The sequence below is a fragment of the Paenibacillus sp. BK720 genome (assembly GCF_011761545.1).
Taxonomy (GTDB): domain Bacteria; phylum Bacillota; class Bacilli; order Paenibacillales; family Paenibacillaceae; genus Pristimantibacillus.
In genome coordinates this window covers 403701-461371 of sequence record NZ_JAASRQ010000007.1, presented here as the reverse complement: position 1 = coordinate 461371, position 57671 = coordinate 403701, and the positions used below count along the sequence as shown (strand labels likewise).

51 protein-coding genes (2 of these 51 cut by a window edge) are annotated in these 57671 nt (G+C 51.2%); 10 read left to right on the top strand and 41 right to left on the bottom strand.

The features are described 5' to 3' along the window. The 4 genes from FHT67_RS26470 to FHT67_RS26455 form a co-directional block, all read right to left on the bottom strand. A protein-coding gene (locus FHT67_RS26470) for a glycoside hydrolase family 94 protein (RefSeq protein WP_167201845.1) crosses the window boundary here: on the bottom strand, window positions 1–5618 show its 5' portion. Its footprint begins 2686 nt before the window's first position; only the first 5618 of its 8304 coding nucleotides appear in the window; its start codon is at window positions 5616–5618; the stop codon falls past the left edge of the window. Window positions 5619–5868: 250 nt separating this feature from the next. After that, a complete protein-coding gene (locus FHT67_RS26465) occupies window positions 5869–7194 on the bottom strand; it encodes an acetamidase/formamidase family protein (RefSeq protein WP_167201844.1) in 1326 nt (441 codons plus the stop codon). 379 nt (window positions 7195–7573) lie between these two features. Then, on the bottom strand, window positions 7574–10651 hold the full coding sequence (locus FHT67_RS26460) for a DEAD/DEAH box helicase (RefSeq protein ID WP_167201882.1): 3078 nt from the start codon (window positions 10649–10651) through the stop codon (window positions 7574–7576). Beyond that, window positions 10648–12030, bottom strand: a complete 1383-nt coding sequence (locus FHT67_RS26455) for a hypothetical protein (protein ID WP_167201843.1) — start codon at window positions 12028–12030, stop codon at window positions 10648–10650. The genes FHT67_RS26460 and FHT67_RS26455 overlap by 4 nt, the downstream gene beginning before the upstream one ends. A 75-nt stretch (window positions 12031–12105) precedes the next feature. On the opposite strand from FHT67_RS26455, the gene FHT67_RS26450 reads away from it, so the two are divergent. From FHT67_RS26450 to map, 3 genes are all read left to right on the top strand, one after another. After that, on the top strand, window positions 12106–12402 hold the full coding sequence (locus tag FHT67_RS26450; protein WP_167201842.1) for a hypothetical protein: 297 nt from the start codon (window positions 12106–12108) through the stop codon (window positions 12400–12402). Between the two features lie 193 nt (window positions 12403–12595). Then, on the top strand, window positions 12596–13180 hold the full coding sequence (locus FHT67_RS26445; RefSeq protein ID WP_132309733.1) for a TetR/AcrR family transcriptional regulator: 585 nt from the start codon (window positions 12596–12598) through the stop codon (window positions 13178–13180). 7 nt (window positions 13181–13187) lie between these two features. Beyond that, the gene (gene map / locus FHT67_RS26440) at window positions 13188–13934 is read left to right on the top strand and encodes a type I methionyl aminopeptidase (RefSeq protein WP_132309731.1); all 747 of its coding nucleotides are present in this window, start codon (window positions 13188–13190) and stop codon (window positions 13932–13934) included. A gap of 210 nt (window positions 13935–14144) precedes the next feature. Here map and FHT67_RS26435 read toward each other — a convergent pair whose 3' ends face one another. From FHT67_RS26435 to FHT67_RS26380, 12 genes are all read right to left on the bottom strand, one after another. Beyond that, on the bottom strand, window positions 14145–14963 hold the full coding sequence (locus FHT67_RS26435) for a PPK2 family polyphosphate kinase (protein ID WP_167201841.1): 819 nt from the start codon (window positions 14961–14963) through the stop codon (window positions 14145–14147). A gap of 239 nt (window positions 14964–15202) precedes the next feature. Further along, window positions 15203–18412: a LamG-like jellyroll fold domain-containing protein gene (locus FHT67_RS30570; protein ID WP_167201840.1), complete on the bottom strand. Its 3210-nt coding sequence runs from the start codon at window positions 18410–18412 to the stop codon at window positions 15203–15205. Between the two features lie 282 nt (window positions 18413–18694). Next, entirely contained in the window at window positions 18695–20605 is a 1911-nt protein-coding gene (locus FHT67_RS26425; RefSeq protein ID WP_208403557.1) for an RICIN domain-containing protein, read from the bottom strand. Window positions 20606–20939: 334 nt separating this feature from the next. Beyond that, window positions 20940–21938: an ABC transporter permease gene (locus FHT67_RS26420; RefSeq protein ID WP_481856732.1), complete on the bottom strand. Its 999-nt coding sequence runs from the start codon at window positions 21936–21938 to the stop codon at window positions 20940–20942. Next, on the bottom strand, window positions 21919–22917 hold the full coding sequence (locus FHT67_RS26415) for an ABC transporter ATP-binding protein (RefSeq protein ID WP_167201838.1): 999 nt from the start codon (window positions 22915–22917) through the stop codon (window positions 21919–21921). The genes FHT67_RS26420 and FHT67_RS26415 overlap by 20 nt, the downstream gene beginning before the upstream one ends. Window positions 22918–22929: 12 nt before the next feature. Next, window positions 22930–23751, bottom strand: a complete 822-nt coding sequence (locus FHT67_RS26410; RefSeq protein WP_132309721.1) for a GDSL-type esterase/lipase family protein — start codon at window positions 23749–23751, stop codon at window positions 22930–22932. A 207-nt stretch (window positions 23752–23958) separates the two neighbouring features. Next, window positions 23959–24957 (bottom strand): type I glyceraldehyde-3-phosphate dehydrogenase, encoded by a 999-nt coding sequence (locus tag FHT67_RS26405; RefSeq protein WP_132309719.1) that lies wholly within the window; start codon window positions 24955–24957, stop codon window positions 23959–23961. 155 nt (window positions 24958–25112) lie between these two features. Next, window positions 25113–26279, bottom strand: a complete 1167-nt coding sequence (locus FHT67_RS26400; protein WP_167201837.1) for an iron-containing alcohol dehydrogenase — start codon at window positions 26277–26279, stop codon at window positions 25113–25115. A 225-nt stretch (window positions 26280–26504) separates the two neighbouring features. Beyond that, window positions 26505–26804 carry an ArsR/SmtB family transcription factor gene (locus FHT67_RS26395; RefSeq protein WP_167201880.1) on the bottom strand — a complete coding sequence of 100 codons (300 nt, stop codon included), beginning with the start codon at window positions 26802–26804 and terminating at the stop codon, window positions 26505–26507. Window positions 26805–26870: 66 nt separating this feature from the next. Then, window positions 26871–27101: a hypothetical protein gene (locus tag FHT67_RS26390; RefSeq protein WP_132309715.1), complete on the bottom strand. Its 231-nt coding sequence runs from the start codon at window positions 27099–27101 to the stop codon at window positions 26871–26873. A 109-nt stretch (window positions 27102–27210) separates the two neighbouring features. After that, complete coding sequence (locus FHT67_RS26385; RefSeq protein WP_167201836.1) at window positions 27211–27723, bottom strand: hypothetical protein; 513 nt, start codon at window positions 27721–27723, stop codon at window positions 27211–27213. A 38-nt stretch (window positions 27724–27761) separates the two neighbouring features. Beyond that, window positions 27762–28139 carry an LSm family protein gene (locus tag FHT67_RS26380; RefSeq protein WP_167201835.1) on the bottom strand — a complete coding sequence of 126 codons (378 nt, stop codon included), beginning with the start codon at window positions 28137–28139 and terminating at the stop codon, window positions 27762–27764. A gap of 173 nt (window positions 28140–28312) precedes the next feature. On the opposite strand from FHT67_RS26380, the gene FHT67_RS26375 reads away from it, so the two are divergent. Next, a complete protein-coding gene (locus tag FHT67_RS26375; protein WP_132309709.1) occupies window positions 28313–29023 on the top strand; it encodes a class I SAM-dependent methyltransferase in 711 nt (236 codons plus the stop codon). Window positions 29024–29027: 4 nt separating this feature from the next. Here FHT67_RS26375 and FHT67_RS26370 read toward each other — a convergent pair whose 3' ends face one another. Both FHT67_RS26370 and FHT67_RS26365 read right to left on the bottom strand, forming a co-directional pair. Further along, the gene (locus FHT67_RS26370; protein WP_167201834.1) at window positions 29028–29429 is read right to left on the bottom strand and encodes a FixH family protein; all 402 of its coding nucleotides are present in this window, start codon (window positions 29427–29429) and stop codon (window positions 29028–29030) included. Window positions 29430–29709: 280 nt separating this feature from the next. Continuing rightward, the gene (locus FHT67_RS26365) at window positions 29710–30891 is read right to left on the bottom strand and encodes a Ger(x)C family spore germination protein (RefSeq protein ID WP_167201833.1); all 1182 of its coding nucleotides are present in this window, start codon (window positions 30889–30891) and stop codon (window positions 29710–29712) included. Between the two features lie 188 nt (window positions 30892–31079). Between FHT67_RS26365 and FHT67_RS26360 the strand changes: the two genes are divergently transcribed. After that, window positions 31080–31361, top strand: coding sequence for an ArsR/SmtB family transcription factor (locus FHT67_RS26360; protein ID WP_132309703.1), 282 nt, complete (start codon window positions 31080–31082; stop codon window positions 31359–31361). An 86-nt stretch (window positions 31362–31447) separates the two neighbouring features. Beyond that, window positions 31448–32650, top strand: coding sequence for an MFS transporter (locus tag FHT67_RS26355; protein ID WP_167201832.1), 1203 nt, complete (start codon window positions 31448–31450; stop codon window positions 32648–32650). Here the strand turns inward: FHT67_RS26355 and FHT67_RS30430 are convergent. From FHT67_RS30430 to FHT67_RS26320, 8 genes are all read right to left on the bottom strand, one after another. Next, window positions 32640–32765, bottom strand: coding sequence for a hypothetical protein (locus FHT67_RS30430; RefSeq protein WP_279591599.1), 126 nt, complete (start codon window positions 32763–32765; stop codon window positions 32640–32642). The two genes, FHT67_RS26355 and FHT67_RS30430, sit on opposite strands and share 11 nt — an antisense overlap. Beyond that, window positions 32762–33313, bottom strand: a complete 552-nt coding sequence (locus tag FHT67_RS26350; protein ID WP_167201879.1) for a VanZ family protein — start codon at window positions 33311–33313, stop codon at window positions 32762–32764. The genes FHT67_RS30430 and FHT67_RS26350 overlap by 4 nt, the downstream gene beginning before the upstream one ends. Then, on the bottom strand, window positions 33313–34683 hold the full coding sequence (locus FHT67_RS26345) for a HAMP domain-containing sensor histidine kinase (protein ID WP_167201831.1): 1371 nt from the start codon (window positions 34681–34683) through the stop codon (window positions 33313–33315). The genes FHT67_RS26350 and FHT67_RS26345 overlap by 1 nt, the downstream gene beginning before the upstream one ends. Beyond that, on the bottom strand, window positions 34680–35345 hold the full coding sequence (locus FHT67_RS26340) for a response regulator transcription factor (RefSeq protein WP_132309697.1): 666 nt from the start codon (window positions 35343–35345) through the stop codon (window positions 34680–34682). Before FHT67_RS26340 ends, FHT67_RS26345 begins: the two co-directional genes overlap by 4 nt. 154 nt (window positions 35346–35499) lie before the next feature. Further along, the gene (locus FHT67_RS26335; protein ID WP_167201830.1) at window positions 35500–35958 is read right to left on the bottom strand and encodes a DUF2269 family protein; all 459 of its coding nucleotides are present in this window, start codon (window positions 35956–35958) and stop codon (window positions 35500–35502) included. Next, window positions 35958–36701, bottom strand: coding sequence for an NAD(P)-dependent oxidoreductase (locus tag FHT67_RS26330; RefSeq protein WP_167201829.1), 744 nt, complete (start codon window positions 36699–36701; stop codon window positions 35958–35960). The genes FHT67_RS26335 and FHT67_RS26330 overlap by 1 nt, the downstream gene beginning before the upstream one ends. 227 nt (window positions 36702–36928) lie before the next feature. Next, window positions 36929–37261: a winged helix-turn-helix transcriptional regulator gene (locus tag FHT67_RS26325; RefSeq protein ID WP_132309691.1), complete on the bottom strand. Its 333-nt coding sequence runs from the start codon at window positions 37259–37261 to the stop codon at window positions 36929–36931. 115 nt (window positions 37262–37376) lie between these two features. After that, complete coding sequence (locus FHT67_RS26320) at window positions 37377–38144, bottom strand: spermidine synthase (protein ID WP_167201828.1); 768 nt, start codon at window positions 38142–38144, stop codon at window positions 37377–37379. A 329-nt stretch (window positions 38145–38473) separates the two neighbouring features. Between FHT67_RS26320 and FHT67_RS26315 the strand changes: the two genes are divergently transcribed. The 3 genes from FHT67_RS26315 (at window position 38474) to FHT67_RS26305 (ending at window position 42498) form a co-directional block, all read left to right on the top strand. Continuing rightward, window positions 38474–40966, top strand: coding sequence for a glycoside hydrolase family 27 protein (locus FHT67_RS26315; RefSeq protein WP_167201827.1), 2493 nt, complete (start codon window positions 38474–38476; stop codon window positions 40964–40966). Between the two features lie 261 nt (window positions 40967–41227). Next, window positions 41228–41815: a LytS/YhcK type 5TM receptor domain-containing protein gene (locus tag FHT67_RS26310; protein WP_279591598.1), complete on the top strand. Its 588-nt coding sequence runs from the start codon at window positions 41228–41230 to the stop codon at window positions 41813–41815. After that, the gene (locus FHT67_RS26305; protein ID WP_167201825.1) at window positions 41812–42498 is read left to right on the top strand and encodes a sensor histidine kinase; all 687 of its coding nucleotides are present in this window, start codon (window positions 41812–41814) and stop codon (window positions 42496–42498) included. The genes FHT67_RS26310 and FHT67_RS26305 overlap by 4 nt, the downstream gene beginning before the upstream one ends. Before the next feature lie 212 nt (window positions 42499–42710). Here the strand turns inward: FHT67_RS26305 and FHT67_RS26300 are convergent, their stop codons facing one another. The 8 genes from FHT67_RS26300 to FHT67_RS26265 all read right to left on the bottom strand — a co-directional run bounded on the left by FHT67_RS26300 (window position 42711) and on the right by FHT67_RS26265 (window position 50688). Further along, entirely contained in the window at window positions 42711–43472 is a 762-nt protein-coding gene (locus tag FHT67_RS26300) for an SDR family NAD(P)-dependent oxidoreductase (RefSeq protein WP_132309683.1), read from the bottom strand. 129 nt (window positions 43473–43601) lie between these two features. Continuing rightward, on the bottom strand, window positions 43602–44276 hold the full coding sequence (locus FHT67_RS26295; protein ID WP_243711712.1) for a YetF domain-containing protein: 675 nt from the start codon (window positions 44274–44276) through the stop codon (window positions 43602–43604). A gap of 124 nt (window positions 44277–44400) precedes the next feature. Then, complete coding sequence (locus FHT67_RS26290) at window positions 44401–44802, bottom strand: hypothetical protein (RefSeq protein ID WP_132309680.1); 402 nt, start codon at window positions 44800–44802, stop codon at window positions 44401–44403. 107 nt (window positions 44803–44909) lie between these two features. After that, window positions 44910–45716 (bottom strand): hypothetical protein, encoded by an 807-nt coding sequence (locus tag FHT67_RS26285; protein ID WP_167201824.1) that lies wholly within the window; start codon window positions 45714–45716, stop codon window positions 44910–44912. 102 nt (window positions 45717–45818) lie between these two features. After that, window positions 45819–47258: a sensor histidine kinase gene (locus FHT67_RS26280; RefSeq protein WP_167201823.1), complete on the bottom strand. Its 1440-nt coding sequence runs from the start codon at window positions 47256–47258 to the stop codon at window positions 45819–45821. Next, entirely contained in the window at window positions 47255–47914 is a 660-nt protein-coding gene (locus FHT67_RS26275; protein ID WP_132309676.1) for a response regulator transcription factor, read from the bottom strand. The genes FHT67_RS26280 and FHT67_RS26275 overlap by 4 nt, the downstream gene beginning before the upstream one ends. Before the next feature lie 210 nt (window positions 47915–48124). After that, the gene (locus FHT67_RS26270) at window positions 48125–48319 is read right to left on the bottom strand and encodes a DUF2188 domain-containing protein (RefSeq protein ID WP_132309674.1); all 195 of its coding nucleotides are present in this window, start codon (window positions 48317–48319) and stop codon (window positions 48125–48127) included. 71 nt (window positions 48320–48390) lie between these two features. Further along, a complete protein-coding gene (locus tag FHT67_RS26265; protein ID WP_167201822.1) occupies window positions 48391–50688 on the bottom strand; it encodes an ATP-dependent DNA helicase in 2298 nt (765 codons plus the stop codon). Between the two features lie 158 nt (window positions 50689–50846). Between FHT67_RS26265 and FHT67_RS26260 the strand changes: the two genes are divergently transcribed. Next, the gene (locus FHT67_RS26260) at window positions 50847–51299 is read left to right on the top strand and encodes a Dps family protein (RefSeq protein ID WP_132309670.1); all 453 of its coding nucleotides are present in this window, start codon (window positions 50847–50849) and stop codon (window positions 51297–51299) included. A gap of 52 nt (window positions 51300–51351) precedes the next feature. Here the strand turns inward: FHT67_RS26260 and FHT67_RS26255 are convergent, their stop codons facing one another. The 7 genes from FHT67_RS26255 to FHT67_RS26225 form a co-directional block, all read right to left on the bottom strand. Beyond that, window positions 51352–51567: a hypothetical protein gene (locus FHT67_RS26255; RefSeq protein ID WP_132309668.1), complete on the bottom strand. Its 216-nt coding sequence runs from the start codon at window positions 51565–51567 to the stop codon at window positions 51352–51354. 4 nt (window positions 51568–51571) lie between these two features. Beyond that, a complete protein-coding gene (locus FHT67_RS26250) occupies window positions 51572–51769 on the bottom strand; it encodes a WYL domain-containing protein (RefSeq protein ID WP_132309666.1) in 198 nt (65 codons plus the stop codon). Window positions 51770–51946: 177 nt separating this feature from the next. Continuing rightward, window positions 51947–52123: a hypothetical protein gene (locus FHT67_RS26245; RefSeq protein ID WP_165930740.1), complete on the bottom strand. Its 177-nt coding sequence runs from the start codon at window positions 52121–52123 to the stop codon at window positions 51947–51949. A 74-nt stretch (window positions 52124–52197) separates the two neighbouring features. Beyond that, the gene (ppsA, locus tag FHT67_RS26240) at window positions 52198–54810 is read right to left on the bottom strand and encodes a phosphoenolpyruvate synthase (protein WP_167201821.1); all 2613 of its coding nucleotides are present in this window, start codon (window positions 54808–54810) and stop codon (window positions 52198–52200) included. 207 nt (window positions 54811–55017) lie between these two features. Beyond that, window positions 55018–55710 carry a copper homeostasis protein CutC gene (locus tag FHT67_RS26235; RefSeq protein WP_167201820.1) on the bottom strand — a complete coding sequence of 231 codons (693 nt, stop codon included), beginning with the start codon at window positions 55708–55710 and terminating at the stop codon, window positions 55018–55020. 25 nt (window positions 55711–55735) lie between these two features. Continuing rightward, a complete protein-coding gene (locus tag FHT67_RS26230) occupies window positions 55736–57364 on the bottom strand; it encodes an ATP-binding protein (RefSeq protein ID WP_347880128.1) in 1629 nt (542 codons plus the stop codon). 275 nt (window positions 57365–57639) lie between these two features. Further along, window positions 57640–57671 carry the 3' end of a polysaccharide pyruvyl transferase family protein gene (locus FHT67_RS26225; protein ID WP_132309660.1) on the bottom strand. The gene runs 1042 nt beyond the window's last position, so 32 of the gene's 1074 nt are visible here — the last part of the coding sequence; its start codon lies off the right edge, out of view; the stop codon is at window positions 57640–57642.

Sequence of the window (57671 nt, the reverse complement as noted above, 5' to 3'; positions counted from 1 at the left end):
CGCTGCAGCGCATCGCGGAGCTCCTGCTGATAGCCGCCTGGGGACTCGTTCCAGATGACGAGATCGAAGCTCAATCCTTTCCGGCGCAAATATTCGTAGCCGATTAGGAGTTTATTCATGAACGGCAGGCTCGACGTTTCGGCGATGCTCGCCAATACGATCGGTCTGTCTCCGGAGACGCCATGCGCCCATAGACCCGGCTGCCCTTTCTTATTCTCGGCGATGCTTTCCTCCTGCTCTGGCCGGAGCGGCGATGCGAACAGGACTCTTCCGGCCAGCAGCTGGTAAGCGGACGCATCCTGTTCGCTCATGTGGAAATGCTGCAGATCGATTTGGCTTCGTGTCCAAGCCATTTGGAATGAACGTTCTGCCTGTGGGGCCGACGAAAGCTGCGAAACGATTACTAGCGCCTGCTCCTTGCTCTCGGCGGCGCCGGTTACGGCTGTCAGGCTGATCTGCCTGCCGGGTGCTATATGCACTCGCCTGCGCATGATAAACGCCGGATCGGCGACAGCACCGAAGGTGCCTGCAAGCCGAGCGGTTAGTCCGCGCGGATTGGCAAGCGTATGCCCTCTGCCAATGAAGGCCGCGCGGTCGGTTTCGAATTCAATTCCTCCATGTTCCTCGTCAACTTGCAGCGTGTGGAATGCCCATAACGGCGCCTCGTCATCATTGCGCGGGCGTTTGCGGGCTAGCAGGCACTGCGCTTCCGAAGCGAACTCCGTTTCGACGAAAAGCTTGGTGAAGGAAGGATGAGCCTTGTCCGCGTCGTGCCTCGCCATGGCCAGCTCCATATACGTCGTTACTTCGATAATTCGGGCCTCCTGCGTCGCGTTGGTCAACGTCAGCCGGCGCAGCTCCGCATTATGCTCGGTCGATACGGTCACTTCCAGCTTGGTCAATAGCCCGTCATCCTCCCGTAGGAACGTCGTCCGCTCCTTCCTAAACTGCACGCTCGATTGATCCGCTTTCTTGCGGCATGGCAGATAAGACGGGGACCAGCAGACATTCTTCTCCACGTCCCGAACATAGATGAAGCTTCCCCAAGGAGCCATCACCGGATCTTCCCGCCAGCGCGTCAGATCCAGCCCGTTATACCGGATGAAGCCGCTGCCGGTTTCCGTCAAGACTGTCGTTATCGAACCGTTCCCGTGTACGTTCGCCTCGGGTAAAGGCGCCGGCACTTCCGAGAATTCGCGCAGCGTGTCATTCTGCGGCAGCTTGGTCTCGCCGCCGCTTCTCGATCTTCCCGGCAGCTCCCGATTGAGGAGGGCCGACTTGGGCGGGATCCGCTCGATCAGCAGCAACTCGGCTGCCTGAACGCGTTTATCGGCATGAAAATAATCGATCATGCAGGACGGCACCAGCATGTTGACCAGCGTAAGCAGGCTCATGCCTTGGTGATGCGCCATGAAGCTGCGGATAATCTTGTAAGATTCTCCCTGCGGCATACGGCGGGCGGTGAAGTCGATCGCCTCGTAATAGCCGTATTGTCCCCGCATGCCGAGCTGATCCAAGCGCTTCAAATTTCGCATGCCTTCGCGCAGCGCGAACGGAAGCGCCATGATCGTGGCGTACGGCGCTACGACCGTGTCTTCCTCAAGCCCGCGCTTGAAACCTAGCCCAGGCACGCCAAAGGCGCGGTATTGATAATTCAGCTGATAGTCGAACGCGTAATAGCCTGATTCCGATATGCCGAAAGGCACGCTGAGTCCTTCGGCGTAATCGATCTGCCGCTGCACGACGCCTCGGTAAGTACTGTCCCATACCGTTCCAGGATACGTTCGCATAATCAACCAAGGCATCATGTATTCAAACATCGTGCCGGACCAGGAGATCAGCGTCGCTTGGCCACCCTGCTTCTTGGCCGTGCGGCCAAGCGCCAGCCAGTGGGAGACCGAAATTTGACCGAGCGCGATGGCTACGAAGCTCGTTTGCCTGGCCTCCGATGCGAGCAAATCGTAGAGAATCGTTTCCCGTTGACCCGAATCGGCATGGTAACCAAGCACGAACAGCTTAGCCTTGTCGTCGTAGAGCTGTCGGAAATCCGTTGAGACGATTAACCGTTCCAAGCGGTCGACAAGCTCATATCCTTGGCCTATCCAAGCCGTTGTCTCGTGCGGCTGCTCATCTTGCTTGGCATGCCGGTCTTCTTGCCGCGCGTCGTAGATTTCCTCCGGATGGATACGATCCAGTTCGATGGCAAATTCCGTGCCGTAGGCGGCTGCTGCTAATCGAGCTTGCCCCCGCTGCCGGGAACCTTTGCCCCACCCGTCCTCTTGAAGCCAGCGAAGCAGCCCCTGCTTGACCGTCATTAGGCTGGCCACGAAATTACCCGAGTCGACCGTGGAGACATAGGCAGGTCGAAGCAGTTCCAGCGTCGAGGTGTCGTACCAATTGTACAAATGTCCGTTCCACTTCTCCATCCGTTCAATCATGCCGACCGTACGCTCGAGCCGTTCCACCAGCATCGGCGTTGTGATGAAATTAAGCTCCCTCGCGGCTATGGCTGCCGTTAGCAGGAACCCAATATTGGTGGGTGAAGTTCGGTGCGCTACACCGTTCGGAGGCTCGATCTGCACGTTGTCCGGCGGAAGGAAGTGATCCTCTTTCCCCGCAAAGTCCTCGTAAAACTGCCAAATTTCCTTCGCCAAAGTGCGCAGCTGCTCCGCGTCCGCCGCTTCGAGCGGCTTCTCCGGTTTGAGAACGGGTTGATCCAGCCAGCGTACCGCAATCGGAGCAAGCGCCCAGAAGAGGCAAAGGGCCAATCCGAACCACATAAGGGGGCTGCTCGGCTGCAGGACTGCCGCGGCCGCAAACAGCAAGATCAGCAAGTAGCCCCCTCTGTCCCCGAGAATCATGCGGCGCTTCGTTTGAATTTGGCTGCGTTCCGTCTGCGAGAAGCTGGTCCATTCGAGCATCCCTCGCTTGCTGATTCCCATGCGGTAGATCGTCTTGAAGATGGCATCCAGCAACACGGCAGTCTGAAACGGTAGCGTCCAGAATTCAATGCCGACCAGCACCAATGTCGACAACACGTACTTTGGATGCATACCTGCCGGATTCATGTTGGCTAGCTGCCTGATTAAGGGCAGCAGCAACGTGAGGAACAATAGCCCCAGCCAGCGCGCCGGATAACCAGGCAAAACGGTTACAGCAAGCGCGAACAGCACGAACAGCGCGATTGGCAGCAGGCTGCGCCGCAAATTGTCGATGATTTGCCAACGGGTAAGCATAGACAGATCAATCGGCTGAAGCTCCCCGTGCCGGTCGCAAAGCTTAGGACGGAGCCAGCACAGCAGCTGCCAGTCCCCTCGAACCCATCGATGCATCCGTTTTTGGAAAGATAGAAAGGTGGAAGGATGCTCCTCGATCAACTCGATGTCGGACACGAGCGCTGCCCGCAGAAATCCGCCTTCGAGCAAATCGTGGCTTAGCACGGTATTATCCGGGATGCGCTCGCCAAGCAATTGAGCGAACACGTTGACGTCGAAAATCCCTTTCCCCGTAAAGATGCCGGTACCGAACGCGTCTTGGTAAGGATCGGAGACGGTAAAAGCGTACGGGTCAATACCCGGGTCGGACCAGAAATGAGCCAGCCGGGAACGCATGGCCGATGCGTGGCTGGTGCCGATGCGTGGCTGCAGGACGCCGTATCCTTCCACTACCCTTGTACCCGACTTATTTAAGCGAGGCCGGTTATAGGGTAGATGCATCGTACCGATCAGCCGCTGCGCGCTTCCGATCGGAAGCTGGGTGTCGGCATCCAAGGTGATGATATACCGAATGCCGGGCAGCACCTTGCGGTCGCCGTGCAATACCTTATAGCTGGTATCTCCGCTGCCGCGTAACAATTCCACGAACTCGACCAGCTTTCCCCTTTTTCGCTCCCAGCCCATGAACGTGCCTTCCCCGGGATTCCATTGTCTTGCTCGCTGGTAGTAATGGAAGGTTGTGCCGCTATCCCCGTACATGCGGTTCAAGCTGTCGATACGGGCTTTGACCGCGGCGATAAGCGGTTCGTCCGAAGCAAGGCTTTCTTCTCTCGCATCGGCGAAATCTCCCAGCAGCGCGTAATGAATATTCGAGTCCCGATTGCCTAAATAGTGGACCTCAAGCCGATCGGCAAGCTCTTCCGCCTCTTGGATCGTCGACCATATAGCCGGTATGACGACCATCGTCGCAGCTTCGGCCGCAATCCCGCTCGAATAGTCGAACCGCAACAGGGGCTTGGCCCGACAGATGCGCTCGATTCCGAAGTTCAATCCCGTCATGACCCACTCGCTAACGGGGAACAGAAGAGCAAGGCATACTGCCGCAATGCCGGCGCTTGATAAGGTGTGCCAATCGATGACCCAAGCCGCCGCGGCGACCAGCAGCAGCACGAACAGTACCAGCAGAGAGGAGAAATAATTCATGGACGCGCTTCTGGCCAAACCTTTTGCCGGCATGTTCCTCACTTTGCTGCACTGCTTCAACGTTTGCATCAAGCGGTTAACGCCTGCCTGCTCGAAGAGGTAATACGCTGCGAATGCTTGACGCATTAGCTCTTCCTGCGGATGTTCTTGACCCGTAACTTTATTCTCTATCCGTACCGGACGGGCAGGCTCTTTTTCATATTCCTGCTTGGCAAGCGCGAGCGAATGCGACGCGACGAGACTCTCGGGCACTCGCAGGCGTCTCGCCAAATTCGCGATCCGATTTAAGATCTCGTTCCTGCTGGATGTATCCAGGCGGGGGTAAATCCCCGTTACATCCTCGCGCATGGTGCGATCGAGCAGACTGATCGCCTCGAACAGATCCTCCCAGTTCCTGCGCTCGTTGCTGCGGAGGCTCGTAATGAGATTGCCTGCTTTTACCTGATAAGCGACCTGAAGCTTGGCTTCATACGTGACGATTCGGTCAAGATCGTCGGAGCCGTTCTCGTACGTGCAAACGAGCCATTCGCGTACGGCAGCCGAATCGCCAGACCATTCCCGCAAATGGCTGATGAGATGCGCGGCCCATGGACCGGACAACGGCTGGGTCTGTCCTGCTTGCTCAAGCGCTATGCCAATCGTTTCGGCGTTTAGGCTAGTCGGTTCAATCTGATTTAGCAGCCTCTGAACTTGACTGCATACTTCCCGCCTATCCCGAACCAACGCCATGGATTCGGCGATCTTCCCGATAAGCGAGACCTTGAGCATGATCGGAATAAACCGGGTCTCGGCCAGCGTCAGCACGGAAATTTCCTGATAAGCGCCTAGGAATGCCAGAAGCGTCCCCTCGTCCAGTATGCCGTCCACTTGATCCAGATACGCCAAACAAAGCGCATGGATACGCAACCGTTCTTCGCCGCGCAGCCGGGGCAGACGGATAAGCGATGACTCTGACAGATGCATCTTCACGTTCAGCGCTTGTTCCTCGATGAATTCCGCATTGTCCAGCAGCCATTCCTCGGCTTGCTGACCGCAGCCGACCGGTTCGTCCTGAAGCAAAGCGACGAAAGCTCGGATGCTGGCGATGTCGGCGTCGAATTGTTTTTTTATATAACCGGACCTTCCGGCCGCGGCCTTGATCTGTTGCTGGAGCGCGAGCTCGTGCGCGCGCTCGCTGAGTTGTTCCGTTAGGGTAGGCATAGATGGTTCCTCCGGAGAAAATAGGTTAAAATGCAGCGAACGTGATTTTTCGTCCGGCTTGTTTATAAACTTGGACCATCTAATTATTTCCATCTTCAAGGGGTTTTATATAATCTTCCTTCCAACTTTTTCGCCAACGACAATAAACCAGATGCCTCATAGAGATGGCATCTGGCACTTTTCTTCAACGAAATGTCATATTGTTACAAGGATTAACTTAATCCGGAAAGAGTAAATCAAGGCAGCACATCTAAATATTTTCATCAGAAAAATTGTCATTGTTATATTGTTCCTCCACGATTTCAGCAAGCTTCGCCTGTTCCAGATAAATCCTTGGCGCTTGGAAGGTTACGGTGACGACGCCCGGATGGCGGGCGATTTCAATGGAACCGGTAATCGTGGCGCGGTTCATAATTTCAGGTACCGTCACGTTAAACAGCTTGGCGGCGCGGGAGAGTCCGTTATCGGTAGCCGCATTCAAATTCGGGCCTGAGCCCACGATTGACAGTGGCAGTGAGTCTTCGACTTCCTTCATGCCCCATCGGGCAGCAAGCACGGCAGCCGAGCGCTTCTCGGAGGCGGAAAAAGGCTTGGCCGTGTACGGCAGATCTTCCTTGTTCGGCAGCAATATTGGCCCCTCAAGCCGAACGTTTTTCAGTACCTTGACCTGAAGGTGTACGATTGCAGAGACGTCTGCCGTATGGCCGGCAATTTCGCCATCACCCTGCATGGCATGCACGTCGCCCAAGTAAATGCCGCCGCCGGGTACCTTGACCGGACATATCAATGTAGCGCCAGCGCGAACGCGGCTGTTGTCCAGGTGACCATCCGTGCGATGTTCATCCAGCTCCTCCTGCGTTAATGCATACGCATGCGGTGCGCCGATTAGGAATGAGCCGAAATCGCCGGCATTGTGCGAATCCGGTATCGCCTTGGATGGCGTTGTACCCAACTGGCCGATAAATGGCCGCATACGCGAGACAACGCCAACTAGATCATGCGGAGCAAACGTGACGATCGGATTTTGTATGGATCCGTCAGGTATTTGCATATAATGATGCCCGTCCCGGGCGAATTTCTCGGCGGCTTCCTTGGAGACCGTAACTCCAACCTGCCCTCGATCGTCGAAGGTCATCGTATAGGCATTCGTGAAATGGAAGGGCGTAATATCGGCCCCGCATGATGCGCATCGGACGGCTTCTTGTCCGATGCCTTCGATGACGCTATCAGGATTTAATGTTCCGCAAGAAGGACATTTTCCGGCAACGAAAGGATCTCCAAGGAAGCGGCCTTCAATCGGCTTGTCATTCCCCGAAGCTGTCGCAATCGAGGTGACTTGAATCGATATAATTTTAATGACGATCGCATCTCCAACTTCCGCACCTTCCACGAATATCGGCGTCGTTACCTCATGGCCGCCTTTAAGTCCGGGCGTAATCATCGGGCCCCAGCACCCTGGCGCGGTATTGGCAACGATGTATCCGCCGTCTCTCAGTGGTCCTAACATCGGTTTAGCCGGGTCCAATACGCCATCAGTGAAGGTGTTCACAAACAAAGTGTCAACGGCTTTCTTCATTGGCTTTATATCTCCCCTATCTATTAAAAGATTGGTTGAGCTTATAGGTAACGGAAGGATGGATGCGTTTTCATTTCCCCTCCGTGAGCTTATTCTAATCGGAGTAGCGACGGGATACAATGCCCACTTTTTGGAGATCAGAGTTCACTATAGAAAGGACAGGAATGAGCTTGGTTATACCGAACTCATTCCCCTTTCCGCGACTTCAAAGCATGCGGCGAATCCTTCGGCGAACAATTGCTCCGGATTAGTTCCTTCTTCATTACCGCCTAATTCCTTTGGATACCTCAAACCACATTCAGCTTGTTATCACTGGAAACGGCTAAACGTAACGTCACTCCTGCTTAGCTTAAAACAGGAGCTCCGTTCGCGCCTCGCGCTATTCCGACCAGTCGCGCCGCAGCGTGAACAGGTCGCGCAGCGCATCCGTTGACAGCTCTGTGATCCAGCCTTCCGAGCTCGTGATGACGTCATCGCTCAGCTGCTGTTTGCTCTCGAGCATCTCGTCGATCCGCTCCTCCAGCGTGCCGAGCGAGATGAACTTGTGCACCTGCACGTCGCGCGTCTGGCCCATCCGGTAGGCGCGGTCCGTCGCCTGGTTCTCAACGGCGGGGTTCCACCAGCGGTCGAAATGGAATACATGGTTCGCCGCGGTCAGATTAAGCCCGACGCCGCCGGCCTTGATCGACAGGATGAACACGTTCGGCTGCTCCGCTGCCGGCAGCTCCCGGGACTGGAACTGCTCGATCATTCTGTCGCGAGCCGTCTTGGAGGTGCCGCCGTGCAGGTACAGTACGCGCTCCCCCAGCTCACGGCTTAGCACTCGCTGCAGCATCTCTCCCATTCCGATGTATTGCGTGAAGATGAGGCAGCGTTCTCCCTCCTCGCGAAGCTCCTTCACGAGGTCGAGCAGCCGTTCGAGCTTGGCAGAGCGGCTGATAAGCATCGCCGATTCGGCAGCCGCCTCGCGTTCGTCCTCCGGCACAGGCACGGCTTCTTTCGTCAGCAGCACAGGGTGGTCGCACAGCTGCTTCAACCGTGTCAGCGCGGAGAGGATTGCGCCTTTGCGCTGAATGCCCTCCAGCTTCTTGACCTCGTCCATCAGTTCCTTTACGGTCTGCTCGTAGAGCGCGCTCTGTTCGCCTGTGAGATGGATGTAAGTCTTCATTTCGTTCTTCTCCGGCAGGTCCAGCATGATGTTAGGATCCTTCTTCTTGCGCCGGAGCATAAACGGCTTCACGAGCCGCTGCAGCTCTTGCGTCCGTTTCTCGTCGCGCTCGCGCTCGATCGCCTGGCCGAATCGCTCGGCAAATGTGCGGGCGGTACCGAGATAGCCCGGATTGGTAAAATCGTAGATCGACCATAGCTCCGCAAGCTTATTCTCGATCGGCGTGCCCGTCAGCGCGATGCGGTGCCGAGCGGGAAAGCTCTTGACCGCCATGGATTGCTTCGTGCCGGCATTCTTGATGTTCTGAGCCTCGTCGAGGCAGATCGCAGACCACGTATAGCCGCCAAGCAGCTCTTGGTCCAGCGTCGAAGTCGCGTACGAGGTCAGCACGAGATCGGCCTCCGCCGCTTCCTCGTAGAACGCATCGCCGCCGAGCCGTTTGCTGCCGTAATGGAGCATGATGCGCAGAGAAGGCGCGAATCGGCGCGCCTCCTTCTGCCAGTTGCCAAGCACCGAGGTGGGGCAGATCAGCAAGGCGGGACGGCGTCCTCCGCTTGCGGCAGCTTCCTCTGCGACGTGCAGTAAGTAAGTAATAAACTGAATGGTCTTGCCGAGCCCCATATCGTCGGCAAGGACGGCGCCAAGCCCGAGTCGGCGCAGAAACGCCAGCCAGGAGAAGCCGGCTTGCTGATAACTGCGCAGCTCCGCGCGGAGCGTCGATGGCACGGGAATCGTCGGCCAGTCTGTCTGCTGCGTTAGCTGCGCGATGACGGACGTCAAATGCTCGTTCAGCTCAAGGTCCATCTCCAGCTCGCCTTCGTTCCTGATGCCCTCCTCGTCGGCACTTTCCCGCTTGTTGCCCATAGTCTCCGGGGCAAAGAAGCTGCGGCTGCGGCGCAGATGCAGCTGCAGGACATCTTGGAAGGACAGACCCTGCCGCGGATCGACGCCCGCCATCGTCTTGCGGATTTGCGCGAGCAAGGCGGGATCGAGCGGCACCCATTGGCCCCGAAATTGCACGAGCCGCTCGCCGCGGGCTACCAGCTCCCGAAACTCCGTCTCGTTCAGGTCAATATCGCCAATGGACACGCGCCAGTCGAATTCGATAAGCGCGTCGAGGCCGAAGAAGGAACGGCTGCCGCCTTTAAGCTCTGCTTCTCCTTCGCCGGGGCGCACCTTGGCGCGCAATCGAGGCTTCTTGCGGCTTGCCTCCTCCCACCAGGCCGGTAGCAACACCTGCCAGCCTGCCGCCAGCAATCGCTGGCTGTCCGCAGTCAGGAACCGCCAAGCGTCTTCGTCGGACAACGGTGCGTTCAGTACGTTCGAAGGGCTTCCGGCCAGTCGGTCCGCCGGCAGGCTCGCGCGAAGATGCGCAAGCCAGGACGCGGAGCGCTCGCGCACATGAATCGTCCATCCGAAAGGCCATGTCCCGGAGGCTTCTCCGTCCGCGGTTAACCGAATCGGCACCAGCTTCGCCGGTTCGAGCTTGTCCTGCAGCAGGAGCGCGAGGTGCCAGCCGCTGGTTTCGGCATCCTCCGGCTCCAGCAGCTGCAGGAGCGGCCGGAACGGCAGCGTGTCTGCCTTCCAGCCGCTCGCGACAAGCCAGCCGCGCTCGTCGAGGCCCGCGACCGCCGCGGCTCGGTCGCCTGCGAACAGCATCGGGAAGTCGCGGCGCAGGTCGCCGGCTGCTTCCTCCGTGCCGTAATGCCGATGAAATACCACCGCGGAGAAGGCGGCGCCGAGGCCGGCCAGGAAAGCGGCGTCCGCTGCTTCCCTGCCCTGGGCTTCTTCGTCCCAATCTGCCTCTCCGATTGGTTCGCCGTCGTCCCGTCCGGCAAACCGGCCGCCGGCCTCCAGGGCGCGCATCATTCGGCGCGACTTCGCGTCAAACGCAGCCTCGTCCCATGTCCACCTCAGCTTATCGGCCTTGTAAGCTTCGAAACTCGGGATGAACTTCCGCTCCGCGACGATGCGCTCCAGCGTTGGCGCAACCTCGGCGAGCCGAGCGGCATCCCCTTCCAGCCGCCAGTTCACGTGCATTGGCAGCAATTCGGGCTTGGCGAAGAACGGTACGACCATCTCCGCCGGCAGCACGACGAGCTCCAGCTCGTCCCGCAGCTTCTCGATCTCAAGCTCCGTGCCATAGAAAGACGGCTCATGCCAGGCAAACAGCCGCTGCTTGACAAGCAACCCCGGCACGTAGCCGGAGGAGTCAGCGCCATAGATCAGAGCGTCGCCTTGTTCGGTCAGGCTTGCTTGAATCGTAAGCGTATCGGCGTACGCATTCATGACAACAGTCCTCCTTTGCGCAGTTCTTCCTGAAGCGCCCGCAGCCGGCTGTTCTTGACCGCGAACGCGGTGATGAACTGTTCCCACCGCTCGCCTTTCTTTAACCGCGAGTAGAGCTTGGCAAGCCTCTTCAGCAGCTTCGTCGCCGCCTTGTAGCCGTCGCGGTTCTTCTGCAGCACATACCGTTCCACCGCCTGATGGTAGAATGGCAGCAGCATCTCCGGCGCTTCCTTCTCGACCGGTTTCAGCGCGGTAACGCGGAACGACAGCGGGTCCTGGCCCATGCACATCTGCAGGTCGATCCACCGGTCCCACCTGCCGTGTGCCGCGAGCGCGTCCTCGTAGACGGTTCGCGAGTACGGCAACATCTCCTGTAGAGTAAGCCACATCGTCGCCTCCGCCTCCGGCAGCTGCGCTACAACGGCAGCCCAATAGTTGCCATAAGGCGCGAGGTCTTCGCTGCGGGAGCTGCCGAGCAGCGGTCCCGTCTCCGCGAGCCAGTCGCGCAGCCGTGCCCATTGTTCCGAGCGCTCGAGAACGCCGAATAGCGGCGTGAGATGCTCCGGCTTCAGATTGACCCCGTCACGGACGATCATCGACCGAGCTTCCGTGTCGCGAGCCAAGTAAAGCAGAAGGAGACATTGCGCGAGCTTCCAAGGCTGGCGCGACAAGGACGTACCAAGCGCGGCTTCCGCCGCCTGCAGCTTGCGAAGCTCCTTCTCGTAAAGCGCGGCACTTCCGGCTGAGTCCGGGCTCAGCCAGTGCAGCCACAGCGAAGCATGGAGTGCCGCGAAGCAGCCGAGCGACTTCTCTTCGGTCATCATGCGTGTCCGAAGAAAATCCGCCGTCCCCATTAGATGGTGCCAATATAAGGAACTGTCGTCAGCCAGAGCAAGCTTGTCCTCGAGCAGGTTCCGTGCCTGGTCAAGCAGCCCATCCAGCGCGATCTTCGTATGGTAGCCCATGAACAGGCGCGATTGGCGCCAGTCCGCCTGATTCGGCTTGACGACCAGTTCCAGCACGAATAACAGAGCATGCAGGGTGAACAGCTGCTCAAGCGCCCAGGGCAGCTCGGGCCGCATCGCCTGCAGGTCGGCGAGCAGCTCACCGGCCTCTTGTGCTGTACGGATGTTCGGGTGCACCGCTCCAAGGCGCTTCTCGAACCGCTCGTGCCACTTGGCAACGGAGAGTTCTGTCAGCTCCGTCTCCGTCAAGGTCGGACGGACAGGCTGAGCGGTTGCCGGCACGGCGAATCGGTTTGCGCCTTCTTCGCTGGCGGTTCTCTCCAAGGACGGTGCTTCCGCTGCTGCTCTTGCAGTACCTGTGCGGGTACCGCCTCGTCCAGCGTCCGGTTTGCCGATGGCTGGCGCGCTCTTCAAGGCGCTGCGCGCATTGGCGAGCGCCTGGATCGGCCGGCCGCACAGCTCCGCGTAGCGCATCAGCGTTGCAGCCATATGCGTGCAGGCGCGGTTCGCGGAGCAAGCGCATTCGCTTGCCGCGAGGTCGTCCAGATCGACGGCGACGTCGTACATCCGGTTATCTTTAACGCGCGCGTCGACGTGCACGCCGTCATCTCGGAGCGCCAATTCCTCGACCCTTCCCTGTTTATAATATTGAAAGCCCCGTATGATCGTCAGTTCGTCGAAGCGCGCAGCGACGCCCTCCAGCAGCCGTCGCCACGCGCCGTCATCCAGCATATAGTCTATATCCATAATCCGTTACTCCCGTTTTACATCGTCATGTATTCTTAAAACTTCGATCTCTATTATACCAGCTATTTCGCCCGTAAAACCCGAACACGTTTTAAATTTGACGCGAAGAACCATTCATTACGCGGTTCTTTATGTTATCGGACACCAACAAATCTTTTGCATTTTTTTTCCCCGTGCGTTATTATTTTTACATTGACAAATTTGCAGGTCTATAAAAGGAGGCTAACCCGGTATGTGCCCCCGTACCAAAGAACAAAATGAGCTGATACGCATACAGCGCAGAGAACAGATTCTGGACGTCGCCGCACGCTCCTACTTCCGCACGGGCGGAAGCTTTGATATTCGCGACGTTGCCCGCGAGGCAGGGCTCGGTTACGGCACCGTATACCATTATTACCCTAACCGGCATTTATTGATAGAAGACGTTTTAGAAAGCGGATTCGAGCGATGCGAGCAAGTGATCTCGGAATGGACGGACGTCAGCGGCAGTTCCCCGGATGACTCGCAGTTGTTGGCGTATTGCAAAGCGCTTATCCGGTTGTGGCAGTCGGACCCTCGCGCATATCTTGTGTACAAAATGGCGGCGGAACATTATGCCGGCTTGCCGGAAAGAGATCGACACCAGGCCAAAAGAAAATTCACGGAACGGCTGTACGTTCCACTGCGATCAATCGCACGGTGCGAAGACGACAGCGTCGACCATATGCTTGCCGTGCTGGTCGGTTGCTGCGGACTGCACTACTATGCGGGCAATTCCGACCTGGACGTCGATCGAATCGCCCGACTCGCTATGCAAGCAATTTCGAAGGAGTCCTGATCCGAATATGGTCATTCTAAAAAGCAAGCTTGAAATCGAGGCTATCCGCAAGGCATGCCAAGTGGTGGCTGAATGCCACCGCGCAATCGCCCCTCTTATTCAACCGGGTATTACAACCAACGAGATTGATCGCATATTCGAGGAAATGATGCTGAAGTACGGCGCAAAGCCATATCAGAAAGGCTATAAGGGCTACCCTTATGCGACCTGTGCCTCCGCAAACGATGTAATCGCTCATGGCTTCCCAAGCAATAAGCCACTTGAGGAAGGCGATATCGTAACGATTGATACGGTTGCTGAGCTCGATGGCTGGCTCGGCGATTCAGCCTGGAGTTATGCGGTCGGGCAGATCTCCCAGACGGCCGAGAAGCTGATGCGTGTCACGAAGGAATGTCTTGACCTGGGCATTGGGCAGGCGCAGCCCGGCAATCGACTCGGCGACGTGACGAGCGCGATTCAGCGGCATGCGGAAGCCCACGGTTTCGGCGTCGTGCGCGATCTTCTCGCCCACGGCATCGGCCGCGACCTGCACGAAGAGCCGACTTATATGCATGTCGGCAAGCCTGGCAAAGGCCACCGTATCAAGGAAGGTATGGTGTTCACGATTGAGCCTATGATCACGGAAGGCACCTACTTCATGACAATCGATCCGGACGGATGGACCGCACGGACGTTGGACAACAAGCTGGCCGCCCAATACGAGCATACGATCGCCATCACGGCTGAAGGTCCGCAAATTCTGACCGCTCAATAGCAAAAAAGAAGTCGACCCGCGAGAAGGGTCGACTTCTTTTTTAACACAAACTTCCCTATTACCGTCACTACCAAAGCTTATCCCTATATAAATACCCAGCCGTCTTTATTCAATGCCTCTCGCAAAAGAAAAACAATAGCCACAACGATCACAACAAACGAGAGGTTTAGGATAATCAAGGCATCGAGAGCATTTATCGCCTCTATCCGATCAAGCGTTGGATTCTAGCTGCTCCATAAGCCTTTTTGTGTCAATGTCAGGTTCTGGATAAGAAAGCTCCAATTTCTCTAACGAACTTAAAATAATCCGGAGCACCAAGTAATCGCGGAACCAGCGTTCGTTGGCAGGGACGATATGCCAGGGTGCATGATTGGTTGCCGTATGCCGGAAGACATCTTCGTATGCGTCAATGTATGAATCCCAGTAGTGCCGCTCATTGAGATCGCTGGCATCGAATTTCCATAGCTTCTCCGGGTTGCTTAGCCGCTCGCGGATTTTCTCAAGCTGAAATTCAGGTGAAATGTGCAAGAAGATTTTGATCAGCATGACGCCATTGTTCGTTAGTAGCTTCTCGAAATGCCGGATATGCTTCATCCGCGCTGCCGCTTCCTCGTCTTGTATCAAGCCATGCACCCGGGTAACGAGCACATCCTCATAATAAGAACGGTTGAATGCGGTAATATAGCCTTTGGCAGGGACAACCTTATGCGTCCTCCATAAGAAGTCATGGGCTGACTCTTCAGGCGTCGGTTTCTTGAAGCTTTCCGCACGGAAGCCCTGGGGATTCAGGTTGGACAGGACTTTCTTGATAACGCCGTCCTTCCCGCTGCAATCCATCCCTTGGAACAAAACGAGTACACCGTTCGTCTTCGAGGCAAACAACTTGTCCTGCAGATTGCGAAGCTTCCGTTCCATGTGTTCAAACTCATCTTGAATGTCTTCCTTACTTGCGATGCCGCCCGTATCGTTCGGATCGATGCGGCTTAGACCTCGCTTGTCCGCTTTAGTCAGCCGATAGTTTTTCAACATGGGAAACGCCTCCTCAGACACTTCTTTATCTCTCGACAATTATTCGAGTGAATACGATCAAAATCCTTTCCTTTGACCAATTTTCCGCTTCAATTAAATGAAACAGCCCATGACAAATAGCTAGAGGCTATCCCATCGTCAAATTAATGACTAATGAGACAGCCCCTTTCATTTGAAGGTTACTGCTTTACCTGCCGCGAAGCGCGGTGCAGTTTTTGTTTTAAGCCCCATTCTCTTTCTTAATGATAAAGATTCTGAATTTGAGCGTCTGAAAATGCCTTCTTAGCCAAATAAACCTCGTCAATTAAACCATTCCAATTCGAATTGTTTGACGATGGCGATTTATGCGCGCCCAATCGGAAATTACCCGCCGCCGATTCGGCAGTTACCGTTGCGGTTGTATCAAGCACGCCATTAATATACAGCTTGATCGTGCTGCCGCTTTTAACCAAAGCGACATGCGTCCAGGTACCTATTGGGATCGTTCCGGTAGAAGTTGTATTCACGCCGCCCAGGAATGATTTTAACGTGCCGGTATTGACATCGCGATACAGAATGCTGCGCCCGCCGCTGCCTTCTTGAGCAAATATCGTTTGATTTGAACCTGCTGCCGAAGCCTGATCGAGCTTAACCCATGCCGCCACGGTAAAATCCGTAGACGCCGGATCGAAGAAATTCGGAACGCTTAAATAGTAATCGCCGTAAGACCCGGACAGACGAAGGGCGCTGCCCTCCTTGCCATTGATATCAAAGGATGCGCTTCCGCCGGATGTTAAGAGGGATGCCGTGTTATTGTTGCCTGAATTATCGGAAGCCACCGCGGATCCGACGTTTTCATTCATACTGTAATAAATGGTGCCGTCATACATATTGGAAATCTGAGCCGAGGTTAGAGCCTTTTGTGACAGTTGTATGTCGTCGATGGATCCGTTCCAGTTCGCGCTGGTTGCAGACGGAGCTTTATGCGCTCCCACACGGAACTTGCCGGTGGAGGACTCCGTCGTTACACTAGCCGTTTTATCGAGAGCTCCGTTAATATACAACTGGATCGTCCCGCCGTTTTTGACTAAGGCCACATGCGTCCATGTTCCAACGGGGATGGTACCGTTTGAGGTCGTGGTAACGCCTCCCAGATACGAGTTCAGTTTCCCCGTATTAACATCGCGATACAGTATACTGCGGCCGGACGCTCCTTCCTGGGCGAGGATCGTTTGGTTCGATCCCGGCCCGGATGGCTGATCAAGCTTAACCCAAGCCGCTATTGTAAAATTGGTCGCTCCCGGATCGAAGAAATTCGGAATGCTTATATAGTAATCCCCGAATGCATTAGTTCCGGATGGAGCCAAATGAAGCGCGCCGTTAACTTTACCGTTTGACTCCCAGGTTACGTTGCCGCCATTGGAAGAGATGACAGCCGTATTGTTGTTTCCGGAAGAATCCGAAGCTGTGGAGCCCGATGTTTCGTCCAATTTGTAATGGGCCGTTCCTATATAAGCCGGTTTACTCACCGTGCCGCTTAATTTGATAGCCGTCATCGTGTGCGCCGGGAATGTGTAAGTAAAGGTATTGCCCGGTACCGAAATCGTCGATTCTTCATTAACAACGGTTGGCGCCTCGCCCGGCAGGTTATATTGGTCCAGTGCAATACCTTCGCCAAGCTTCCATACCGTAGCCGTCGATCCCGGCTCATAATTGGCAATATTTATAGTGGATGTATAATCGGTTGCCGGGGCTTCATTCAGAACATGAAGATACAAGTTGCCGTCGGCATCCTTCGTCGCTACGCTGTTCAAGGAATTTTGAGTGTAAGTTGCATTATTGCCTCCCGAGAATGCGTAGGTTGGCATATTGACGATGGCCGGAGCGTTTAATGCCGTTGTTCCTGTCATATTGGTCAACAGTTTAAACATCTCGGCCGACACGTTAGGGGTAAAATTGTACGGGCTGCCCGGCGTGTTGTTATTATTGAATATCGCCATATTGCCGATGCCCAGATTATCCTCCTGGAACCAAGTATCGATAAGGCTATGTTTTTCGGCAATGGGAATGCCCATTTGCATATATTTCATCAGCGTTTTTCCGATATAAAGCGCATCGCCGAGCCCTAGCAAATAGTGCGGGTATCCGTTCAGCTTGGCGGTCAGCCCATATTCGGACGGGAAAACGATACCGCCGGACAGCGGTTCAATTTTCAACCTTTGCTGCAAACTCGAGACCCAGCCAACGGTCACGTTAACCTGTCCCATCGTCCCCGCGTAGTAGTCTGTCAAATTGGCATTGCTCGTTACGCCAAACCCCCAGTACGGATGGGTTGTCATTCCGTCGTAAGGCACATTCGCATTGCGGAAAGCGGCAATGGCCTCATTGTCGGCTATATTACTGATTACTTTAATGGTAGGATCAACGTTTTTCATAGCCGTATAATAGTCTTTATAACCGTACTTAAAGGCGCTATAAGTAATGGTGACGGTTGCGCCGGCGGGCGGAATTTGGCCATTCATGCCATCCCCGAACGTGATTCGTCCGGTATTATAATCGATTTGATAGACCTGATCGGACGGACCATATCCCGCGAAGGAAGTCACTCTTGTCCAGGGAGCGCCGGCAACATAGAGTGTATCCGTTCCAGCCGTCGGTGGACCATACGGAGCATAAACTTCTTGTCCAGCAACGCCAGTGCTTTTATAAGCGCCTTGTTTCATAAAGCTCCAATCGGCTTTAAGCACGACCGTCTGCTTCGTGAAATTAACGACGCTGCCGTTAACGTAAGCATCCCGGTAATCCGTCCCGGATGGAATACCGTTTAACCAATACATTTGCGGACCTGGTCCCGTCTCATTGCCGATCTCAAAATAAGTGATATTATAAGGAGCAGGATGTCCATTGCTTATTCGTAATTGGACATAAGGATTGTTCGTGTCCGTACCGTTCAGATATTGAACCAGGTTAGCCGCATCCGTCGGATCCCCATTCCCCATGCCATACATATAAGTAAGCTCGGTTCCCGTATTCTCCGTGAATTTTAATGCCTCATCCAGATTAAAATTAACGGACATCACACTTTGATCCATACCGTGAACCTGCGGAAGTCCGCTATCTGGATTCGTCCCGTTGCCATTGCCCACGGCGCGCTGCCACTTAAATAAATTGGCGACCGTACCGCCGGGATAACGCATGGCTTTTATTCCGGCATCGTTGTAGCTGTCATAAAAATCGGGATAAACCTCTTTATTTACCGGATCGTACATCCCTCTTCCATCGAAATAGTAGCGTGAATTCGCGCCAAATAACAAAGGCGATACGCTTGTTGCGGATGAGTTGGCATCGAGTAAAATGACAGGATTCGTGTCTGTGTTGGCATGAACAGAGGCGGTCGGAATCAGCGTGCTGGCCAAAGCTAGAATGCTTAAAAAACTTATTGCCCGATTTTTCAAACCTTTACTTGTCACTTCTCTTCCTCCTTAGAAAATATAGTATTATTAACCACGATTCGAATTAATGCAAATAAATAAATATCACCTCGCTGTCCTAGATGTGAAGGTTACCTATATATTTTAAAATGAAAGCGCTTACTGAAATTAGCAAATAATTCTGGTTTTTTGGTCAAAAAATCGGTAGTTTTAAAACTAGTTGCAACTATTCCTTTCCTGTAAGACGGCAAGCCGATCAACAACAAAAAAAGAGATGGAGCGATATCACTCCATCCCTTCGATTCCTTATCGTTTACGGACTTACGGGTTCAGGACAGCGAAGCTCCAGTTCTGGTTCATAGAGCCGGAATCTGACCATTGCAGATTTATCCCGCCATCTGCCGTGCTGCCAGCGCTAATTCCAAGCATTTTACCGCTATTTACATTTTTCAGCTTGTAATAGCCGCCGCCTGCATCAACCAATTGCCACAATTGGCTGATTGAACCGCTCGAGGTATTAATAATGTTTACCGCACCGTCCGCTGTCGATGCACCGTTGATGTCCATGTATTTGCCGCTGTTTACGTTTTTGAATTTATAGAAGCCGTTTGTATACTCAAACTGCCAGGATTGGCTTGGTGCGCCTGAATAAGTGCGCTGCTCTATACTCGTGCCGTCTGCCGTTGCATCACCAACCGTACCAAGGGTTTTACCACTGTTTCGGTTTGTTATGGAATACGTTTTGGTCAAATCGATCGGAGCAACCGTATCGAAGCGCCAGGTTTGGTTCGCGGAACCCGATTGCGTCCATTGAATAACCGGAGCACCGTCGGTCGTCGCGCCTGCGCTAATGCAAAGATATTTTCCGCTGCTGCGGTTAATAACAGAATAATTACCACTGCCAGCATCAATAAGCTGCCATTGCTGGCTAGTGCTGCTGCTTGCTGGCAGCTGTACGCCTTGTGCACCGTCCGCCGTAGATGCCCCAGAAATATCGATGTACTTACCGCTGTTGACATTTAAAATTTTATAATAGCCGGATCCGGCATCAACAAATTTCCATGATTGGCTTACCGCTCCTGTATAAGAGCGCTGCTCGAGCGTCGCACCGTCTGTTGTCTCATTGCTCGTAACGCCAAGTGCCTTACCCGAATTTCCATTCACAAGTGCATAAGTTAAGCTCGTGTCAACTTGGCCGGCGGGTGCAGCCGAGCTCCATGTTCCGGCAGCTGGATCGATGTACCATTGAGAGTAGCCGTTAATGACAGGGTTTCCATTGCTGTCGAAGGTCAATGGATACCATTGGTTACGACCAACACCCGTGCTTCCGCCGCTGAAATTATTCCAACGGTCTCCGATGTACATGTATACTGTACCTTGTGTGCCTTGAATGGGAAGAACTTGATCGATTTGCGTGTCGAAAGAGTTGGTTGAAGATGGACTTGTCGCACAAACATAAGGAGTCGTCCATGTTCCGGACATGCTTGTCGACGAGTAACACCAGGTTTGGCTTGATTTCCAACCGTTGGTTGTAGAAGCCATCATGATGTATTTCGATCCCGTTTTAAACAAGGTTGTCGCTTCTTTGTAAGGGCCTGTGGAAGCAAACGTCTTTGTAACGGAATCAATGCTCATGAAGTCTGAGCTCAGCTTGCTAATTTGAAGACCTGCATTCGTAATGTTGTTATAGTCGATTGTGTAAGTAATGTAAGTGCTGCCGTCGGAATCAGTAAAGATGGATCCAAGGTCGCCCATTTTCCATCCGCCTGGTTGTGAAATATATTTCTCGTAAGTAAATGGTCCTGCTGCTGAATCGCTGGTGAAGATCGTAATTTTATTGCGATTTCCGTCTCCGCTGCCCCATTCAGCGAACATGACGTATTTGTTTATCACGCTATTGTACATAACAAACGGTCTTCCCACCCATTGCGTGCTTGCAAAGCGAACTGTTGTCGTATCACCGATCGCATCTAGCTTTGCGTTAATGGAAGAGAAATCGACTATGCCCTGATGCGATGTCCAATTAACAAGGTCAGTCGACGTATATACGTTGATTTTTTTCACACCGGAAGTCGAAAAATCCATGCCATACCAGTAGAACGTATTTCCTTCTTTCACGACCCAGCCGCCTTGCGCCCAAATCGGATTGCCATCGGTATCGTACTTCGTTGTATTATTTACGATTTGCGATGACGCGGCATTCGCCTGCTGTGCAAAGATAAATGCCGACATGAGAATTAGAACGGACAACAATAACGATAAGATTCTTTTAGGTACATTAAACAAAGACAAACCTTGGGCATTCGTCACGGAGGGGTCACCTCTCCTTGCTGATGTAATTTACTATATGAAGCGCTTTCATATGCATAAAGTATACATCTGCCGTCGGGATCTGCCTATCATAGCGAATCAACGAAATCTAAACCTTATCAATAAAATATACTCGCTTCATAGGAAAACCTGAGGATTCAGGTTGGACAGCACCTCCTTGATGACACCGTCCTTCCCGCATAATCCATTATTTGAAGCAAAATCCGTTCACTCGACGCAGCTCATCCCGTGGGTTCTAATTCAAGATGTCCTGTTTCGTAAAGACGGAGAACGAAACGGCAAGGGAAGCAATCCCCCAACAGGCCAAAATGACAAGAGAGAAGCCAAGCGTCATGCCCGTAATCGGCGGCGGCGAGCCCGCCAGATAATCCGTCAGCTGCAGATTTACGGAGAAAATGAATTTGGCGCTGTGCCAGGAAGAAGACATGCTCGATAAGATCGTTCCGGAGATGACGGCCGCCATCATCGTCACGATGCTCGCGGCCGTGCTGCGCACGAGCACGGATACCATCAGCGCGAGCAAAGCCACGGTCATGGACGACACCCAGATCAGCCCGGCTTCCATCAGCAAGTAAAGCCATTGCGGAATCGCGTGCACAAAGCTGCTTTCGACCGAAGATCCCTTGATTACAAAGCCTGTAAATACGGGGATTTCCCAACCGTAATAACCAAATACCGCACCGGATATTAAATAACAGAGAACGGCGCTGACCACTATGATTAATGCTACGTAGAGGCTAAGCGCCACGAGTTTGCTGAACAGGATCTTCCATCGGCGTACGGGCCTCGTGAGCAGCATTTTGATCGTGCCCGACGTGCGCTCGCCCGATACGATGTCTGACGCAAGGGCAAGCACGAGCAGCGGGAAGAACAGCGTGACCGCGTTCGACAGGAAGCTTCGGGTGAACGTGACGCCGTCCGGCGAGTTCGGATTGACATCGTGATCCAGGTAGTATTGCAGCTGCTGCACGGCGATCCGCCGCGAATGCTTCCATTCCTCCGGGATCCTGTCGCTGGAGAGCATGTTTTGGTATTCGTTGATTTGCTGGATGAGCTGATTGCGCCAATCCTTGAAATTCTTCTTATTCGTCTCTGTGATCCGAAACTGCGCGTATGTAAAGATCGGAATGAGGATCAGCAGCACGAGCACGATGACGAAAAACCGCTTTTTCTTCCAGATCTTAAGCGTCTCGTTTTGTATGAGCGGGAACAGTCTATCCAATGCTTTCACCATCCGTCATCCGTAAAAATAACTGCTCCAGCGTAGGCGCGATGCTGTGCACCGCCACGATGCCGATGCCGGCGAGCACCGCCTTCTCGACCAAGGACGCGATCCGCTCCGGGTTCATCGCCGTGATGAGTGCCTCCCTCATTCCCGCCAGCAAGCTTTCGTCGATCCGATGCTCGTCAAGCACGAGTTCGACGTCGCCCTCGCCCGCGAGCAGGCGCCGCCCCGCCTCCGGCTGCTCGAATTGCCAGACGACGTAATTGTCCGCGCCGTGAAGCAGTTCGTCCACCGTGCCGACGGCCAGCACCATGCCATGGCTAATGATCGCGACGCGGTCGCACATCAGCTGGATCTCGCTCAGCAGGTGGCTCGAAATAAACAGGCTCATCCCCTGATTCGCCAGCATGCGCACGAATTCCCGCAGCTCCTTGATGCCTTTCGGATCAAGCCCGTTTGTCGGTTCGTCGAGAATGAGCAGCTTCGGCCGGCCGAGCAGCGCCTGCGCGATGCCAAGCCTCTGCCGCATGCCAAGCGAATACGTTTTTACTTTATCGTGGATGCGGGCATCGAGACCGACTATAGCAACGACCTCGCGAATTCGCGCGTTATCGATGCCGCGCTGCATGCGCGCGAAATGCTCGAGATTTTCCCAGCCCGTCAGGTAGGAATAGGCTTCGGGATTTTCGACGATGCAGCCGACGTGGCGCAGCGCCTCTTCGGGATGGCGGCCGATGTCTTCGCCGCAAATCAGAATCTCGCCGGAAGACGGCTTGATCAGATCGACGAGCATGCGGATCATCGTTGTTTTGCCGGCGCCGTTCGGCCCGAGAAAACCGAAAATTTCGCCGGCGCGGACTTCGAACGTGACGTCCTTGATGATTGGTTTCCCGCTGATTTGTTTCTTAACGTTGCGGACGGTCAGTACGGCTTCTTCATGTGCCGACTGCCTCGCCTCCTCCTGTCTCTTCCGACTCGCGTGTTGCATGCGTATTCCCTCCTATTCCAATGACTGAACGATTCGGGCGGCGATTTGCGCGTACCCGTCATGATTGGGATGAAAATGATCCGACGACAAGTACCGGCCGATTGCGTTCTCGAAAAGATCAAACGTCGGTACCATAGACATGTTGGGGTACCGGTGAAGAAGCGCGTACGTCCGTTCGTTCCATTGCTGGATGTGGAGCGATCCGTCCCGAAATTCCGGAATATCGTAGAACGGATTATACAAGCCGACGTACACGACACGCGCATCGGGATTGATCGCGTGCAGCCGCTTCACAATCTGAGCCAGCCGGTTCAAGCTCTGCGGCAGGTCAGCCTTGAGCTTGTCCAGGTTCATTTCGCCCGCAGCCTTACCCGGGCTTGATGCGGTCTGGAAAAGATCGTTTCCGCCGATGGTGAAGACGATCACGTTCGCCTGCTTGAGAGCGAAGCTGTAGCTCTTATCGGTTTTTAACAGCTGCTCCAGCTGCTTGGTTTTCAATCCGTTGATAGCCAAATTGTTATTGAGCCGTACGGACACGCCCGGGTGATTCTGTTTCAACAGCGCGACGACCTGCTTGACGTAACCTTCGCCTGAAGCGTCGCCGGTTCCTTTCGTCAGCGAGTCTCCGATAGCCGTGATCGCAATATCCTTGCTTTCGCTCAGCTTGCCACCCGCCGGCAGCGCCGGCATGTCCGCGTTTCCCGCGAATGTCTGGCCTTTCGGATAAAGCAAATCCTTGACGGCCAAGCCAAACCCGGCGACAAGCAGCAGAGTCGACAAAACGGCGGAAATGCCAATGATCATCCATAAGTTTCTGGAGGATATCGTTCTCATCTGGGAGGTCTCTCCTCGATCGTTTGAAATCAATGCCTTTCGCAAGTGCTTTTTCTTTTATAAAGTAATGCTTTCCAAGTTCATTTGCAAATTACACCCATTTTTAGATAAAAGAAACAGCTTTGTTCTTTGGAACAATCGATTCGACACAAATCGTTAAGAGCCGCACAGATGAGCGGCTCTTAACGTCTATGGCGCTTGGCTCCATTATTTGCTCGACAAGAATTCGGCAACCTCCGCCAAACGCGTAGCGAAACCCCATTCATTGTCGTACCATGTTGCGACGGAGAGCAGTTCTCCTTCCACATGCGTGAGCGGAAGATCGATGATGGACGTATGCGGGTCGCCTACGATGCGCGACGATGCCCATTCTCCTTCGAGTACGTCCATGACGCCTTTTAAATCGCCTTCTCGCGAAGCACGTCGGAACATATCGTTTACTTCCTGCACCGAGCACGGCTTCTCCGTAATCAAGTTTAGCTCGGCGATGCTTCCCGTGCGAGTCGGTATGCGATAAGCCTTGCCCGTGATCTGAAGGTCTGGCCAAATAAACTTGAGAGCCTTTGCCGCTCCAGACGAAGACGGGATGATGTTCTCGGCCGCAGCCCAGGAGTCACGCCGGTCTCGCATCGGCTGATCCGTCAACGATTGCGTGTTGGTATAGGAATGAACGGTCGAGAACAGACCGAATTTGATCCCGTAGTTTTCTTTGACCAGCTTAATGACGGCTGCCAAGGCGTTAGTCGTGCAGCTGGCCATGCTAATAATCCGGTGCTTGCCGGGATCGAAGCTGTCGAGGTTGATGCCCTTGAGCAGCACCGCGTCGCAATCGTCGAGGGACTTGCTTGGTCCGCTGATCAGAACGCGCTTCGCCCCCCTGTCCAAATGCACTTGCGCAACGGAACGGACGACGGCTCGGCCCGTGCAGTCGACGACAAGATCCACGCCAAGCGACTTCCAGTCCGGTACTTCGTTTGAGGAATTGATATAAAGTATTTCCCGTCCGCCTATGACCATCGCGCCTTCTTTAGCCGATACGTCCTCGTGCCAACGCTTATAGTTCGAGTCCACTTCAAAAAGAGCGGCAAGCGTGCCTTCGTCCTTGATGTCGGATATCGAGACCGGAACGAAGAGTTTGTCCTGAAGCGCCACGCGCAACAGTTGCCTGCCGATGCGGCCGAATCCGAAAATCGCAATTTTACCCATTTTTCACAGCCTCCAGTTGCATTGTCAATTGTTTACGCTCATAGTGTACGCAATTTGACCGCTATCATAAATTTTCAGCAGCATTATTTCCAGCCTGTCCGCAATCCGAGTCAAATAAAATAGGGCTGTCTCAAAGCGAGACAGCCCATCGTTTATTATAAAGAATTTCTCAAAATTTTTCTGACGTCATCTTTCGTAAGAGGAACATAGCTGCCTATTTGGTCGGCGAGCATAGCTCTTTCCGTCATCAGCTCGATTTCCTTGTCATCGATGCCATAGTCCGAAAGTTTTGTTGGAGCTCCAATGGAAGCCCACAATTCCCGGAGAGAATGGATCGCTTCCGCTGCCAATTGAACATCCGTTTTTCCCGCCCGGTCCAACTGGAATACGCGAACGCCTAACTGTGCGACTTTCTCCGGACGTACGGCCGCTACATGCTCCATCCAATGCGGGGCAATGATTGCGATTCCTCCGCCATGCGGGATGTCATGGACAGCCGATACGGCATGCTCGATAAGATGAGTCGCCCAATCCGGGTTAACGCCCATTCCGGTTAGTCCGTTTAAGGCCAATGTTCCGTTTAATAACATGACTTCGCGATATTCGTAATTGTGCAAATCATTCACGAGCTTAGGAGCGGTCTCCACAACGCTGAGCAGAATCGCTTCACCAATTCGTTCCTGAAGAGGCGCATTGTTCGAAGCATGGAAATACTGTTCGAATACATGGGCCATAATATCAACGCTACCGTAAATCGTTTGGTCCCGGGGTACGGAGAAAGTAAGCTCCGGATCCAGGATACTGAATTTGGGAAGCACGTATGGGGAGTTGAAAAATGCTTTCGTATTCGTGTCCCAATTCGTAATAACGGAATTGCCATTCATCTCCGATCCCGTTCCCGCTATCGTTACAACGGTTCCGATCGGAACGGAATTAGAAGGTGCTTTCGCTTGACCGATCACAATGTCCCATACGTCGCCCTCGTACGGCACGCCTGCCGCAATCGCTTTGGCAGAATCCATGACGCTGCCGCCGCCTACTGCAAGAATAAAGTCAAGCTGGTTATCTCTGATAAGGTTAATTCCTTTTTTGACAGTCGTAAGCCGCGGGTTCGGTTCAACGCCTTCCAGTTCAATGACAAAGGCCTCGATTTCTCTCAGTTCCCGCATCACCTGATCGTACAGCCCGTTTCTTTTTATGCTGCCGCCTCCGTACACAAGCAAAATGCGTTTGCCGTAAGCAGGAATTTCCTTTTTCAAGCTGCTTACTTGCCCTTTTCCAAACAAAATTTTAGTCGGATTATGAAATTCAAAGTTTTCCATGTTGTTCTACCTCTTTCGATTGGGATTATTAAGCGTGACAAACTCCGTGATAAGCAACCCAAGCACTCCTAATGTTAAGTGACTCACCACTTGAGTTTTATATATTTACATATTGAAAATCATTAATATAAAAGGGTAAATCAAAATTGCATAATTTGCAAATTGTTAATATGTTTGCTTTAATAAAAACTGAATTCGAGGCAAGAATTCAGTTTTGTATTTTTATCATTTCTTAAGGAATTGGCCAATGTCGTTGATTGCCTCTTCATTCCTTCTGTAGTAAGTCCATTTTCCTATCCGTGTAGCATGGACCAATCCCGCTCTCTGAAGCATGGAGAGATATTGCGAAGCAGTAGACTGGTTCATATTTAGTTTTTCGCTGATTTGACTTACGCATACCCCAACCGTATCAAGGTCAGCTCCTTCCTGGGGAGAAAAATGGGTTGTTGGGTCCTTCAGCCATTCTAAAATTTGAATACGCGCTTCATTGGAGAGTGCTTTAAAAATATCAATTGGGTTGCTCATGCGATCATTATATATTGCAAATTCACAATATGTCAAATTGAATGCTTCAGCCATCGCTTGAGCAGTTTATTTAGGCTTTGACTTTGATCGGACATCCTCTTTATACAATAACACGGTTAGAATGATCGCCAGCAAACAAGCAGCTCCCGCTATTCCTGCAGTTACGATGATTTCTTTCGTGCTCCCGTAGAAACCATATAGCAATAACCCGTACAAGATACACAGTATCAGGGTAATGACACAAAGCACTACGATGACTGCGTAAACGGCAGAAGACTTTTTTTGCGGATTGGACATTGAATTGCCTCCTGCAAATTCCATATATCATAACTGATCTCCGTATTATAGCAAAAATAAAGTTAGCCCACCGGGGATCCCCGGCGGGCTGATTCAACGCGATTTAGCATTAGATTTTGAACATCCCCATTAATGGCATAATCGTCTTCACCATATTAAGACCGACTTGGAATTTCGGCAGCATTTGTTGAATGGAACCGAAAAAACCGCTATTCTGTTCCCCGCCTGCCGGCCCCGGCCCTGACTGGCCATCCGTATTCTTCTGGTTGGCAGGACTCCCCGCCAAAGAAAAGACTGAATGGCCGGATGACATGGGCTTGAATAGACCGGTTGCCATCGAACCAAAGGAATTTAGCGCGCCGATCCCCCCAATCAAGGTATCCAGCAGACCCGAAACTTGGGCTTCCGGTTTTTTGGAACGATCGGAACGATTTACTCTCCCGCAGTTCCTGGACTCGGAAAGGATTAGCCGATGGTCCTGAATGGCTTGAACCGTTCCGACATAACAGCTGCCGTCATTTAACAATACGCAAACGGGTTGACCGACTAAGCGTTTAGCCTTTTTGACCGCTAGAACTCTTGCCTCTGGCTTTCTTTTAATAGGCGCTTTCCTGGATGCCAATAGCGATTCCTCTTTTCGCAATTTGTGTGGCAAATCAATCAAATAAAGAAGAAAGGCAAAATGAAAAGGGAAGCTATGAATGCAAACGGAAAAAAGAAACAATCGCCGCCGAAGCCGCCGCAACCTCCACCGTAACCTCCACCGTAACCGTCGTATCCATAGCCGTATCCGTCATAATAGCCGGACAGTCTTGCTTTATGCTTGGAGCGAGTTTGTTTCTTCGAATGCTTTCCGTTCCGAACGGACGACAGGGATAGCGGCTTCCTGTCAAACGTACAGTCCTCCACGATTAACTTGCCGTTTTTTACACCTTTTATCGTTCCGATAAAATGCCGTCCGTCATGCGTAACCGCACTTACCCTCCGTCCGATGTACGGATGGATCGTCTTATAGCTAACCGGATAAACCTCCTGCATAATCCCATTCCTCCCAACCTGATGCGTGTATACCTTAGACTATGAAAAAATCTACTAATAGGTTTGTACGATTGTCTTCTATTCGAAAAAAAAAGAGAAGCGCGAAGCCGCGCAAGAATGGGTGCAGTGATGAAGGAGGTTATGCATAGAATATCGCAAGAGGTGAGAAGGCGATGGATTACCATACATTGTTAGCCGGACTCGGCGAAGGAAGCGCGCATCCCGGTGGCTTCCAAGCGACCAAAGAATTAATCGGACAAATCGGCTTCCCACGCGGCACGAAGGTGCTGGAGGCAGGATGCGGAACCGGCCGGACTGCGTGCTATTTAGCCAGCCTGGGCTGCAACGTGACAGCCATAGACCGGAACGAGGATATGATTAGAAAAGCGTCTTATCGTGCGAAGTCTAGCAATTTGCCCGTCCGCATCGTACAGGCGGATGCTACTTCCATGCCTTTTCCGGACGAGACGTTTGATGCCGTTTTTACGGAGTCGGTTACGGCATTTACCCCGGGAAGCACCGCTTTGCGCGAATATTGGCGAGTGCTAAAGCCGGCAGGAGTCCTATACGATCGCGAGCTGGCATTTTCCGTTAAATTAACAACGGCGCAAAAGGAAAAACTCGGGTCGTTTTACGGGCTTCATCATATGCGAACCGTTCCGGAATGGCTGAAGCTGTTAAGCAGATCAAGGTTTTCTAAATACTCCGTCTCTTCTTTCTCGCAGATGAAACAAACGGCTATCGATAACGACCCTTTACGGATTATCAATCACGAGCTATTCGCGAAACCGGCTATAGTCGCCATGATGATGAAAAACGAACGTCTAATGAGCAGCTTCTCGAGCATGATGGGCAGTATCGTAATGACGGCTTGGAAAGCCTGACCAATTAGAGCTCAAGGTTAAACCTTCTCTCATGATTGTCTTTCTTCAGCGAAACAATCGCTTTCCAATCACCGTTCATTGGCAGATAGACCTTGGTATAGTATATGCCATGCCCGGTCCTCTCCATTTCGTCTTTCATTTTATGATTCATCCCTTGCATGGACATGGAAAGATTGATTCGCACGCGGTCGACATCAACCAAATTGCCGGCTGAATCTTTAATTTGCAATTCGTATGCATGCGCGGTGGTGTCGCCGGTGTTTGGCGTATCCTTAATCGAGATCGTCAGATCATCCAGAAACGGACTGGATGACGGCTTTGTTCCAAGACTGCAACCCGCCATGAGGATGACAAACATCGCGAGAATTGCCGCTGTGTACGGTTTTATTCGTTTATTTTTCATCATGATTTACACCCTTGGCAATAACCTCGACATGAATCGTTCAAGTTAATCCCTCGCTTCTAGTATTTGAAAACAGTCTAGCACGGGAACCGTCTACTAAAAAGAGCAATATGAATACAAGGCATGTCAATAATTTGAACAGATTTCGAACGAATCATACGAAACGCTGCCAAAGAAAGTTTGGCAGCGTTTTGCATGATTATTTGTTGATTGCTTAAAACGTACTTGTTCTATGCGTGTCCGCGCACCAGCGCGCAGATCGGTATTGCTGAATGAGCGAACATTAGCGATCTTTTCTACCCAGGTTCTCGCTGCTCATGCCGAATCGGAACAAGTTGGCTTCTCCGGTTACTTCGAATTTTAATGTGGGGAATATCTCGTTCCAGTCTTTTCGGTATTTGGTGTTCCATATATGCGGATAAGCCCGATATACATGCAAACCAAATCCGATGGCATCACTATTGCTTTGCTGCATTTTATGAATGGCCAGATTGATATTATCGGCCACGTGCCGAGCAATGTTCCGCTCAATTCGATTCCGTTGCTCCGGATCGTCATAATTTCGTGCCAGATTTCGATCTTCATTAACGCTCACCTTCACGGAAGAGTGGATGCGGTACGTCAATTCATTATTCTTGACAATTGGCGTAATGCTTGTTGACGCATGACTAATCGTTACCGTTAGATAACTTCCGTCTACAATAACGGTCTCGTCATAATTACGGATGGATTGATTCAGAAGCCTGAAACCTAAGGCCGCATCCCTTTCCAATTTCCCTGTCATTCGCCCATCATGAAACAGAACAAAACTTTCGCTCCGGATGTCTTCGGATTCCTGTCCCTTTATTTCGGTTTTCACCTTCTGTAAATAAGGGAAATAGGCATCTTGACCTACGGTGACCAGTTTAGAGATAATCTCCATTAGGTTGATATGAGTGCTTGTTTCCGATTGCAATTGCTCCCTCATCGATTCTGCGGAAAAACGTTCAAGGCGTGTATCGGCTTCAAGCAGGTCAAGGGCTCGGCCCTCGGAAACAGCTATAAACGTGGAGAATCTCTTCTCGGGCGTACGGGTAATTGCGTCGATAACCAAATCGATCCCTTCCGTTCTTGCAAGTTCCTCGCCAATGATGATAACTCGCCGGTGGCCAAAGAACAGATGCCGCGGCAAGCGGTATTGCAGCTTCGACACGGCCTCGCTCACTGTTTTGCCCGTCTCCGTCTTAATGGTGTAGGGCTTCTGCCCGCCGGAGCCGCCCCCGCCCCCGCTGTTCGCGGTCCCCATATTTCCGGTAAGAGGAATAAGCACGCTGATACGAATAAGGTCGCCTTCCTTATCTGCCCCACCTGCCAATACAAACGCAACGTCATTGATTTCACGGCGATCCCAGCAGCCAATCAGCATAAGAAGCGCTCCCAGACATAAAGCAAGGGACAAGATTCGGCTTAAACGGTTTATTTTCATGGCTGTATGTATGATCCTCCTTGCTGGCATTCAACCACGCTTTATACATGGTTATACTTGCCTAAAGTTTCGAAATTATCAGGGCCGCTTAAGAGTCCCGCTCGTTTTGCCCATTTACAACGACTTCCGTGTTGTGTTATTCTTATTTCCACAGTTTTCGAAATATAAATTAAAGGCGGTGAGAACCCATGGTCGAGGATAACGAGGAAGTTAAGCAAGCCGTGAAAGTCTACAAAGCACTCGGGGAGCCGACCCGGATCAAAATAGCGATGCTTCTTACGGAAGAAATGAATCTCTGCTGCTCCGATATCAGCAATAAGCTTGAGTCCGTTGCCGGTTCCACGCTGTCGCATCACTTGAAGCAGCTTACGGAATGCGGATTGCTCACGCTGCGCAAAGACGGCACCTACATTTATTACAGCGTTAATAAAGAAGTCGCGCGGAAATATGCCCCGTATCTTCTGGGGTAGCCGCATTTTTTTTGAGGAATATTTCGATAAATCTAGAAATATAAAAACATTAAACAAAGAGATAGATGGAGAAGGAGATGGAACGTTTGTCTTATCAAGCGAAAATTTATATGCTGGCTTTGGTCAGCTTTCTTGTCGGCACGTCCGAATTCATTATTGCGGGCATTCTGGATAAAGTATCCGACGATATCGGCGTCTCAGTCGCAGCCGCGGGTCAGTTAATCACCGTGTTCTCGCTTGCTTACGGGTTCGGTACCCCCTTCCTAATGGCTGCTGCCGCAAAAGTAGACCGCAAAAAGCTGATGATCTACGCGCTTGCTGTATTCATTGCCGGCAATGCCGCGGCTTATTTGTTCTCCGGCTTTGGCGCTCTCCTCGTTTCCCGCGTAATCGTGGCGCTCAGCAGCGGCGTATTCGTCGTCACGGCGCTTACGGTCGCCGCGAAGCTGGCACCGGCGGAGAAGCAAGGCAGCGCCATCGCCACGCTTGTCATGGGCTTCAGTACGGCACTGATCGTCGGCGTACCGCTCGGTCGTCTGATTGCTTCCGCTTATGATTGGAAGGTGGTCTTTGGAGGCATCGGTCTGCTCGGACTGCTGGCACTGCTGCTCATCGCCTTCGCGATTCCTAAAACGGACGGCGAACAGCCTGTACCGCTGCGCGACCAGCTGAGGCTGTTCAGAAATCCGAAAATTGCCGTCGCCCTTGGCATTACATTCTTCTGGCTCGGCGGCTATTCCATCACCTACACGTATATTTCCCCTTTTCTCCTAGATATTACGGGCATGAGCGAAAGATTCGTCAGCATCGCGCTGCTTGCGTTCGGCATCGCTAGTCTGATCGGCTCCAAGCTTGGCGGCTTCGGCACGGATCGTTGGGGTTTCAAGCGCACGCTGGTGACGGGGATGCTGCTTCACGCAGCGTGGCTGATCGTGATCTCGTTCGCCGCCCATTCACCGGGGCTGATGTTTCCGCTGCTCATGCTGTGGTCCTTCTCCGCTTGGTCGTCCGGCCCTACTCAACAGTACCATCTGATCTCGCTGGCACCGGAAGCAACCAGCATTATGCTTAGCCTGAACAGCTCCGTCATACAGTTGGCTATGGCTGCCGGCGCAGGAATCGGCGGCGTAGTCGTGGAAGGCGCATCGCTGACCGCTGTCACCTGGATCGGTGCCGCCGGCGTTGCCGTCGCCGCGGTTATGTCGGCTTCCGCCTTCGGCTATTTCCGCTTCGGCGCGGCGTCCCGAGCGGCGACTAAAGAGGCTAGCCCCGAAAATATTAGCGCGTAAGCCTTCTATCCCTGCCAAGGGCAAGCGCCCAGCGCGCCCGCCCCGCTAGAAAAAAGAAGCCCGCAGCTGCCGCTTTCACAAGCGGGCTGCAGGCTTCTTTTTGCAATTTACTCAAAGTTTCATTCTTATCATGAACAAGAAATAATAGATAACCGGCAAGCCTATGACAACAGACAGAACGGTAATGGCAGTCCGCGCTCTCTTTTCATTCCGCACGATAAACAGCATAGCCTTATACGCTATAATTCCTATCCATCCGCCAAGACTATTTAGAATGACATCGTCAATATCCGCTATGCCGATGCCTAATGCTCCTTGAATAATTTCAACCATTAAACTCGCAATAAATAGAAACAACAGTAGGCTTGTAACTCTTTTATCGTTCTTGAATAAGGAAATATATACGCCAAGAGGAATAAATAAAAAGATGTTGCCTGCCACGTTGCCAAAGGCGAAAGTTCTTGCGTTCGCGGAATGGCCGGCGAGGAATTCGCTTATGCTGTAAAACGGAATGAAATTGATTGATCTTACGATAGTCCTGTGGCTGTCAAATATCTCGGGAATCGAAACCCGCGATAAGAAAAATATTTTAAGCAACAAAAGGCTGTAGCAGATAAAAACACCGTATAAAAAAACGGATTCTATTCGTTCTCGCGTCCTCATCATATCTCCTTTATACCGTCCTTCGTTACCGCCGGCAAGTTCATCCAGAACAGAACGCCCTCCGGCGTGTTTTCCAAAGCAAAATCAATGTTCATTGCATCCAACGTTTTGCGGACAATGGCCAATCCCAAGCCGCTTCGTTCGTTTTTCCGGCTCCGCGCCTTATCCTCTCGATAGAACGGCTCAAATAGCTTCGGAAGAACGGTATCGTCAATCCTCACGTTTTTGTTCAATACGCAAAGTCGGTAATGGCCAAGGGCAGGATCGCTATAGATCCGGATCTCGCCGCCGTCCGGCGTGTTCTGAACCGCATTTAATAGAATATTGGAAAGCGCCTTTTCCAACATGTTAGGGTCGGCAAGACAAGTCTGCCCATCAGGAATATCCGTCACGATATGCTGTCCTCTTGCTTCTGATAAGGCATGATAATCCATTAATCTGCCGGATACCGTTTGCCTAACGTTCAGTTGTTCGGGAACGGGCACGATTTTCCCGTCGTCCAGCCTGACGATCTCCAGGATATCGGAAATCATTTTACTCTGTGCGTCCATCATCTTCAGGCATTCGCGCAGGTATTTGGGATGGTTCTTGTAATCTCCTATATTCGCCAGCATTCCTTCCAGCAAGACGCTGGTTGCCGCGACAGGCGTTTTGAGCTCGTGGGAAGCCGCCGAGAAGAAATAGCGCTGCGTTTCCTCCAGCTCGCGTTCCCTTAAGATTTCATTCTCTAATCGGGAGATCGTTATTTTCAGCCTGTCGTACATGGAATGTACGTCGCGGGCTAATAGGCCAAGCTCATCGTTGCGATCCGGAAGTGGCGGTACTTCTTCGAGATTAGCCATTTTGGCCGTATTATCCGCCAAGGTCTTGATAGGTTTCGTCATTTGCCGGGCAAAGACGAATGCGCCTATGACGCAGACGGCAAGCATGGCAGACAACATAACAAGCACGCGCGCAATCAGGTTGCCGTATTTCAAGGAAATTACGTCGTCATTGAAAACATGAAGCACATAACCATTGCCGAGATAAACGATAAAAGCAGATTTTTCGCCGACGGCGTTCTTGCCGGCCAAACTGCCGGATGAATGCGTCTCGGGCGTTACGTAAACGACCGTACTGCGTTCGTCCGTAATATAGAATCGAAACGTTTGGTTTCGGTCATGGAATTGATTGGCGATAACGGTGATGTCGGCATCCCCATGCGAACGGTCTATTAATTGCTTGTAGGTGCTGCTGATTTTTTGCAATTGCAATCCCGAGTAGTAGGTCATAAGCTGAGACGAGAACAGGGCTGCCGTCGCGCCAACCAGCAATGCCGAGAAAATGATGGTGTAAAGAAATACTTTGATGAAAATTCCGCTCCTCTTCAAAGCGTTTCTTCCTCCAATCGGTATCCTACGCCTCGAGTCGTTTTGATGATGTTCTTTGGAAGCTTTGCCCGCAAGTTTTTGATATGGGTATGGACGGTACTGCCGTCGCCGTCAAAATCATAGCCCCATACGCGAGATAAGATGATTTCATGAGATATCGTCCTTCCCTTGTTCTGAACAAGCAGCAGGAGAATCTCAAATTCTTTAAGCGTCAACGCCAGTTCTACGCCGCCGTATATAGCTTTGAAATCACCCGGCAGCAGCGTCAGCTTGCTGCAGCGTATTTCTTTTGCCAACGCGCCGCTTCGCCGGAGCAGCGCTTCCACGCGTTTCAACAGGAGCTGAATCTTGAACGGCTTTGTCACATAATCGTCCGCTTCCGCGTCAAACGCCTTGATTTGGTTTGCGTCATCCGACAAGGCGGTCATCATCAGGATAGGCGTATTATTGAGCTTGCGAAACTCGCGTAAGAGCTCATGGCCGTTCATGCCGGGAAGCATGATGTCGAGAATGACCAGCTGGTAACTATGACGATAGAAATATTCGTAAGCCTCCTGCCCGTCTTTGCAAGCATCTACTTGATAGCCGGCTTCGCTTAGAAAGGCTTTGACGGTATTGCATATGTGCTCGTCATCCTCGACCAGTAAAATTCGTATGTCCACAAGTATTCCTCCCGCGAGCAAGATAGCATGGCAATCTGTAGTTTGACTGTAGTTTTATGATTTTCCCAAAAATAAAGAAGCCGCAGTTCATGCGACTTCCATTGTATAGATGTTCTTGTCGTCAGGCAATCCGTGTTTCCTGCCATTTATCTGATTAAAAGGGCTTAACGACCATAAGGCTCAATATGGCAATCATCAGCAGCTGTGCTGCCGTCTCAATGGGGATGAGCTTTTTTATAAGCAAAGCAAACTCCGTGGGAATTTTGTCATCTTGGTTTTGATTTTCAGCTATGATCTTTACGATTTTTTTGGTGCGCGGCTCGATGCATCCGTCAATGATGACGACCATAAGCAGTGCCAACAGGATGGATGCATTCAGCCACCATTGAGCTAACCCCATCTTGGTTATAATCATAAGCCAGATCCCGGTTACAATGAGCACGGCACCGCCAATTTTAGGCATAAGGGCAAGTTTTGTGGTTACGCTGAAAGCAAAGTGCAGTTGGCTGACGGTTCTAGCGGATCTTCGAATGATAGGCAGCACGAACGCGGGACCGATTATGGAGATTGATGCCAAAATATGAAAAACGAGAAGGATTTCATACAATCGCATTATACTAATTCTCCTCCGTTCAAAGTCACCTTGCTTTGATAGGCTAGACCAACTCTCTTTCTACTGAACTCGCCCCCTGGAGCGAGATAGTCCAACATGCATTTTGCAACATCGTTATACGCAACATTCAATTCGTGAAGGCGGCTGAACAAGTGACCCGCGATAGCTGCCTCGGAATATCCCTTGATCGTCTCCGCAATAGGTATGGGCAAAATTTCCGTTGTTGCATGCAGATGAACCGAATCGGGATGCTCGTTCGAATCCATCATGGTTCCCGGACACATGACGGACCAATCGAGCCGGGTCTGCCGCAGCCTTTCGAAATTCCGGTTATGATTGATAAACTCGGGCGGGAAGCCTGGTAAATGGTTGCCGATAAGATCGGTGTAGGGAATATCGAGCAGACCGGCTCCCCCCATTAACCATACCCGTCCGGAAAAAGCAGGCTGTTGTTCGCACTGGGTAATAATGTTATCGACGATTTGAACAAACTCTTCCCCTTGGCCTGCATGGCCGGCTGCAAGAATAGCCGCATCTTGATGCGCGAGCGCCTCGCTAACGCTTACCGGATCCATCATATTGCCCGCGATTACCTTCACATGCCTTGCGGAATGCTCGCCTAGTTGATCGGAAAGCTTCCCGGGGTTTCGCACGAAAGCGGTCATTTCATGCCCCATTTGCATCCCTTGCCATAACACTCTTTTCCCGGTATTCCCCGTTGCTCCAAAAACAATGATTTTCAACGTTTTTTCCTCCTCTTTAATGGTTCCCAATATTTGGTTGGCTCTAGCTTATCATCGCTTAGAAACGTTGTTAAGAACCCACTTTAAAGTAGGGTACTTACTTAGAAGTAAGCATGGCAGAATTCCGGTTTGCGACCGCGGGCACACGAAAAAAGCTGCCCGGAATCCCGTGGCAGCTTATGCTGGGAGTTGATTTAATTCGTGTACAGGTTGAAAAAAAAACGTGGTTATGACGCCGACTCTTCATATTTCCGATTATTGTGATTTTCTCCCCAAGCACACATAACCTCTGCTACAGGGATCAATGTTTTGCCATACTCACTAAGAGAATATTCTACTTTCGGAGGGACGGTTGGGTAAACCGTTCTATCGACTATGCCTTCTTGTTCCAAATCCCGGAGATGCTGTGAAAGCATCTTTTGCGAGGCATCGGGTATAAGCTTCTCCAGATCGTTGAATCTTTTTTTGGATTCCATCAAATTCCATAAAATCATGGGCTTCCATTTGCCGCCTAGAACATGAATAATGGTTTCTACCGGACATTCACGCTGATGAATCATGAATACCTCATCCCCTTACTTTTAAGCAAGCGTATTCTCAATAATTGAACCTACCAAAATTTTACGTTAGCGTTGCAATCAAGTCAATCGCAGAAACCAACTTTATTCCTTTCCTTCATCCGCCGTTACCAAGTGAACATTCATCCATAATGACAGTGCCGGGAGCGGGCTCGAACGGAACGAAGCCCGCCATTTCCCGTGCCCGGAATTCAATCGGGCGATTCCGTCCTGCAAGCAAAATGTTCCTTACCTCGGTTGCTCTGTCCGCTTGCGGCATAAAAGCCGATACGCAGGAAAATGACGCTAGCAGCGTTGCGTGAAGGGCGCCGATCAGCCGGTCGCCAGGGCCTTTGCCAGTCACGTTCAGCACGATCATACCTCCTGCTTCGAGCTTGTCCGCCGCTGTCGCAAAGAAACGATCCGTCGTCAAATGCCGGGGCACGCCTCTGTCGGTGAAGGCATCCACGACGATGCCGTCGTACGTTTCCGCTTCCTCGCCTTCCAGAATAAATCGGCCGTCGCCTGGAACGACGGATTCCCCGGCGGACCCGAAAAATCGTTCGCTTGCCAGGATAATCCGTTCATCAAGCTCCGCTGTCTTAAACCTTACGCCGCGGCAATGCCGGGCGATCGTCCCGATTCCGTGTCCAATCTGAAATACGCGCTCCAGCCGCGGGTGATTATGCTGCAGCAGATGAATAATCGCCTGCGGGTATTCGAACACGATCCGATCTGGATGGTCTAAATCGAGCGCTCCCTGGACGGCCGCGTCCGAAAATTGCAGCACCCGGAAATTTCCTTTCTTTCCGAAAAGCTCCTTCACCTCGCCTACTACAAATTCATCGCGACCTTCTTCGGAAGCTGCTTCATAAAGCACGCGCATGAGGCGTCCTCCTTATTCTGAATGATCCTCATCGAGATCATTAATCCCAATCCTGTTCCTGAATGAACCTCAATATGGCATTATACCAGCCTATTTCAATTGCTTCCAGATTTCATGTTTTCCCGGAATAGATTTCGAAACGGCAATATGTTCTCTCCTCTCAACGAAAACAGGAAAATTGTACCTGTAAGCGCTTAACTGTACCTTGTCCGCAAGTTGTCGAAGCCACTATGATCGGAGCAAAGAAAGCGCTATCCTGCTTGATATCCCTTCGATCGGCGGAATTCGCTTTTTTGACCACATCCTATCCATGCAAAGGAGATGAATTCATGAAAGCAATGCTCGAAAAGAGGATTGGCGCGACAATGGTTGCATCGATCAAACCGGCAGGCGGGATTATCCTGGGGCTCGCCTTGCTTCTGACGGTTGTTTTCGGAGGTTACGGCTTCCTGCAGCCGCGCGTCGCGGAAGCGGCCAATAACGGATTAGCGCAAAAGCCGTTAATGGGCTGGAGCAGCTACAGCATGCAGGTGTATTCAGGCAATGGCGCTTGGATCACGGCGGCGCAAATTAAAGCACAGTCAGACGCCATGCATCAGAAGCTGCAATCGCACGGGTATGAGTACATTAACGTGGATGCGGGTTGGAATGGCGGCCTTGACGGTTACGGGCGCCCCGTGCCGAGCGCGACGCTTTATCCGAACGGATTAACCGACGTCATCAATTACGTGCATGCCAACGGACAGAAGTTCGGCTTGTATTTCATTCCTGGCCTTTCCCCTCAAGCTTACAACGCCGATCTTCCGATCTACGGTGCGCCAGGCTGCTCGATGCAGGATATTGCCGTCCAACCGCTTACTACCGCGGATTATTGGGGCTTGGATTACAAAATCGACTTCAGTAACGCATGCGCGCAAAAGTACATTGATTCGATCGTGGATCTAATCGATTCATGGGGCGTCGACTTCGTGAAATTCGACAGCGTTACCCCCGGTTCCGGACATAACGATACTTCGATCGATGCCCGCGGCGACGTGGCCGCCTGGTCGCAGGCATTAAGCTCGCGCGGGATCTGGTTCGAGATCTCGTGGGCGCTCGACCACAATTACGTCGATACGTGGAAGCAATACGCCAACGGCTGGCGCGTCGACTGGGACGTTGAATGCTACTGCGTAAACACGGCGCTCACGAGCTGGCCGAATATCGCAAGGCTATTCGCGGATGCCGCTGTCTGGTGGCGGGACGCTGGCCCGGGCGGCTGGAACGACTTCGACTCGCTTAATGTCGGCAACGGCGCGATGGACGGTTTGACGCAGGACGAACGGCAGACGGCGATGTCCCTGTGGGCGATGTCCTCGGCACAGTTGTATACGGGCAACGATTTGACCAACCTGGACGCTTTTGGCCTGTCGCTATTGACGAACGATGAAGTGATCGCCGTCAACCAAGCGGGCAGGCCGGCTCATCCCGTATCCGCCGCATCCAATCAGCAAGTCTGGTATGCCAACAACGGCGACGGAACGTATACGGTAGGATTGTTTAATCTTGGCGCCTCCGCGGCGACGGTGACGGTTAACTGGAACGACATTGGCCTGAACGGCGCGGGGACCGTACGCGATTTGTGGAGCCACAGCGAGCTCGGTACGTTTAATGCGGGATACAGCTCCGTTAATTTGCCGTCTCATGCATCGCGGCTATTCAAAGTGACAGCAGCCGGCGGCTCCGTGACCGCTAATGACGATGATACGGGCGTTAAATATACGGGTGCATGGCAGCGCAGCTACAACCGCGGACTCGGGGATTATCAGGACGACGTGCATTTTACCCAGACGAATAACGATGCTTTTGAATATACCTTCCGGGGCACCGGAATTGACTTGATCACCGAAAAATCTCCCGATCAAGGTAATGTAGATGTCTATATCGACAACGTATTAAAAGGAACGGTCAATACCTATAACAGCGTGAAGCAGACGCAGCAAACCGTGTACAGCATTAGCGGACTGACGAACGGCACGCATACGGTAAAAGTCGTCAAGAAATCCGGCACCTACATGCTGTTCGACAAGCTTCGTTTCTACGTGGCTTCGCCGCTCCCGGTGAACGATACGGATCCGGCCGTCACGTATACCGGTGCTTGGTCGCTAAACAGTGCACGAGGCTTCGGCGACTATCAGAATGATGTCCACTTCACGCAGACTAACAACGATTCCGTACAATACACGTTTAACGGCACAGGCGTCGAACTCGTGACGGAGAAGGACTCGTCCCAAGGCGACGTCGATATCTACATCGACAATGTTTTCAAGCAAACCGTGAATACCTATAGTCCCTCGCGCCTCGTGCAGCAAACCGTGTACAGCATCAGTGGGCTTCCTAGCGGTACTCATACAATTAAAGCCGTGAAAAAATCCGGCATTTACATGCTGCTTGACCAGTTCAAAATCAAAAGCCCGCGCATTCAGTACAACGACACTGACCCTGCCATTGTCTACACCGGCTCTTGGTCGCTTAACAGCAACCGCGGTTTCGGCGATTACAATAATGACGTGCATTTCACCCAGACGAACAACGATTCTTTACAATTTACGTTCTCCGGTACCGGCGTTGAGCTCATCACGGAGAAAGACGCGTCCCAGGGTAACGTCGACATCTATATCGACAACGTTTTCCAGACAACGGTCAACACGTCGAGTACCGCCCGGCAGGTTAACCAAGTCGTTTACCAGACAACGGGCTTAGCAAGCGGAAGCCATACGCTCAAAGCCGTAAAGAAATCCGGTACGTACATGCTGCTTGATTCCATTCGGGTTTCGCCTTAATTAAACCGTTCTATAGCTTAATAAGGCTGCCGGGCTTAGCGGCAGCCTTTTTTGCATCAAGTGAAATTCTAATCTATTCCAGTACAACGGTAGTACTTCTCCTTCTTCATAACTTAAGATCGCTACATCCGCCGAATTTTCTGGTTTTGTTTGCATCAACGAGCATGACGGACGGTTCATATAAAATTAACTCCCCGGTTTGAAGGAAATGACAGTTCTTTTCTCGAAAACAATGGCTAGCACTCACGAAAGGAACAGCTCATGATCTCTCATTCCGACTTTATCCTCAACGCTTTTATCATTTTCCTGCCTTTGATATTTTACAGACCCTTCTATAAACGTAAGCATCCATTTTTCGTTTACGTTTTATTTTTGATTCCCCTTATCATTACAATGACGTTTCCGGTCATAATCCTCGACTCGGTGCTCGATTTTAGAGCCATTCCGCTTGTTATCGGTTCACTCTACGGCGGCATTTATACGACAATGCTCTTATTTGGCAGCATGCTGGCGTATAGGCAGCTGTTGGGCGGCATCGAACTATTTCATTACTTCCTCTCCCTGCTGCCGACAATTGGCGTATTGTTATTTCTCTTCAAGATGTACGAAAAAGCCGGCGCCAAGAAAAGAATGCTTCTTGTATGCGGAGTTTGTTTCTTTATGCGCGTATCGGTCGTCAATTTGTACGCCCTGTTCGAAGGCAAGGAAACCTTCTTTATGTCTTCGTTTGTTCCAAGCCTGCCTATTATCCTCGTGCAGTGCATCATGGCGGTTATGCTGGTGTTCATGATTGAGATGATTCGCACGCAAAATCGGATGCAAGAGGAATTATCCAAGCGGAGAAAATGAAGGTCGTCAGCGAAATCGCGGCATCCGTTGCGCATGAGGTACGCAACCCGTTAACGTCCGTGCGCGGCTTCATCCAGCTGTTGTCCGATCCTGGGCTAAACGAAAGTAAGCGTAAAGAGTTCTCCGCTATTACGCTTGAGGAGCTGGACCGGGCGGAAGCGATTATTTCCGATTACTTATCGCTCGCCAAGCCACAGATTGAGAGACTCGAGCCAATTGAACTGGATCAGGCACTCTCCAAGTCAGCTCAAATTTTAAGTTCCTACGCGAATATGCAGAACGTCGAGATCGTGACGGACTTAAAGGTACACGCGACGGTGTACGGCAGCACATCCAAGTTCAGGCAAGCCATTATCAATATCGGTAAAAACGCGATCGAGGCGATGCCCGACGGGGGGAAGCTTACCATGACTTACACGGTCAACGAGCCGAATAAAACCGTCACCATCTCGATTGCCGATACCGGCATCGGCATGAACGAGGAACAGCTCAACCGGCTTGGGGCACCCTATTATACGACCAAAGACAAAGGCACCGGTCTCGGAACGATGGTCCTCTTCAGCGTCATTCGGGGCATGAACGGCAAGATTGAGGTGCGCAGCAAAGAAGGCGTCGGTACCGCGTATTTCATCACATTGCCATTAACGCAGCCTGAAAGTCAGGCATCGGCCAATTTGGTCTGAACAATCGCCTTATTTTATTGCGCACGGTCGCTGCTTCGTTTCTTCAACATAACAACCCGAATTTGTTCATATTGATATTGAACAGCCGGGTTGTATTTTTATGTCTAACTTTTTTCAGATTTCATCACCTCTGGCCCTCTATAAGCCTATAATTAAAAAAGACCATAAAAAAACAGCCGATCTCTTTAGATCGACTGCATTTAAATACGATTTTATATCGTCGGCATGACATTGCCGCCGCTAACGGGGATATAGGCCCCGGTGATATAGCTCGACAAATCCGAGGCAAGGAATGCGACCGCATTCGCAATCTCCTGGTCGGTGCCGCGTCTCTTTAGCGGAACGTTCTTGATGTAATTATCGCTTTCATCCATGCCGTTCGTACGCTCGCGCTCGCTGATTGTCCAGCCTGGAGCAATTTGATTGACCGTTATTTGATGTTCGCCAACTTCCTTGGCGAGCACGCGGTAAACGCCGTCCATGCCCCTTTTTCCGGCTACATAAGCCGATTGCGTCGGGAAGTTCTGCATTGAACATTCCGTGTTGATGCCGATGAAACGGCCGGACTTCTTCTCGATCATGGCAGGAATGAACGCTTTTGCCAAATACACGCTTTGCATGACGCAGGACTCGAATTGGCTCGCATAGTCCTCGGCCGGCTGCTGCAGTACGGAAGTCCATTTGTACTGAACGACCGCATTTGCCACTACGATATCCGCCTGACCCAAGCTCGATACGACGGATTGTTGCAGCGCAGCGATAGAATCCTGCTTCGTCACGTCCGCTTTAATCGCAACCGCGCGTCTTCCTATCGCTTCGATACTGCTCTTTAGTTCGGCCGCTTTTGCTTCGTTACTATGATAATGCAAGGCGATGTCTGCTCCGCACTCCGCGAGGGTACGCGCGATGACTCGGCCAAGCTCGCCGGTCGCCCCCGTCACCAAAGCTACTTTTCCAGAAAGATCGATTCTCATGTCTCCGCTCTCCTTGTCCGTTAACTTTCGCATTCGATAATAGTATTCTTTGTTAGAGTAGAAATGCCTTCTTTGTCTTCTTCATTTCACCATAAATCGCACGGTTATGTCCATTTGAAAGGATAGATTTTACCCTATAGACTTTTTCAACTGGAAATGCATGCCCTCCTCCTCCGACCATTCGGCGTAATAGACGGCTTGGATGCGGTCAATGCCTTGTTCTTTCAACTGAGCCAACAACCATTCCTCGCTGCGTCCAATATCCCGAAGCTCGCCGCGCTGCAGCTTGCCTTGTTCGATAAGAATACGCGGAAGTCCGGTAGATGGCACCGGTACACCTAGTTCTTCCCGAGTTGGGGGCTCTTGGCCGGGCTTCTTCATCACGCTAAGGCTTCCGTTGGGTTCAAATACCGCAAACGCAACCTCGCGAACGGTGAAGACTCCCTGCTCTCTCAGAAGCATCCCGACCTGATGCATATCCAGACGGTTCCGTTTCATTGCCTTAACGTCTATTACGCCGTCGCGAATGATGATATCAGGTCTGCCGTTTAGCGGTATGGATAAAGCGGGGATAAGCTGAACCGCCTTCTCCAAGGCTAGCGATAACGCCATCCATAATGCGAGGGCGTATAAGAGCATCGAGAAATGCGCATCGCGGTCATAGACCGTATTTCCCACAAGCTCGCTTAACATTAGCGACGAGACGAAGTCGAACGGCGTCAGCTGGGAAATCTCCTTCTTGCCGAGCAGCTTGGTCATGAACCACAGGCCAAAGAAACCCGTGATGAGCTTCACTGATATCATTCCGTAATCCATAGCAAATCACACTCGCATTCTATTTAACGTGAATTTTTAGATATATACCCTGCGCATGAAATCGTGAAGCGGATTCAACAAAAAAATGCCGCGATATACGCGGCATCAGATATTACGGAGCTGCTATTATTTTATAAGCTTTCAACGCATAGCTGTTGTCGGGGCCGTCATTTTTTAACAAGAGCTGTATGCGTTCTCCGTCAGGCCTGCTCAGCTCTACTTCTATTTCAAAGTATTGCGCCCCGTGAATGGCATCAACAGGGAGGGTGCGGCTGCCGTTCTTTTTTATCGTAAAATGTTCATTGATCGAAATGATCCTCTCTCCATTGAATTGAGGATATCTTTCGTTATAAATTTGCTGAAGCGAGCTCTTTATCACGGGGTTTAGTTCCTGCAACATCGCTTTCTCAAGTGCATCTAATTTAGGATTCGGATCAGCATTTGCATATGACCTTGAAGACAGAATCAGAAAACAAACGAGAGGGACAATTATTATAATGCGTTGAATGCTCATGGTTACTCCTCTCCTATACGTCAAATACTCAGGTAAAGTATCTCTTAATATCTGGAAAAAAATACATCCAAGAAAGCCCTCACCTTTACGGCGAGGGCTTAACGGCATTATTTGGCGAATGCTTCGTCACCGGTTTTGACCGGGGTAGGCGTTACCCCGTCTTCATGGAAGATGGAGCTGTCATTTGCAACGTATTTGTATTCGTTCGTATCGGAACTGAAGAGCTTGAATGTACCCGTGGAATCTTCATAAAGCTCTTCTTTCGCCGGAAGGCCGGATTCCTGATCGAGATACACAACGTACTGCATATTAGCTTGCGTATTGTCATCGATATAGGATTGATAGCTGTCCATAATCTTATTCAAGGTCTTTCCATCCGCAGCTTGTTCAGTGCCAACGGAAGTCCAGTAGCTGGCTTTGTAATTATTCTTCACCCCGCTAAAAGCGAGATTCTTTTGGTCCAATTTTTCGAAAGCCGTAGGATCATCCGATCTTTGAAGCGTTTTTGCACTTAACGGTTTACCGTCCTTGTCCCGTTGAATGACGACCAATTCGTTAAAGCCGTTAAGATAGTAAGTGCTTTGATAACGCACCAGCTGATGCTCGGACGAGTATTCCATGAGATCCGATCTGAAATCCTTCGTTTGCGGATCAAACCAGTGCTCCAAGGTAAAGTTCTGACTGCCGTCGGTTCTCGAATAAGTATCCTTGCTGTATTCGATAGTACCTTGGGTTATATCCGCGACGACCGGCGATTCAGCTGGCGCGGATGCCGTAATGACCGTGTTTTTCGGAATCGCGTCGCTCCCGTTTGCCGCGAATGCGGTAATGGTGCCGAAGCTTCCGATCACAAGCGCCGATGCCAAGATTGTGCCGGTTATTTTTTTGTTTTTGACTGTTTCAAGAAGTTTCATGTTATTCCCTCCGGATATGTGATTTGCGTTTGGAGTGCGCAGTTCCTACTTGCAACTTCATTATAAAAGCGTCATATTTCCAAACTATCGGCAAGTTGTAAATTAGTTGTTTAATCCGGGAAGGACGATTTGGACAATGGTTCCTTCGTTCGGGCGGCTATGAATATGGATTTCTCCCTTGTGAAGACGGACGATTTCGGAGCTAATCGCAAGCCCTAAGCCTGCGCCATGATTCGTATGCGGGCGGATCGGATCCCCTTTAAAAAAAGGCTCAAGCACTTTCGCCATATCTTTGTCGGGTATTCCGATGCCCTCATCCTGCACTTCGATGACATATCGGGAATCTTCCTTACGATACCCGCGGATCCCCATGCTGCTTCCGGCCTTTGATGCCTTAATGGAATTGTCGATCAAATTGGTGATGAGAATATGAATCAAATCTTTTTCCATCCGCAAACGAATGGGCTCCACAGCCATGGATAGGTGAATCTGACCTTTTTCCAGCTGCGGTCTCATGAATTGCAAAGTCGCTTCCAGAACCGGCCCCATCTCCTCAACGGTCATGCGGGGCTGATGATTTTCGACAAGGATGAGGTCCATAAGCTTGAAAGCCAGGCTTTCAAGCCGTTTCCCTTCTCCGTAAATATAATTGAGAGATTTATAAAATACCTCTTCGTTATAAGTTGTTGCTCTTAGAAAGTCGGCATACCCGATAATGGATGTCAGAGGCGTCTTTAACTCATGCGTTAAATAATGAATAAAACGTTGCTTATTCCTTGCGGTCATTTCCAAGGCGTTTACCTTCTCTTCGATCGCCCCGGCCATTATGTTGAACTGTTCGGACAGCAAGCCGATTTCATCCTTCGATAACACGCTGACACGATGCGAATATTGGCCGGAAGCAATCGTTTGCGCGGATTTGGCGAGCATGCGGACGGAACGAGTCAGAAACCGGATAATACCGTACAAACCGGCTGCCAGGACGATGGCAATCACGATATTGAGCTTGAAGAAATTTCGGATTTGCGCGTTCTTGTCCTCGTAAATGTCGGTTAAGTCCTGAATGTACGTGAGCTTGAAGTTTTGGCCGTTCAACTGGATTAAGCCCGTGGCAAACAAAACGCTTTTGTGGCCAACGCCGCGAATCATGTATTTGGTATCCGACGGATCATTAACCTCCAGCTCGGGTCTCTGTTCGGAGATGTTGTCGAAGTAATTGGTATATACCGTTTGACCGCCGCCATCTTTAATTTCTATGGATACCTTGTCCGGGTCGTAAGAGCTTAAATATTTCGTTGCGTTGCGCTGCAAGAAATCGCCCGCATCGTCCTTGGCGGTATTCAAAAGCTGATTCAAGTTGTTGATATACAACCAGTTCGCCTCGATCTGATCGGACAGCATACGCCGGTCGGCCAACCCCCTGTCGACCTCTCTCACCAGGTTTTGATTAAAATTATGCTTGATGAGGTAAAAGGAAGAGGCGTTAAACAATACCTCGAATAACAAGAACGTGCACCAGAAAACCTTCAGCCAGAGCTTCATGAGATAACCTCAAGCCGGTATCCGAATTTATAGACGGTTTTAATCCGTTCTTCCCAGCCCAGTTTTTTTCGAATCTTTTGAATATGGATGTCGACGGTTCTTGTCTCGCCGCTATACTCATAGTCCCAGACAAGCTCGAGAATTTTTTCGCGGGAAAGAGCTTTGTTGCGGTTATTAATAAGGAGGAGAAGAAGCTCGTACTCCTTCATGGTCAATTCAACGAGTACGCCTTCCTTCTTGACCATTCGCTCCTCCAAATGAATTTCGAGGCCGCCGACGTTTAAGCTGTCGTTTTTCCTCCCGAAACGGCGAAGGACCGCTTCGATCCTGGCGAGCAGCTCCATCGCTTCAAATGGCTTGACGATATAGTCATCCGCTCCCATTTTTAATCCTCTTACCTTATCGACAAGAGCATTGCGAGCCGTAAGAAAGATAACCGGTACTTCAATTCGCTTGAATCGCTCCAATAGCTCGTACCCCTCCATATCGGGAAGGGAGATGTCCAGCAGCACCAGATCCGGAGCGAATTCCGCCAATAGGTTTTCAGCTTCTTGTCCGCAATATGCCTGCCGGCAGCCATAGCCGGCTAATTCAAGATTCAGCTTAATCAGATCGGAAATTGCCGGGTCATCTTCAATGATGATAATATGCTCCATTCCATACCTCCAGATATTAAGGCCTACCCTATTATGATAGACGAAAAAGGTAGAGTAACTTATCTCCAAGTTGTAAATTAGTTGTAATTTTAATTGTAGCATGCACGAATTTGGAGTTCTCTTAGTAAATTGTTCCCTCCCAGTGCGGGCCGGACAAAAAAAAAGCCGCTTCACTTAGCGGCTAATCCATAAATTTATGCGATTAAATCATCAATGGCCTTTTTTGCGGATTTGCTTATCGTGATGCTCTCCCCATTCCTTGGCTTTCGCGGTTGCGATGGAAATCGCTCGGCCTTCGGAATAGCCATCCTTCAGCAGCTCGTTAGCTATATCTATCGCTTTGTTGCGGATTGGAGCCATGAAGTTTTTGAGAGACTCCGGATAGTCGTCTTTGTTCCAGGGCATGTCCATTCCTCCTTTAACGTTGCTGCCTTTTTCTTAGACCGCTCGGACGGATTTGAAACATCAGCTGCCGCTTAGTTCCTGCTCCATTCGGGAGGCAAAAGCCTGGCATACTGCGGCTGCGCATAACGGTCGTCGATGAGCAATAGCGTCCCCCGGTCGTTCTCGGAACGGATGAGCCGACCGCCGGCCTGCAGCACTTTATTCATGCCAGGAAACACATAGGCATACTCGAATCCGTTCTTCCCTTGGCGGTCGAAATAGTCTTTGATAATGTTCCTTTCCAGCCCGACCTGTGGCAATCCTACCCCAACGATAGCCACGCCTGTAAGACGGTCCCCCACCAAATCGATGCCTTCCGAGAAAATGCCGCCCATAACGGCGAAACCGACCAGCGCGCTTTTATTTCCCGGCGCAAAGGCTGCCAAAAAGGCATCCCGCTCCTCCTCGGACATAGAAGGCGTTTGGACGATCGCCGTAAATGCCTTCGTCCCTTCGGATGATTGCGACCGTTCCATAAACCGTTCGTACGCGCCATTCATATAGGCATAAGACGGGAAAAACACAAAAATATTGCCTCGATGCCGCTCAACCATGGAATGCAATAATCCGGCAACCCGATCCAAGGTCCGTTCGCGATCCTGGTAGCGGGTCGACAGCCGTTCGATTCGGACATCTAGCTGCTCGGGCGAGAACGGAGACGGAATAGCGACGGCGTAATCCGTTTCTGCATCCCCGCCAAGCATGTCCATAAAGTAATGAAGCGGAGATAACGTAGCGGAAAACAGAATCTGCGCCTTGTAGCCTTTGGCGTATTGCCGAAGCAGATGCGACGGATCAAGGCAAAACAGCTTCAGGCGAACGTCATTCCTGTCCTTCTCGGCGTAGGTGACATACCGCTCGTCGTACAGCTTGGCTATGCGCAAGAACTGTTGAGCTCCGAAATAGACGTCCAGCAATAAGGGATCTTGGTCCCCTAGGGCCAACTGCTCTTCTGCCGCTTGGGCAAGAGCTTCCAACTGTTCAAGCAATTGCTCCGGAAGGTAGCGCTCCATGTTCCTGCCGGTTGCGTCTTCTTCCATCGATTTGCGCAAAGCGATAAAATACTGGTTTACTGCTTTCGCCGAGTTGTACACAAGCGGACGGACGGTTTTGCTTGCGCGCTGCAGAGCAAGAAAATCGGCCTTCCGAAGCTCCGCGGAATACATTTCGCGAGCCCGGTCGACAAGGTTATGCGCTTCGTCAACCAATAATGCCGTCTTCCGTTTCTGCTCTTCAAACAGTCTCTTCAGGTTTACACGCGGATCGAAAATATAATTATAATCGCAGATGACCGCATCCGCCGCATAAGCGGCATCAAGCGAAAATTCGAACGGGCAGACATGGTGCTTATAAGCATACCGCTCAATGACTTCGCGCGTCATGGACGTCTCGTTGCCCAGCATATCCAGGATGGCGCCGTTTATGCGGTCATAATAACCCTTTGCGAATTCGCAGTACTCGGGAGAACAGCGTACCTCGTCTTTCAAGCATACCTTATCTTTTGCCGTCAACGTAACGGTATGGAGACGAAGGCCGCCTTCGCCTAGCATCTTAAGCGCCTCTTCGGCAGCAGTGCGCGTTGTCGTGCGGGCTGTCAAATAAAAGAGCCGCTGCAGTCGTTCTTCCCCGATTGCTTTTACTGCCGGAAACAGCGTTGACATGGTCTTGCCTATTCCGGTTGGCGCCTTCGCAAACAGCATGCGCCCATCCACGATCGTCTGGTACACGGAAGCAGCCAGTTTGCGCTGGCCTTCACGATACGACGGAAAAGGGAAAGCCAATTTCTTGATGCTGGCATCCCGTTTTTCCGCATGAGCATTTTTCATTGCGGCATACGGATAATACCGGTTAACCGTATCGAGCAGAAATCGTTCGAGCTCCGCAAAGGTCATCGAACGCACGAAGCGTCGGCATTCGCCGGTATCTATATGCATGTAAGTCAATTGAACGTTGATCGCGTCAAGCTCCCGCTCCTTCGCGACCATATAGGCATAACAGTATGCCTGCGCCCAATGAACGGGGTACGTCTCCTCCATAAGGCGGGGCAGCATGCCGGAAGAGGATTTGATCTCGTCGATCGTCAGCCCGCCATCCGTTTGCAGCAAGCCGTCGCAACGGCCGTCGATAACAAACAGCATATCCCGGCAAGCGATTTCCGCCGATACGTATACCTCTTTGGCATCCTGCTCGCCATATTGCTTTTGAATATGCTGATGCGCTTTCGTTCCTTCCGTAAGCGCGACGGCAGATCTAAAAGCCGTATCGATATCCCCGCTCCGATATGCGTATTCAACAAGCGCACGCACGGACAGTTGCACGGTTTTTGTCATAGCCTCTCCACGCCCTTCGCCGTTTGCGATTTCCTATTGAATCGACTATACCAAACGGATGTTCGCGAGTAAATAGAACGCTGTTGTTTCAATGCCTGTTTTTCTGTTTATTAAATAACCAGAATTCATATATTAAACTCGAGAGGAATGAATGAACCATGACTACAAAAACAACGAAAACCGTCCAACAACACTTGAACCGCCAGATCGCGAACTGGAGTGTTCTCTATACGAAGCTTCACAACTATCACTGGTATGTTAAAGGCTCGCAGTTCTTTACGCTGCACGTAAAATTCCAGGAGCTCTATGAGGAAGCGGCGCTGCATGTCGACGAAATCGCGGAGCGTCTGCTTGCGGTAAAAGGCCAGCCGATCGCTACGATGAGCGACCATTTGAAGGAATCCGCCATTAAGGAAGCCAGCGGCAAGGAAACGGCCGAACAGATGGTAGACCAGCTTATTAAAGACTTCTCGCTCGTTATTGACGAGCTTAAGGAAGGAATGGAGGACGCCGAGGAAGACGGCGACGAAACAACGGCGGACATGCTGCTTGCCATCCATGCCAAGCTCGAAAAACATGTTTGGATGCTTAGCGCGTTTAACGGCAAATAAAAAGCTTGCCGGAATATCGACAGCCCGCTCACAAGAAGCGGGCTGTTCGTATTTAACGCGATTGCAGCCATCCGGGAATAACCCGCGCGTAATCCATCGAATCTTCCCATTCGATGAACCGTTCCTCGCGCAAATTCTCGAGGGCCTTTCGGATTTGGCCAACTTCCCTTTGTGCGAAACGCGCTAGTTCCGGAATAGAAATACGCGTGTTCTGATGGCCGTTTCGATTATATAGAATTCTGAGCAGCTTCCGCTCCGTATCGTTCAACAGGTTAAGCCCCTTCTTTCTTTCGCGCGATCTCAATATCAACGATTCCACCGAGATTAAAAATACGAATGGCTTGCGCCTGGAAGCAATACGCCTTCAGCCGTCCAGCCTTAACCGATATCACGCGTACATCGCGTATGCTTACCTCGCGCTTCCGATCCACATAAATCAGCTGTACCACTTTGCCGATAAATCTCTCCAATCGCTATCACCCCGCCAGGAACGTTTGTTCTTATTCATTATATACCAAACATATGTTCTAGATGCAAGACCCCAAGCAAATTGGAATTATTTTCACGCTCCTTTTAAGCAGCGAACTCGCCCGCAACAAAAAACAGCAGCCAAACCGGCTGCTGTTCCTTGTTATTTTTCTCGAGGGCTATAATTCCTTATCGCTCAAGAACTCATTTTGAATTTCATCGCCATTGGGATTGCTATTTTTAATTTGGCTTAGACGCCCATTGCGGTTCTCGCCGCCATGTACGCTATTTTGCCGTTGATCATTATTATCGGTATGATCATGTTGGTTATGGTTGTAGTTTTTGTTGTTTGACATTTTCCGGTATCACCCTTTCTGCAAAAAGCTAAATCTAGATTGTGTATTTCCGATCAGATTTATGCAAATTGGATTCATCCCAAGATCTCGATATACCCTTCCGTTCCGTTCACTCTGATTCGTTGTCCGTCTTTGATCAAAGTTGTGGCATTCTCTACGGCTACAACAGCGGGCAGCCCGTACTCCCGCGCGATAACCGCTCCGTGCGTCATCAGTCCGCCCACTTCCGTGACCAGACCCTTGATGGATACGAATAAAGGGGTCCAGCTGGGATCCGTAAAAGAAGTGACTAGAATATCCCCGTCCTCCAAATTTGCTTCTTCCATGTTCAGGATGACGCGTGCCCGGCCCTCTATAAGTCCGGAGGACACCGCTAACCCCGCGATAGCCTCGGCCGGCAGATTTTCGCGCCGGTATTCACCTATTATCATTTCGCCGTCAGATGTCATCACGCGTGGCGGAGTCAGCTTTTCATACCGCTTATAATCGTCTTTACGCTTGCTGATGAGCCGGTAATCCAGTTGATTTGTCCGTATTACCTCTTTAAGCTCTTCAAAATCCAGATAATAAACATCTTCTTTTTCTTGAATGACGTTCTTTTCCACGAGTTTTACGGCTTCTTTCAGAATCGCCTGTTTATATACGAAATAACGGCTGACCATTCCGTATTTCGGGTATTCCCGGTAACCGGCATAATTCCGGATCTGGTCAATCCTTTGCTTGGTTTCGCTCGCTTTAAGCTCGCCATCCGGCAATTGCCTGAGCCGTTCCAATATCTCTTGTTCCTTAGCCAGAGCTTCCTGCCGTCCTTGCTCGAATTTGCGGCTGCTGGCATTTGGCCCAAAGTTTTTAATGTTCGTAAGAATGACGGGAATAAGAGCAGCCGGATTCTCGCTCCAACGGGTTCTGGTGATATCGATTTCTCCGGGACACCGCATGCCGTATTTGCCGAGATAATCATGGATGGCGCTTAGAGCCGGCCTTCCTCCCTCAACATGGACCAGTCCATCCCAATCATCTTTATTCCGCTGTAAATATTCAATGACTTGCGGATATGGACGTATGACGTCCGCGACATCCATAAGCGCCAGTCCCATCTCCGAGGTAATATTGTTCGGTACCGATTGGGAAAGCGTATCCGCCGCGTTTTTTTCGCCTAACCACTCGTAAAGCTTCTCATTAATCCAGGTTAAGGCATTCATAGACGCCATAATGACTTGAATGCTTTGCGGGTTAAATAGAACCTTCCTCAGCTGCTGGATATCTTCCACGATAAAATCGAATAAATCCGCGCCGGATTTCGTCCGGATCGTTTGCTTTAGCTCTTCAATTGAGGCTTCGCTATTTTTAATCAAAATGGGAACCACGCCGGGTTCAAGCTGCGATTCTGTTTGCGTATTTGCAGGCGACGCGGCTTTTTGGCTTTGGCCGGGATGGGGTTCGCAAGTTTCGACCGATACGGGCCGGATATAGTCTCCACGCTTGATTACCTTTGTTAAAGCGTCCTTGATGAGCGGTTCGGATTGTCCGATTGTGTTTAATAGCCTTTCTCTGCTATCCGGCGAAGCAAGCATTCGGGTAACATCAACAAACAACCTTCCGCCTGCTTTGCGCATTGGCGCGGGAGTCGTTAACAGGTAAAAAGACAAGCCTAACGGTTTGATCGGATCCGTCATCATTTGTTGGTGGCCAACGGAGACGTAAACATGATTTTCTTGATCATTGGCTTCAGGGATCGGATACAGCGTAGTGATGGGGCGGCTCTGAACGATATGGAATGTCTCTTCCGCCAGACACCATTCGATATCCTGCGGGCAGCCGAAATAGGCTTCAATCCGTCTGCCGATCCGCGCTAATTGCAGGATTTGTTCTTCCGTAAGGACCTGTTGCTTCTGCCGGTGAGGGTCGATGGACTGCGTCTCGGTTCCGCCATTCTCTTGGCTGTATATTGCGATTTTTTTGGCTGCGATCCGCTTGTCGACGACCTTTTCCTCTTGCACTTTGTAGCAATCGGCGGATACCACACCGGAGACCAGCGCTTCTCCAAGCCCAAATCCGGCATCAATGGACAGAACCTTGCGATTCGCCGTAACGGGATCCGCGGTAAACATGATTCCGGAGGCGTAAGGGAAAACCATCTTCTGAATGATAACGGATAAATGAACCTGACTGTGGTCAAATCCGTTCTGCATCCGGTAGATAACCGCGCGTTCCGTGAACAAGGAGGCCCAGCACTTGCTGATATGCGCAAAGATCGCTTCTTTGCCGACAATATTGAGATATGTGTCCTGTTGTCCGGCAAAAGAGGCATGCGGCAGATCTTCCGCCGTTGCGCTGGACCGTACGGCAAAGGCGCACTCCTCGCCAAACGGAATGAGGTAATGAGTAACGGCTGCCACAACCTCCCCGGGAATTTCAATCCGCCTAATCGTCTGGCGTATATCGCTGCTGATTTCGCGAATGAGATCCCGATCCCCGGGCGTCAGCGCCGCTAACCGGTTCACCAGAGCATGAAACGCTTCATTCGGTTCAGTGGCTTTGCGAAATCCTTCCGTGGTTACGCAGAAGCCCTCGGGTACGCTTATGCCATTCATTTTTGATAATTCGCCCAGATTAAATCCTTTTCCGCCTACAAGCGAAAGCTCCGCATGATCCATTTCCTTAAACCCTAGAACCAATTCATTCATTCCACATCTCTCCTGCTCCTAAATTTGAGAAAAACATTTGACAAGATTCGAATCGGCATGATACAATAAAACTGTAAGATAAGATATTTATGTCTAGTTTCTAAAAGACAGTTGTGAATCGATTATATCATCGTATATGTTTGCGTGCAATATAAAGAACCTGAGCCGTTTGCCCAGGTTCTTTTTGTTTTTCATATAGAAGCCGCTTCATCTGATCTGTCGTAAGTCGTCGGCAAGCCGCCGAAGCGCGGAAGGTTGAATTGGCGCCAGGTTGGACTTATTATACCGGACTGCCGATCCGAAATGCACTTCCCCTACTCCGGTCCGAGCAATAAACGCTGCAATGCCTTCCGTTGTAAGACCGCTTCCAGCCAAAATCGTCAAATGGCTTTTCTTGGCGGCCGCAACAAGCTCGGCCATCTCCTTCACCGATTCCATCGCCGGTCTTGGCCCGGCAGAAGTTAAGATGCGGGTAATTTGGGGATACTTCATTAGGGTTTGAAGTCCTTCATGCTGATCTGCCAGCTCGTCAAACGCGCGGTGAAAGGTCACTTGCAATCCGCCCGTTAGCGGCAAAAGCCGGCCCAGCGCCTGCTCGTCTATTTTCCCTGCCGGCGTTAAAGCGCCTAGCACAAGGCCTGCCGCACCGGCTCGCACAATCGCTTTTATTTCCGAAGCCATCGTATCGATATCATGCTCCGCGTATACAAAAGAGCGGCTGTGCGGGCGTACCATGACAAATACCGGTATCCGGACTGCTTGCACCACCCGCTCCACCAGACCGATGCCCGGCGTTAGCCCGCCTTCCGTTATCGCCGTAATTAGCTCAAGACGATCCGCCCCGTTTGCTTCCGCCGTCAAGGCGTCGTCCATGCAGGTAGCAATGACCTCCAATTTCATAATAAAGCCTCCTTTCTCCGGATGATTATTGGACAGTCCGTTCTTGTGATGGATTATAAACCGGTAGCCTGATTTCAATCTTCGTACCAATATCAACCTTGCTGTCGTAAACGATACGGCCGTGATATTGCTTGATGATTTTGTGGCTGATCATGAGTCCTAGCCCCGTTCCCTTCTCCTTCAAGCTGTAAAAGGGCTGCCCCAAACGGGGAAGATGCTCTTCCGGAATGCCGCAGCCTTGATCCCGAATGACGATAAGGCAGTCGCCTGCCGACTCCATTTGTATGCGGATTTGAATTTCCCCTCCGTTGGCCATGGATTCGATCGCGTTTTTTAAAATATTGAGAAACACCTGCTTTAATTGGTGCTTGGCGCAAGCAACCGGAAAATAATCCCCTTCGTACCGGCGTACGAATTCGATATTGTTTAACAGCGCCTGCGGCGTCAGAAATTCGAGCGTTTGCTCGATAACGTCTTTAACGTTCGCTACGGTATACATCGCAGCCTGCGGCTTGGCCATCGAGAGAAGCTCGCTTGTGATGATTTCGATGCGTTCCAGCTCGTCCCGCAGTAAATCGCCGTATTTCAAGGAAGGGTTCTCGATTTTATATAATTGGAGAAATCCTTTGAGCGTAGTCAGCGGATTGCGAATTTCATGGGCGACGCCCGCCGCCAATTCTCCTACAATCGAGAGCTTCTCGGATTGCAGCAGAAACTCCTCTGCTTTTTTGCGCTCGGAGATATCCCGGCTGATAATAACGATATGCTCGATCCGGCCATCCTTGCCCTCAACCGGCTTGCATAACGAATCAAAGGGAATTAGTCGGCCGTCCAGATGCCGGAACCGAATTTCCATCGAGAGCGAATTTTTCTGCTCCAACAGCTTTTTTACGGTCTGATTAAATACCTTCGCATCCTCGGTGCTTATAATCCGGTCCAGCTCCGCGCGATTTAAGGTCAGCCCCGAATACCCCAGCACAAACGAATGGGACGGCGAGAAGTATCTTATCGAGTGGTCGGGATCCATGACCACAATGAGGTCAGACGTATTTTCCGCGATTAACCGGTATTGGTATTCGCTTTCGCGTAGCGACAATTCCATTTCGTTGCGTTCGGCTACGGTACGGCGCAGACGCTCGTGGGATTCAATCAACAGTCCGCCCAACAACACGCCCAATATGACAAAACAGACATACTGCAAATGAAAGAGCGGCTCGTTCACCATAATCCGGAAGGTAAGCACCACGCATGCGTACAGCACAATATAGGCGCCCGAAAATATGATGCTTCTCTTGAAAGGCGGCAGCTGCCGGCGGGAGAAGTAAACGTGCAGGACAGAAAAGGCGAGCATAATGAAGGTCCAACCTTCGATGGCCGGCATCCAATTGCCGCTTGAGAGCAATCGGACGGACAACGCGAATAATCCGGTGATGATGCCCGGAATGGGACCGAGATAAGCGAACATCAAGATGACGGGAGAATAGCGGATATCATAGACGTATCCCTGTTGTTTTACCGCTAATAAAACGAGGATGACTGAAACAATGCCCGCATAGAGACCACCCCATAGCGGATGCTTCAGCGGCTTGGAATGGATAAACGAACGGATTATGAAGGGTATGCTAACCAACAGCGAAAATATGGATAGATTCACAATGTAATCAATCAGAAACAACAATAATCACCTACGCCTCGTAGTCTTGCTATAACGCTTTTCTTCTAACCGGCTGCGTTTAAACCTACTGCGTAAATGAATACTATACCAACGTTAGAAATCCCTGTTAATTTCTCATAAAAGTTTTATATTCTTTGGCAACAACCGATTTCCGTTCCCCGGAAACACTATATAGACGCTGTAAAGTAAAAATAGTTGCGACATAAGAAAAGAGATTGCCCTTGTCATTTACGGACAATCTCCTTACGATCGCGTTAGAACAACTTCTCCTGAAACGGTTTAACGA

What these genes read in the sequence shown, in the direction of transcription:
- FHT67_RS26465 (WP_167201844.1), bottom strand. Translation starts at nt 7,194, where the DNA reads ATGAAGAAAGCCGTTGACACTTTGTTTGTGAACACCTTCACTGATGGC.
- FHT67_RS26460 (WP_167201882.1), bottom strand. Translation starts at nt 10,651, where the DNA reads ATGAATGCGTACGCCGATACGCTTACGATTCAAGCAAGCCTGACCGAA.
- FHT67_RS26450 (WP_167201842.1), top strand. Translation starts at nt 12,106, where the DNA reads ATGCGTGCAGGCGCGGTTCGCGGAGCAAGCGCATTCGCTTGCCGCGAG.
- FHT67_RS26445 (WP_132309733.1), top strand. Translation starts at nt 12,596, where the DNA reads ATGTGCCCCCGTACCAAAGAACAAAATGAGCTGATACGCATACAGCGC.
- map (WP_132309731.1), top strand. Translation starts at nt 13,188, where the DNA reads ATGGTCATTCTAAAAAGCAAGCTTGAAATCGAGGCTATCCGCAAGGCA.
- FHT67_RS26435 (WP_167201841.1), bottom strand. Translation starts at nt 14,963, where the DNA reads ATGTTGAAAAACTATCGGCTGACTAAAGCGGACAAGCGAGGTCTAAGC.
- FHT67_RS26425 (WP_208403557.1), bottom strand. Translation starts at nt 20,605, where the DNA reads ATGTCGGCATTTATCTTTGCACAGCAGGCGAATGCCGCGTCATCGCAA.
- FHT67_RS26420 (WP_481856732.1), bottom strand. Translation starts at nt 21,938, where the DNA reads ATGGTGAAAGCATTGGATAGACTGTTCCCGCTCATACAAAACGAGACG.
- FHT67_RS26415 (WP_167201838.1), bottom strand. Translation starts at nt 22,917, where the DNA reads ATGCAACACGCGAGTCGGAAGAGACAGGAGGAGGCGAGGCAGTCGGCA.
- FHT67_RS26410 (WP_132309721.1), bottom strand. Translation starts at nt 23,751, where the DNA reads ATGAGAACGATATCCTCCAGAAACTTATGGATGATCATTGGCATTTCC.
- FHT67_RS26405 (WP_132309719.1), bottom strand. Translation starts at nt 24,957, where the DNA reads ATGGGTAAAATTGCGATTTTCGGATTCGGCCGCATCGGCAGGCAACTG.
- FHT67_RS26400 (WP_167201837.1), bottom strand. Translation starts at nt 26,279, where the DNA reads ATGGAAAACTTTGAATTTCATAATCCGACTAAAATTTTGTTTGGAAAA.
- FHT67_RS26395 (WP_167201880.1), bottom strand. Translation starts at nt 26,804, where the DNA reads ATGAGCAACCCAATTGATATTTTTAAAGCACTCTCCAATGAAGCGCGT.
- FHT67_RS26390 (WP_132309715.1), bottom strand. Translation starts at nt 27,101, where the DNA reads ATGTCCAATCCGCAAAAAAAGTCTTCTGCCGTTTACGCAGTCATCGTA.
- FHT67_RS26380 (WP_167201835.1), bottom strand. Translation starts at nt 28,139, where the DNA reads ATGCAGGAGGTTTATCCGGTTAGCTATAAGACGATCCATCCGTACATC.
- FHT67_RS26375 (WP_132309709.1), top strand. Translation starts at nt 28,313, where the DNA reads ATGGATTACCATACATTGTTAGCCGGACTCGGCGAAGGAAGCGCGCAT.
- FHT67_RS26370 (WP_167201834.1), bottom strand. Translation starts at nt 29,429, where the DNA reads ATGATGAAAAATAAACGAATAAAACCGTACACAGCGGCAATTCTCGCG.
- FHT67_RS26365 (WP_167201833.1), bottom strand. Translation starts at nt 30,891, where the DNA reads ATGAAAATAAACCGTTTAAGCCGAATCTTGTCCCTTGCTTTATGTCTG.
- FHT67_RS26360 (WP_132309703.1), top strand. Translation starts at nt 31,080, where the DNA reads ATGGTCGAGGATAACGAGGAAGTTAAGCAAGCCGTGAAAGTCTACAAA.
- FHT67_RS26350 (WP_167201879.1), bottom strand. Translation starts at nt 33,313, where the DNA reads ATGAGGACGCGAGAACGAATAGAATCCGTTTTTTTATACGGTGTTTTT.
- FHT67_RS26335 (WP_167201830.1), bottom strand. Translation starts at nt 35,958, where the DNA reads ATGCGATTGTATGAAATCCTTCTCGTTTTTCATATTTTGGCATCAATC.
- FHT67_RS26325 (WP_132309691.1), bottom strand. Translation starts at nt 37,261, where the DNA reads ATGATTCATCAGCGTGAATGTCCGGTAGAAACCATTATTCATGTTCTA.
- FHT67_RS26320 (WP_167201828.1), bottom strand. Translation starts at nt 38,144, where the DNA reads ATGCGCGTGCTTTATGAAGCAGCTTCCGAAGAAGGTCGCGATGAATTT.
- FHT67_RS26315 (WP_167201827.1), top strand. Translation starts at nt 38,474, where the DNA reads ATGAAAGCAATGCTCGAAAAGAGGATTGGCGCGACAATGGTTGCATCG.
- FHT67_RS26310 (WP_279591598.1), top strand. Translation starts at nt 41,228, where the DNA reads ATGATCTCTCATTCCGACTTTATCCTCAACGCTTTTATCATTTTCCTG.
- FHT67_RS26305 (WP_167201825.1), top strand. Translation starts at nt 41,812, where the DNA reads ATGAAGGTCGTCAGCGAAATCGCGGCATCCGTTGCGCATGAGGTACGC.
- FHT67_RS26300 (WP_132309683.1), bottom strand. Translation starts at nt 43,472, where the DNA reads ATGAGAATCGATCTTTCTGGAAAAGTAGCTTTGGTGACGGGGGCGACC.
- FHT67_RS26295 (WP_243711712.1), bottom strand. Translation starts at nt 44,276, where the DNA reads ATGATATCAGTGAAGCTCATCACGGGTTTCTTTGGCCTGTGGTTCATG.
- FHT67_RS26290 (WP_132309680.1), bottom strand. Translation starts at nt 44,802, where the DNA reads ATGAGCATTCAACGCATTATAATAATTGTCCCTCTCGTTTGTTTTCTG.
- FHT67_RS26285 (WP_167201824.1), bottom strand. Translation starts at nt 45,716, where the DNA reads ATGAAACTTCTTGAAACAGTCAAAAACAAAAAAATAACCGGCACAATC.
- FHT67_RS26280 (WP_167201823.1), bottom strand. Translation starts at nt 47,258, where the DNA reads ATGAAGCTCTGGCTGAAGGTTTTCTGGTGCACGTTCTTGTTATTCGAG.
- FHT67_RS26275 (WP_132309676.1), bottom strand. Translation starts at nt 47,914, where the DNA reads ATGGAGCATATTATCATCATTGAAGATGACCCGGCAATTTCCGATCTG.
- FHT67_RS26270 (WP_132309674.1), bottom strand. Translation starts at nt 48,319, where the DNA reads ATGCCCTGGAACAAAGACGACTATCCGGAGTCTCTCAAAAACTTCATG.
- FHT67_RS26265 (WP_167201822.1), bottom strand. Translation starts at nt 50,688, where the DNA reads ATGACAAAAACCGTGCAACTGTCCGTGCGTGCGCTTGTTGAATACGCA.
- FHT67_RS26260 (WP_132309670.1), top strand. Translation starts at nt 50,847, where the DNA reads ATGACTACAAAAACAACGAAAACCGTCCAACAACACTTGAACCGCCAG.
- FHT67_RS26245 (WP_165930740.1), bottom strand. Translation starts at nt 52,123, where the DNA reads ATGTCAAACAACAAAAACTACAACCATAACCAACATGATCATACCGAT.
- ppsA (WP_167201821.1), bottom strand. Translation starts at nt 54,810, where the DNA reads ATGAATGAATTGGTTCTAGGGTTTAAGGAAATGGATCATGCGGAGCTT.
- FHT67_RS26235 (WP_167201820.1), bottom strand. Translation starts at nt 55,710, where the DNA reads ATGAAATTGGAGGTCATTGCTACCTGCATGGACGACGCCTTGACGGCG.